Genomic DNA, 57,671 nt, shown 5'->3' with positions numbered 1-57,671 from the left:
GATCAAGGAAACGACGATTTCGAATACCTGTGAGTGCGTCGGTAATTGATGACTGCTCCAAGGCTGTGTTGGCTTTTTGTAAATTTAGGGTGCGTTTTTGTACTAATTTTTCGAGCTTATTAGAATATTCCTGACTTGATTCAAGCTCTTTGGTACGCTCCTTAACCATAATGTCTAGCACTAGGTTTTGATTGTTTAATGCCTTTTCTCTCCATTTAATTGCAATAACGAACACTATAAATCCTATAGCGAGTAACAATCCTCTGAACCACGTTGTTTCCCAGTATGCTGCTGCAATAGTTATTCTTAAATCCGTGGTTTCCTCTCCCCAGCTCCGATTTCTGTTCGATGCTTTAACCTTGAGAATATAATCACCTTTGGACAAGTTGGTGAAGGTAGCTCTTCTGTGGTTATGATCCGTTTCTATCCAGTTATCACTGAATCCTTGCAATTGGTATCTATAAGAGATGTTATTTGCTTGGGAGTAACTTAATGCTGAAAATTCGAAGGTGATAACGTCATCATTGTGAGCGAAATTCAACGCATTAGTTGAGCTTATATGACTAGAAAATCTCTCTGACTCGCCAATTGCTATTGCATCGTTATAAAGTAATAAGTTGGTGAAGCTAACTGTTGGGATTGTTTTATCTTTTTTAATCTTATCAGGATGAAATAAAGTGAAGCCATTTATGCCACCAAAATACATTTCACCCGTTTTATTTTTGAAGAATGAACCCGTATTAAATTCGTTCTCCTGGATCCCCTCTTCTTTAGTATAATTTTCAAATGTTATGTTTTGAGGGTTGAATTTACTTAGCCCATTGTTAGTACTTAACCATAAATTGTTTTTTTGATCTTCTAATGCGCCATATACGACATTACTCGGTAATCCATCGGTAGTGGTGTAAGAGTGGAAACTGCCCTTGCTTTCATCATATTTAATAATGCCACCATTAGTCAGGACCCATATGTTACCTGACTTATCTTCGAAAATTGAGCGAATAAATTTGTTGCTCAGTATTGGTTCTTTTACAGAGTCCTTGTTAAAGTTAATAAAAGTCTGCGTATCAAAATCGAATCGGTTCAAGCCTTGGCCATAAGAGCCAGTCCACAATCTTCCTTTAGAGTCATAAAGTAAACATCGGATAAAGTTAGTACTGATGCTATTTGGATTGTCTGTATCGGGCATGAAATGGGTAAACTGACCACTAATAGGATCCAACTTATTCAAGCCTCCCCCTGCGGTACCAATCCATAAGTTACCCTCTTTATCTATAGCTAAGCCTCGTGCTCTATTGTTACTCAGGCTATTTCTATCGTCTGGATGATGTTTGTATTGAGTAATGTTGCCCGTATTTTTATTATATTTTAGCAGGCCATCAGAATTTGTACTTAACCATAATTCGGCTTCTGAAGCTTTGATAATATAGTTAACCTTATTTAAACCTAAACCAACGCTGGTTTCCGGTTCCGTGAAGTTGGAAAATTTCCCTGTGGTTTTATTTAACTTATTAAGTCCCCCACCAGAAGTCCCTACCCAAACGTATTCATCATCATCATAGATCGCATACACCATATTCGCATTTAGACTTTCTGGGTTATTTGGGTTTGACTTATAATGTTTAAAGACATTGGTACTTGGCCTAAATAGGTTGACTCCACCGCCTAATGTTCCTGCCCATAATGAACCATCTTTATCTTGAAATAATGAATAAATGACATCATGGCTTAAGCTGTGTCTGTCATTTACGGAATGTCTGAATCGCTGGAATATGAGTTTGCTTGAATCAAAAGCGTATAAACCATTGTTAGTGCCTAGCCAGAGCATGCCTGCACTGTCTTCAAGAATTGTTCGTATATAATTATTACCTAATGAATTTTTATTTTGTGTGTTTGTTCTATGGTGAACAAATTTACTTGTATCATTATCGTATCTATCAAGTCCGCCACCAAAAGTCCCAAACCATAAGTTATTTTGGGAGTCTTTATATATTTTCAATACAAAATTATTACTTAAACTATGCGGATTTTCAGGAGAGTGTTGATAATTAGTAAAGGTATTATTGCGTTTATTATATTTACTTACTCCAATAGTTGTTCCTATCCAAATATTCCCTATTGAATCTTCAGCAATAGATTTTATTTCACTATGAATTACGCTATTAGGCTTATTATCGTCAGGTAGATATAAAATATAAGTGTTTGTATCAATACTGTATCGATATAACCCCATGTTGGATGATAGCCAAAGCTCTCCATCAGAATCTTCGAATAGTGACTGTATGTAACCAACTTTTCCATCCGAGTCATTGAGTGATGGTGAATTATAATGAGTGAAATTGTCTGTTTTTGGTTCGTATTTGCTCAAACCACCATAACTACCTATCCATAAGTTGTGCTTTGAATCTTTAAAAATAGAATGTATATGATTATTGATAATACTATTAGGATCTGAAGGTTGATGTCTATATGTTGTTATTTGATAGCCATCGTATTTGTTCAAACCATCTTGAGTAGCAAACCAGATAAAGCCATTTACATCTTGGGCGATGCCATTAACACTGATTTGAGATAAACCGTCTTCAAGGCCTAATCTCTTGAAACGAAAAGAGGCCTCTTGAGCAGAGGTTGAAAAAGGAAGCAAAGAATAGAAGAGAAAGAACTTAAGCCATAGGCCGATGAGCTTAGTACATGTGTTTTTAGTAAATTTTACATCGAGTAGCATAATACTTATTTCTCTACTTTTTACGGATGACTTTTGAGGTTTTTGAAGAATTTTAGTGAGTAAATCAATAAGAACATCCATGTTAATATTTATATGTTTAGTAAATAATAATTGTAGTTTGTTTTAATATCAAAATGTTAGCAATAAATATTTATTAATTAGACTGTATAATCGTTATGTCCTAAATGCGGTAATAACGAGATGACTACAATAATAAAGCCACTCAGGCTAATTCTACAACTTAGCTATTAAACCTATCGTTACTTTTGGAATAAACGTTATTCCAAAGAGCTTTTTTAATTCTGGCATTATGTACGCACGTTTTTTGTCTGTATGCAGATCTAATGGATAGGTAGCAGCTGCTAAATCTAAACAATGAAAAAATTAATAACAACAGTATTACTAACAACAGTCCTTTCTTTCAATGTGTTAGCAAACGAAGAATGTGGTGATGAAGAGATTAAAATAATAGCAATGCAAGAAAAAAGTCTGTATTACGGAGGAGAGAAAACAAGTTACTTTTTGGCATACACCAGAGCAACTGTCGGCTCTGGTGGACTTATTTACGCGGCAGTTAATTCAACGCCAGGAATAGCTTTCTTTAGTTTTGTGGTGTTTTTGGGAGGCGCACTGGATATTTACATCAATAGTGAGAATGATGAAAAACTTGAACAATTAACTGAAAAGCTCTGTGATTGATGATTCTGGTTAATGTTTAAGTTCAAAATCATATAGGACTAACAATGGCGATTACCAGCGTGACTGTTTTACGATAGGCGCACACAGATCCATAAGCCACTGTACTTTTGGGGAGCATCTACTGGCAGCTTTGCAGATCATAGCTACATCTGTTGGAGTATTTTTCTTCTCCTTATCATTAGCAAGGCCATAGGTGTAGTGTTCATCCATTAACTGGCCTGACAGATATTGACTATCTATGATAATACCCGGCTTAATGTCGGCATCCAATAATTTGTACATTCCACTATATTCGTTGTAATTATCGAAAATAGTTTTGATAAACTCCCCTTGCCTATTGCCAATAAACTGGCCACTTACTGACATGATTTTCCTTTGGTATAGGCTCTGAGGCCTGTCTTTAAGGGCATGAAACGCTATATCAACCTGCTCTTCTAAAAGTAAAACTTCACTGTGTAAGTTCCACTCTCTGAGCTCAATAACTGCAGGGGTTTTCTGCCTTATCTTATTAATCAATATTTTACCTATTGGGATAATAAAAGGTGCTGCCAAATGAATAGTAACTTTATCAAGTGCTAAAGGATTAAAAGACTCGGGCTCAAGGGCACTGTGCATCTGCGCTAATGCTTCCTTAACCTTAGGCGCAATAATATTTGCATAGCTTGTCGGCTCTAATCCGGTTGCCGTTCGGACAAATAATGGGTCGCCAATATCTTCTCGTAACTTTGATAGCACTTTAGAAACATAAGATTGTGAGCGGTTCAGTTTTAAAGCAGCTTTTTGAGTTGAGCCTGCATGATACAGTGTAATAAATACTGAAAGAGAATTAAGGTCTAGTTGTTTCATAAATAAGTAGCTATCGAAATAGTCATTGATAAATGTCTTGTTCACTCTGTTTATATACCTGATTAAAAAGCTCAATCAAGTGTCAGTGAATTAGCATCCACCACAATATTAGTTATTATTCTTCCAAAGAAAATTAACAGCTTAATACTTTGAGTTGAGTGTCATTGGTTGCTCAAAGTAACTTCCGTATTGATGATGATTTTTTGCTATTACAATATAAATCACGGTAAATAACACACAGTTAAAAGTAACGCGTAATATACTATGTAATTGTTATTTATATTAATAATAATTTAATACCTAGTCGGTAGATTCCATTGCAGAATATTACTATTTTGTGCATTTTAAATATTCATTAATATAACCAAGTGAATTAAGCTCACCTATTAATAAAAATAGTAGGCTTTATTTGTTAGTTTATTTGTTAGTTTATTTGCCGATTTAATTGAAAAGTTATATAGCACTAATCATCATTAAGTAAGGTGATTTTATTCGAATATGTCTGCAAAAAATAATGAATACGATTAGAGCGCCTTTTCGATAACATCACTCTAATTTGCCCGGCAAGTAAAGCTTCACTTCGTTTAACTTTTACTAATGGCACAAAAGGTTTGTTATCAATGCTGATAGTGGTCATGTGATGACATATTGCTTTTATTCTTGCTTGTTCGATATCCAATGATCCAATCCTAATAGGAGTTATTTATGCGTATGATAACTATCGCATAACTTATAACTGCTTTAAGTTGTTCTGGAAATGTGTCTTTTTGTTTTTGCTTACAGAATTAATCACAATGATAACATCGAAATAACAAGCTATTTACACCACACTTTACCGCCGATCATTTTAAAGGCAGGTGTACCTCTAATTAAGCAATCTCGGGCAAATACCTTCTTACATTTTGGGCATGTACAAGGCGTTTCGGTAAAGTTTTGACTAATGCGTTCTTTAAAACATTTAAGTAAGGCGCCCTTTCCGCCTTTACGGTATTTAAACAGCAGGAAATTACAGCCCTTACAATATATATCAACTGTCTTGCTCGGGCCTTTTTTGTTGGGTTTTGACATTATTTAGTTATTGCTTAGCAATACCTAAAGCGGCCAAATTATAAGCCATATCTTGAGCAGCAGATTTTGGTGAAATATTATCATCAATTTTGACTATTTTACCTTCTTTAGAGATATAGAAAGTGACGCGACTGGCAACTTTGAACATATTAAGCACTTGATACGCTTTCGCCGCTGTTTTAGTAGGATCACTTAGCATGGGGAAGTCAGCACCCGTTTTCTCAGCAAAGTCTCTGTTATCATCAATAGGGTCGACACTAGCCATAACGTAACTAACATCAAACTCTCGAATTAGGTGTCCTTGTTCTGTCAGCGATTTACATTCAATAGTACAACCACGGGTATTTGCCATTGGATACCAAGCTAAAACCACTGCTTGTTTGCCTTTGTAATCACTTAATTGGTAATAATCACCAGTCGTTGCTTGTAGTTTAAAATTTGGTGCAATGTCGCCCACTTTTAAATCGGTTGCTAACGCGGAAAATCCAACGAGACTTACTAAGCTACAAATGACTAGGATAGATTTTTTCATACTGTTTATTTTCGTAAAATTGATGTTAACTTTCATGTTGATACTCTTTATTTAAAAAGGAAGATATAAGAATTAGCTATAGTGTATGGTGTTATTTCGTTGATTAAAAGTTATTAAGTGACATTCTTAAAATGGTCACGGTAGTAAAAACCTTGTACAAAATCACACTTAAGCTGTTGAGCTAGTTGCAAGTCTTCATACGTTTCTACCCCTTCTAAGATCACTTTTTTGTTCGCACTATGTGCGTAATCAATAATTGATTTAACTAGCAACATGAAGTTATGATTTTTTTGGTTTTGCACAACAAATTTATCTAGCTTTATATAGTTAACCAATTGAATTACTGAAGTAGAAATCATAGATTGAGGATTACACACATCATCTATAGCGGTGTGGATATTGCTTTTCGCTAAGTTATCAATCATGGCCAAGCTCATAATGGCGTCATTAATTTCTGAGTTCTCAATTAACTCAACGACGACATTAGACTTTTTAAACGCTTTAAATAATTTTAGAAAAGGGTTGCTTTGACCAATGACACCGCTTGAGAAATAAGAGTCTTGATCTAAATTAACAAAAATATCATGGTCATCAACAGCATGAGATAATTGTAACTTTTTCTGTTGATATTCAACCTGGAACAAACTCAGTGGGCTTGTATGGAGTGACTCATAAACAAGGTCTGGTCTAATAAGCGTATTATTAGCAGAATAGAATCTAGCCAAAGACTCATAGGCAAAAATCTCTTGGCTTTTGCAACTAACTATTGGCTGGTATTCAACACCAAAGCGTCTATTTTCGATTAGATCGATTAAACACTCTGGGTTGAGTAGCTTTTTATCTTTCATTCATTGCAGCCGATAATTTCTTATTCGGCCCTTCCTATAACAACTATTGAACAATAACTGTAAATAAGAATCATTATCGTGTAAAGAAGTGTTTTATTAATCGCGATTGATTGCCATTAATTTGCGCGTTATGGCCGGAATATCGGTCATTGATTCACCTTGATTGATGAAACTGAGTTCATCATCGATATATTCGGGTTCAGTTGACTCGAAATTTTGTACTAATTCACAAGTCTCTTTGTCAATAATAATAGTGTCTTTGATAGGCTCAGGTTTACTGGAACTTATGCCCGACCCTATAATTAATATTTCAATTTCCGAAGTCAAATTTGGGTCAAGAGTTACACCTGGTACAATCAAAACAGATCGATTTGTTACCCTTGTTCTGATGTGATCAATTAAACCATTGTAGGTTGATAATTTAGGTTCTGATTTACAAAACAATTGAAAAATAATACCTTTCGCTGTATCAATGTTTGCAATAGAAACCAGTGGATTATTAAGTGCCTGATCAAGTGCGTCGAATGCCTCTTCTTCTGAATTAGCTTTACCAACTCCTAGAATAGATTCCCCTTCAAAAGACAAAATGGTTGAAAAATCATTTTTGTCGACATTGACATAGCCAGTTTCATTCAGCATTTGCACTAAGGCAATTAAAAGGTTTTTAAGCACTTCATTACTTTGGTTAAAGGCAGAAAATAAGCCAACGGTTTCACCTAATCCTGCAAGTAACAGATCGTTTGAAAGCGTAATATACGCATGTATAGGCTCTTTTATGTCACCAATACCTTGTAGGGCATAATCCATTCGAATTTGCCCTTCTGATTCAAAGGGTAAAGTCACAATAGCTAAGCAGCTAATATTTAGCTCGCGTGCTATTTTGGCCACTAAAGGACTTGCCCCAGTGCCAGTGCCACCACCAAAACCTGCAGTAATAATAACAATGTCGCTATCCATTATCGCACTACGAAGCATCCCTTCACTCTCTTGGGCTGCTTGATAACCAATACTAGGATCTGAGCCTGCGCCGTAACCATTAGTTAAGTTCTCGCCTATTAGAATTTTGTTTTCAACGTTAATGCTATTTAATGCAGCAAGATCAGTATTAACAGCAACGAGGTTAACTTGGCTTGATAGATTATTTTCATGAAGCATATTTACTGTGTTGCAGCCGCAGCCACCAATGCCAACTACAGTAATCAATAATTCAGGATTACCCTTTAAAAGTTCTTTCATATTATTCCTCGCTCAATCAATAAAGCAATTACCTAATTCGCTTCCTAGCTTTTATCTAAGCCTAGGGAGAGCCAGTTTTTACCGGTTCATGTTAGGTCGTTTTTTGACAAATTAATCTCTCATTCATTTCATTATAGAGATCAAATTCTGCATGATCCACACTAAATAAATAACTCTGAGCACTCTTAATGAATTAGTCATTATCAAATATATTTATTCAAAATAATTTCATGGCTAAAAACCTTATTAGATTTATTTACAAAACGCTTATTATATAAATAAGAACCTATAGAAATAGTAAACAGTCACCTACACAAAGATTTAAGAGTTACCGGAGTTTCTTTTCTTATACGCATAGAGTTACCAGAGTTTTTCAAAAGAGGTTTTCTGGGGTTGTCAGGGTTGCCATAAAGTTGCCATATAGAGTCATTAGAGTTATGATAATTTATGGGCCGTTTTAGACGTGTTAGGAGTTAAAATGAAGTATGCAATTGTGTTTATATACGATGACAAAAAATCAGAATATCAGATATCAGTACCCGATCTTCCTGGGTGTGCAATTACAGAAAAAACTATTGATTTAGGCATGGAAGAAATTACAAAAGCGATTAAATCTCACCTTGCTATATTGGCCGAATACGGTGAAAAAGTGCCTAATGCAAAGGGATTAGAAAGCCATAGACAAAATTATATACTGGAAAATCCGCATACATTTTCACAAGCTTTTTGGGCAATAGTAAGTATTGATATAACCCCCTATCTTGGAAAGAGCCATAAAATAAACGTAACTCTACCGGAGTTACTCATTGCTCAAATAGATGACAAGGTAAGTAAATCTTCAGATTACAAAACGCGATCTGGATTTATTGCCAGTGCTTGTTTTACTGAATTAGAAAAATAGTGTCGGTTAGTTGTTAGAATTGATTTTGAAGTTAATCTTAGTTGGCAAATTATTTTCTAACATTAGAAATTAATTTGCAGTTCTAAAGTTTTTTAAGTTGTCAGACAAAGAAATTTAATTTTTTAAATTGGTTTCGCTTACCTAAATTTAAATTATTACTAGGCCGCGGCGAGTTGATGTAAACCAAGTAGGATTATATTTTTGATAAGTTGATTTAAGTTTAGTTAAATCAACTTGAGAATAGCAATACAAAAAATTACTAAACCAGCACAGACAAATTAATTTGGTTAGCCGCATGACTAATTTTTTCAAAGTAAGAAACGTCTTTACCCTCTTCATTCACATCAGCAATAAAGTCGAACTGTGCCATCTTAGGTATTGGTAGAATTTTTTCTAACTCGGTAATATTTTCTGATAAGTTGTTCATCGGATCACTAGTGGCACAGTTCGCAATCCAGGCAACGCAATTTAAGCCGTCCGCTTTAATAGTTTCATAGGTTAATAATGCATGATTTAAACAACCCAGCTTCATATTAACAATTAGAATAACCTCTAGATTAGTCTCTTTGACAAAGTCTGAGAGAAATTGGTAACTCGGTTTATTGTTATCACTACTTTTCTCAGCATTATCATTCGATAAAACTGTCATTTCACCAAGAGGTAAGCGCCATCCACCAGCACCTTCCACTAACGTAACATCAGCGTTAAGTGATTTAACTTGTTGGTAATGATGATTTATATCTGCAATCGTAATCTGTTTATTTTCTTTTTTTGCGGCAATATGTGGTGCGATGGGTTGTTCAAAAGCAATTGGATTAATATGGGCAATACTTTGACCACTGTTAGCAAACTCACTGAGTAATTTTGCATCTTCATTTATCAACTGCCCACCGACTAATTCACAACCTGCAGAAATGGGTTTAAACGCCGCAACTTTCATCAACTCATTTGTAGAAGATTTGTTGTGGTGGGTAAACGCATGAATTAAAGCGCAGCTGACAAATGTTTTACCTGCATCGGTATCTGTTGCGGTAACAAAAAATTGTTTCATATTTATTTCTTAAGTAAAGTTTCTTAAATGAGTTTATCAGTCGATTTTATTAAATTGATTGTTCCGCATACTACAATAATGAATTACATTAAAAAGCCTTAGAACTTTTTTACAAAGGCTAAGGCTTAGTATCTGGCGTGGTGATAGTTACCGTTATGTAATGATTTAACTAATTCAGTTAAGTTAGTTATTTAATTTAACCACTAAACCAGAAAACAAACGATAGGTTGCTGGATAAATACCACTAGGCTCTAGAAAATCTTGATAGTGTTCTGTCATTTTAAACCACTTATCTTTTCCAGACAGACCTCTGTTTTGTTTCTGCGCTAAATGATTAGCACCTAAGCCTTTTAACTCACGTGCTAAATGGATTACGTTTTGATATTCCAATACGATATCTTGGCACTTTTGTTCGACCAATTTACCATTTTCATTATTGAATAAAGTATTAAGCTCTGTAACCGTTTTAAAATCGATAACATGTTGGTCGTCGTCTACTTGTTTCCAAGAAGATTTCAGCTCGTGTAATGTACCGTCTACTAAAGTGGTGAAAATAAGCAATCCACCAGGCTTTAATATTCTTAACATTTCAGTAATGGCTTCATCGAGTGGATCAAACCATTGAATGACTAAATTGGAATAAATGAAATCTATGCTGTTATCTTGCAGCGGTAATTTATGGGCATCGGCTTCTAGCCATAATATTTTTTTATTACGGTGTTCTTTGGCAAAGTGCAGCATCTCATTTGAAATATCTAAACCAATAACTTGGTTATAAGTACTCGCTAATAAGTCGGTGAAAAAACCAGTGCCTGAGCCTAAATCTAAAACCGTTAGGTCGTTACGATTCGGTAACCAAGGCATTAGATGCTTACCGGAAAAACGTTGTAATCTTGCTGATACATCATAAGATTTACTGGCAGATCCGAAACTTTTCCCAATCTTTACTCTGTTCGTATTTTTATGTTCTGTTTGAACCATTAAGCTATTGCCTTATTAATGCATTCTGCTAAATACATGATATCTTTGATGTTGTGGTTTGCACATATGGTAACGCGTAACCTTGAGCTATTAACTGCAACCGTTGGCGGCCTTATAGCAGTTAACCAAATGCCCTGTTTTTTTAGCTTATCACTTAACGTCAGTGCTTTTTTCTCATCGCCAATGATTATGGCATGAATTGAAGATTCTGTGGATACTAACTCAATTTCTGGGGCCAGTAATTGAGTAAATAATGCACTCAACTCACTGATTTTTTCTCTGCGCCATTGCTCTTTTTGAATAAGCTCGATGCTTTTTTTAGTGGCCCAAGCTATAGCAGGTGATATGGCTGTTGAGTAAATGTAGTGACGAGAGAAATTAACCATATACTCGTGCAGATCGTCGCTACAGGTTAAAAATGCGCCACTGGTACCGATTGCTTTACCCATGGTCGCCATCGTAATATCTATATCCGCAAAGTAATTACTGCCCTGTCCTTCGTTACCGATTACACCAATACTGTGTGCATCATCTAAATAAAGCCAGGCTTGTTGTGATTTGGCAACTTGTGCGAGCTCTAATACTTTAGCTTGGCAACCATCCATACTAAAGACTCCTTCAGAGGCAATTAGTTTATTTTGATATTTGGTGGTTTTACTTAATAACGTTGTTAAATGTTCAATATTATTATGATTGAAACGTTTTACCTTTGCCTTACTATGGTAGGCACCATCAATCATAGATGCATGACTGAGTTTATCTAAATAAAAATGGCTTTCTTCATTTTTACCTAACGCTTGGAATAGCGCTAAATTAGCGGCAAAACCACTAGAAAATAATAGGCACTTAGGTTTATTTAACCACTGACAAATATCAGCTTCCAATGCTTGATGAGCATAGTGATAGCCAGTAACTAAACTTGAACTACTGGAACAAACGCCAAATCGGTCCGCCCCTTCTCGTAACGCTTTGTTTATTTCAGCATGATTATTTAAACCTAAATAATCATTAGACGAAAAGTTCAGATATGACTTTCCATTGATAATAATTTCATTGCTTTGACTTGTCGTACTATTACAAACCAATTGACGATATCGAGACTTAGTTTTTTGCTCAATGACATCATGTTGAATAAAATCAAAATTCATAATGAAATTCTACTTAAATGGATAAGCTTAACAAGGGGATAGCGAGTTTAATCGTTATCACTTTTAATGATAACGATTATACCTATGTTACCTGAAATTGCGAGTTTCAGAATGACTGTGCAATTCATGAGCGTTAGCTCTTTTTATTAAGGGTAGTTTCTTTATAAAAAGAGCATTATTTGCACTGACATCGCCATAGGGGTTATTTAGAAAGTACTTATGCTGATGCGTTGTAAAACAAGTCACTGTTTTGTTGATCAACAATCGCTGTTTTAACAATATTATCTGAACGCTCAGTATCGCCAGCCACTGTTTCAGTATTTATGCCTAGTTTTTCAAACAGAGCAATATCTTGATTCGTTTCAGGGTTTTCTGCAGTAAGCAATTTACAACCATAAAAGATTGAGTTAGCACCGGCAAGGAAACACATCGCTTGCATCTGCTCATTCATCGCCGTACGTCCTGCAGATAATCTCACATGGCTATGTGGCATCATGATGCGGGCCACGGCAATACAACGGATAAAGTCAAAACTCTCTAAATCATCAATATCAGCTAAAGGTGTACCTTCCACTTTTACCAACATGTTAATGGGTACACTTTCAGGTTGTGGGTTTAAATTTGCAAGTTGTATTAATAAAGATGAGCGATCAACCGCTTTTTCACCCAAACCAACAATACCACCACTACATACTTTCATACCGGCACTGCGAACATTACTCAAAGTATCAAGTCTATCTTGAAAGGTACGGGTAGTGATTATTTGATTATAATGCTCAGGAGAAGTATCAAGGTTATGGTTGTAATAATCTAAACCAGCGCCATTTAATTGATCAGCTTGATCGCCCGATAACATACCTAACGTCATGCATGTTTCCATACCAAGCGCTTTAACACTCTTAACCATATCGAGTACATAAGGCATATCGCGTTCTTTAGGGTTGCGCCAAGCAGCACCCATACAAAAACGGGTTGAACCCATTTCTTTGGCTCTTTGCGCTGCTTCTAATACTTTTTCAACGGCTAATAAACTTTCTTTTTCTAGGTCAGTTTTATTACGTGCACTTTGAGAACAGTATTTGCAATCTTCTGGGCAAGCACCAGTTTTAATCGATAATAAAGTACTGACTTGTACTTCATTAGGGTTAAAGTTTTCTCTATGAATCGTCTGTGCTTTAAACATGAGGTCGTTAAAAGGCATAGCAAATAATGCTTCTACTTCTTTTAAATTCCAATTGTGACGAAGGATAGAATTCAACGATTGTGCTTGTGTTGATAACGGTGGTGTTAGTACGGCTTCTGACATATATAAATCTGACATAGAACTCAATTGCATCTAATTAACTTAACGAGTAGTCTAGCCAGACTACTCGTGATGTCAACGACTAACAATACTTTTGGTTAACAAATGCACAATAAACATACAATGATGAGCCCGTCTGAACAAAATTCACTACTTCGTTTTGATAAAGAGAACGTTTGGCACCCTTATACTTCAATGTCAGAGCCACTACCAAGCTATTTAGTCGATAGCGCAGAAGGTGTAACAATCAATTTAGCCAGCGGAGAGCGACTCATTGATGGTATGTCATCGTGGTGGTCTGTTTTACATGGCTATAATCACCCTAAGTTAAATGCAGCCCTTGTGGAACAGGCGTCAAAAATGTCGCATGTTATGTTCGGTGGTTTAACGCATCAAAGTGCTATTACCTTATGTGAAAAATTGATTAATTTAACGCCTGAAGGTTTAGATAAAGTTTTTCTGTCTGATTCTGGTTCAGTTAGTGTTGAAGTTGCAATGAAAATGGCTCTTCAGTATCAACATGCAGTCGCTGAAAAAAAGAAGATTACGTTAACCAAAACTAAGCTGTTAACCGTTAAAAATGGCTATCACGGTGATACCTTTGCCGCAATGTCGGTATGCGATCCTATAACGGGTATGCATCAAATATTTGAACAAGTATTAATGCAGCACTTCTTTGCTCCGGCGCCTACGATAAAATTTGGTGAACAATGGTCAAGTGACGATGTTACTGAGCTAACTGCATTATTTGCAGAGCATCATAATGACATAGCCGCATTTATTATTGAGCCTATAGTGCAAGGTACCGGTGGTATGCGTTTTTATCACCCTGAATATTTGAAAGCCTGTCGCTTACTCTGTGATAAGTATGATGTTTTACTTATAGTCGATGAAATTGCAACAGGCTTTGGAAGAACCGGCAAACTGTTTGCCTGCGAATGGGCAGGTATTAATCCAGATATCATGTGTTTAGGTAAAACCCTAACAGGTGGTTATATTACCCTTGCCGCAACCTTGTGTACCACGCACATTGCACAAACCATCAGTGAAGGTGCTGCAGGTTGTTTCATGCATGGACCTACGTTTATGGGAAATGCCCTCGCCTGTGCTGTAGCGAATGCTAGCATTGATTTACTGTTAGAAAATGATTGGCAATCTCAAGTACAAGCGATTGAAAATACGCTTGTTAGCCACCTTAAACCGTTAGAAAAACATGCAAGAGTAAAAGATACGCGGGTTTTAGGGAGTATTGGCGCGATAGAGTGCAAACAAAATGTCAATGTAGCCCAGATACAAAAACGTTTCGTTGAATTAGGTGTTTGGATCAGACCTTTTGGTCAGCTGATCTATATCATCCCACCATTAATCATCACTACAGAACAACTAATTACGTTGGTTAATGCCATGGCAACGGTTCTAGATGAAGATGAATGCTTTAAATGTTAGTTGATTGTTTAAGTGATTAATTAGTTAAGTGTGCAGGGTTCTGTTCACACCAGGATTACTGTACCTTAACTAAGATATAGACTAACCAAGTCAGGTTAACAGCCAGTAAGAATATCAAATTACCAAGAGGCGCATCACTGCGACGGCGACTACGATATCTATCCGTCATTAGTGCTAAATAACTGCCTAAAGCACTCAGCCATAACAAAATGTAGAGATAACCCGTTAATGGCGTTAACCAAAATTGACGGATTTCAATGTCATAATAGCGTAACACCCCATAATCTTTATCTGGCGCAGCATAATAAGACATCACCAGTGCGACAATAAAAAGTAACCAACTGAGAATAACTAACGTTATTTGGGCGTAGCTCCAAAAGTCGGTTGCTGTTCTCCTGTCAATTTTTTGCTTTAGTTTGGTATATTCATCACTGTTTTGTTTCATCGCAGCTGCTTTCATCCGTTTATGCGCTTTATACTACTATAGCAAATGGATAATTAATTATTCCTATGGGTATTTGTTATTTTCATTGCAATTAAGCATTGCAATTAAGCCTTGTCACGGTAACATATCACCCCATTTTCAGCATAATGCCAATTAGTTAAGATTTATCCCTCACTTAGCGTGAATGGAACATAACGAAATTAACATGGTATACGCAATTTCAATCAATTACATAAGAATAAGAGGTCATTAGATGTCAGTTATATCTATTACTGATGTATTAGCAGGTAACTTCCCTGTTAATGAAAGCATTACCATCCACGGTTGGATCAGAACACGTCGTGATTCGAAAGCTGGTATTTCATTTTTAGCATTACATGACGGTTCATGTTTTGATGCTATTCAAGCCATTGTGCCTAATGAATTAGACAATTATGAAAGCGATGTTCTTAAACTAACCACTGGCTGTTCAGTAAAAGTAACTGGTATTTTGGTTGAATCTCCAGGTAAAGGACAAGCATTCGAAATTCAAGCAACTGAAGTCGAAGTTTTAGGTTTTGTAGAAGACCCAGATACTTACCCAATGGCTGCTAAGCGTCACAGTATTGAATTTTTACGAGAACAAGCCCATTTGCGTCCTCGTACTAATATTGGCGGCGCGGTAACTCGTGTACGTAATTGTTTAGCGCAAGCTGTTCATAGATTCTTACATAGCAAAGGTTACTTCTGGATTAGTACTCCTCTTATCACGGGTAGTGATTGTGAAGGCGCTGGCGAGATGTTCCGTGTAAGCACATTAGATATGGAAAACTTACCTCGCAACGATGAAGGTAAAGTTGACTACAACAAAGACTTCTTTGGTAAAGAGACCTTTTTAACAGTATCAGGCCAATTAAACGTAGAGACATATTGTAACGCGTTATCAAAAGTTTATACTTTTGGCCCTACTTTTAGAGCCGAAAACTCTAACACTACCCGTCACTTAGCTGAATTTTGGATGGTCGAACCTGAAATTGCTTTTGCTGATTTATCAGACGCGGCAGATTTAGCAGAAGAAATGCTAAAGTATGTATTTAAGGCGGTACTTGAAGAGCGTCCTGACGATATGGCGTTCTTTCAACAACGTGTAGATAAGACTGTTCTTGACCGTTTGAATTCAGTAATCAATACCGACTTTGTTCGCCTTGATTACACTGACGCTATCACTATATTAGAAAACTGCGGTAAGAAATTTGAAAATCAAGTATCTTGGGGCGTAGATTTAAACTCTGAGCATGAGCGTTATTTAGCTGAAGAGCACTTTAACGGTCCAGTAGTTTTACAAAACTACCCGAAAGATATTAAGTCATTCTACATGCGTTTGAACGATGACGGTAAAACGGTTGCTGCTATGGATATTTTAGCACCAGGTATTGGCGAAATCATTGGTGGTAGCCAACGAGAAGAACGTCTTGACGTATTAGATAGCCGTTTAGAAGAAATGGGCTTAGATATTGCTGATTACGGTTGGTATAGAGATTTACGTCGTTACGGCACTGTACCTCATTCTGGTTTTGGTTTAGGTTTTGAACGTTTAGTAGCTTATGCAACAGGCATGCAAAACGTACGTGACGTAATTCCATTCCCAAGAACGCCTAACAACGCAGCGTTCTAACTTTCTATAGTTAAGCTTTTTAGCATTAGCTAATGAGTTAGATACGAAAAAGGCGACATTATGTCGCCTTTTTTATTGTCTAATCAAATGGTTTTATAAACTAATATAAAGCTACTGCCAATAAGTCACTTTATCTTGATAACTTTTCGCTGGTTTCGTATTACATATTTTACTTGGGGTGCCGATATATAAAAATCCGGCAATATCATTACCTGCCTCTAACCCTAAACCTTGTTTAACCGTTTCATTGTATGCAAATCCTCCAGTACGCCACATAGCGCCATAACCTAGTGAGAATGCAGCCATTTGCATCGAATGTGCACAACAACCCGCGGTAATTAACTGCTCTTGCAGTGGTACTTTATTATGTTCAACGTATTGTGTTGATATAACAATAATCATCGGTGCTCTAAATGGCTTTTTTGCTACTTTCGCCATTTTCTCATTTAAGGCTTGTTCATCTATGTTTGCCCCTTCAATAAGTCCAGTTTGGCTAGCCATGTTGATTGTCGTTGCTTCTACATAGATATCACTTAATCGTTGTAAACCTTGTCCGGTAATAACATGGAAATGCCAAGGTTTTAATCCGCCATGATCCGGTACTCGCATACCGGCTGATAATAATGTGGCTAGATCTGCTTCAGTTGGTGCAGGCTCTGTTAACACAGGTGTTGACTGTCGTTGTAATAATAATTCAATAGCGTTCATAAAATGCTTCTAACAAGTGGTTATCGTAGAAGTTTATCGTTAAGTTTGTGCTTGTGCACGTTGTTATAATAAAAAATTAACATTAATTATCATTGAATGGTTTTTATCCTTGACTTAAATTTACCCAACCGCCACTATAAATCGTAACTAACCTGTAAATTACAACTCAAGATAAAATAAGATTACATAAAGAATGCAAAGCACCTTACTCGCCATGATAAATATTCGAAACCTTAAAGCGGCAGCTACTAACTGTCTGTTTGTGGTCAATCGACTGTGGTTAGTTAATCGTCAGTCAAATTGGCCTCCCCTCTGCGAAGCATTGAAAATTCATAATTAATCAAATTTAATTAGTTCACTTTTAAAGCCGCAGAAATTAACTCTTGCGGCTTTTTTGTTTTCTCAACTGTTCCTCATAAAAAACCGCAACTTTCTGCTTTATATCAAACGGATTAATAAATAGTCCGTCTGATATTTACTTTAAAAGCTAACGTTAACAACATAAATTTTAAACGTAAAAAAGGAGAGAAAAATGTCAGTGTCAATTGCCTATTTGGCGGTACTATTAATATGGTCTACCACTCCATTAGGTATAGTGTGGAGTAGCGAATCAATTAATCCAAGTTTAGCGGTATTACTTCGAATGCTGATTGCCTTAGTATTAGGCGCACTAGTGATTAAAATACGCAATATTCATATTCCTTGGCACAAACAGGCCGTAAAGTTATACAGCTTTTCGGCGTTAGGTATTTTTGGTGGCATGCTGTGCTCTTATCTATCTGCCGCTTATTTATCGTCTGGCATTATTTCTTTGGTCTTTGGCTTATCACCCGTTATTTCAGCTTTATTAGCAAAGAAAATATTATCCGAACCCAATATAAGTGGTATGCGTAAATTCTCTATGGCTATTTCATTAATTGGTTTAGCGGTAGTTTGCTCAGATAACTTTACCTTAGCGGATGATGGCATTTACGGAATAATTTTTATTTTAATGGCGGTATTTTTCTTCAGTTTAAGTGGTGTATTAGTTAAAAGTGTTTCATTGGCTATTCATCCGTTAGCAACTACGGTCGGGGCGCTATCGGTTGCAACACCACTGTTTTTAGTGAGCTGGTTATTACTTGATGGCACTCTACCGATTGAAACTTGGCAAGCAAAGTCTCTTTGGGCAACACTCTATTTAGGTGTCTTTGGTTCATTGATTGGTTTTTATGCCTACTTTACTGTGTTGCAGAAGTTATCAGCCAGTAACGTAACTTTGATTACCTTAATTACACCAGTGATTGCTTTGACTTTAGGCGCAGTATTAAATGGTGAGGTTATCAATGATAAGTTGATATTAGGTGCGTTTATGGTGTTATTAGGATTAAGTATTTACCACTTCGGGCATTTACTTCCCCGCCTTAAAAAGAAACGAGCTCGTAGTTAACTGAATTGCATAATAAAAAAAGCCGAACAACTATTAGAGTTGTTCGGCTTTATATCTATACTTATTAGCTTAATCTTGCTAACTAAATCTCTTTTCTTCAATCAAAAACCGCTTCGCAACAAAATGATCAACGCTGGTATAGCGCCCTGCTCCAATAAAGAATAATGACAACAGCATAATGAAATAGGTAGTAGAAAATTCGATACCGTTATTTAGTACAACAATATTACCATTTTCATAAAGCCAATCTGTATTGCCATTTTCTTCGATTAACTCTCGCATTTTTTCAAGACGGGTAGCCGTTTGTTCGCTGTTATCTAAACTAGCTTGTGCACTATCAATACCAAGCCAAACGGCCACTTTAGCTGGGCTAATATCACTATTCGTTGGCGTAATGGCAAACCAACCGTTATCTGCATGTACTGATGTGGCGGCCACTATCATGGTAAACATTAATGGAATGCTAATTAAGCGAGTTAATGCACCAAATAATAAGAACCAACCGCCAAAAAACTCTACCAGAATAACTAAATTAGCCAGTAAAGCCGGAAATGGTAAACCTAAACCCCAATCGCTATTACCAAACCAAGCAATAATATTAGGGTCTGCCATGATGGCACTAAAGCCTGTAACCTCTTCATTAAGCATTTGAGTTTTACTAAAACCTGCCATGATAAACACAGGAGCAAGGTATAGCCTCAATAATAAAGCAGGAATACCGTCAAAGTTTTTAAGTTGCGCTAAAAAGCACTGGTAGTAATGTTGTAATCTTTGCATAGTTGTTATCTTTTAATAAAATAATACGATTAATAGTAAGAACGTGTAAACCAGTAAAGTATTTCAAAACATCTTAAAAAAATGCGGAAAGTCTTATAAATAGTTGTAAAAAGGCAATTGCCATAAATAGTTACAATCTACCTTAGGTCATTTGTTAAGTTTTAGTAAACATTAAGGTAGTATAGCTCTGAGTTTTTAATTTAATCAATTTAAGATAAATATATATGAATAATAACCCAGGCATTATAAAACGGATCTTTTCTTCAATTTGGCGAGTATTAACGTTTACTCGCTCTGTTGTGCTAAACCTAGTATTTTTTATACTGTTATTTTCATTCATTGGCGTCATCCTATCAAGCGGTGAAGAGCAAGTAACAGTGCCAGAAAAAACGGCCTTAGTACTGAACCTTGTTGGTGATGTGGTAGAACAAAAGCGTGAAGTTGACCCTATGGAAGCTTTTTTAAGTGAAGCCATGGAACAACAAGATGATAAACCAGAAGTTCTACTTACTGATATCATTGATGTTATTAGTAAAGCCAAAAAAGATGATCGGGTAGAAATATTAGTTTTACAGCTACAAGGTTTAAATCGTGCTGGTTTAACTAAGTTGCAAGACATCGCAGCAGCGCTAGAAGACTTTAAAAGTAGCGGTAAACAAATTATTGCCCTTGGTGACCAATTTTCCCAAGACCAATATTACCTTGCCAGTACCGCCAATGACATTTGGTTAAATCCACAAGGTTTTATGTTACTTGATGGTTATGGCCGTTATAACATGTACTTTAAATCGGCATTAGAGAAATTAGCAATAAACCAACACATTTTCCGTGTTGGTACTTTTAAGTCAGCCGTTGAACCTTTTATTAGAGATGATATGTCAGATGCTGCCAAAAAAGCTAACAAACTTTGGTTAGCTGATTTGTGGATGCAGTACAAAGAAGATGTTGCTGCGCGACGTGGTTTTGGTGTTGACAATTTTGATGAGAACATTGATAACTTAGTTGCTAAATTTAGTGCGGCTGATAGTAGCTTTGCTCAATATGCACTTAAAAATAACTGGGTTGACCAATTGAAGTCTCGCCAGGAAATGCGCTCTGAGCTAATTGAGTTAGTCGGAGAAAACAAAAAAGGTGATAGTTACAACCATATTGGTTACAAAAATTATATTGCTGCTACGAGTTCATCGATAGAAGAAAGCGCTGAGCTTGCCGAAAAGAGTCACGATAAAGTTGCCATTATAGTTGCTAAAGGCACTATTTTAGATGGAACACAAAAGCCTGGCACCATTGGCGGTGACAGTACAGCGAAGTTACTGCGTAAAGCGAGAAATAATGATGATGTTAAAGCGGTAGTACTTCGTGTAGATAGCCCTGGTGGCAGTGCTTACGCTTCAGAAATTATTCGTCAAGAAGTTGAGTTATTGAAAAAAGCAGGTAAACCTGTTGTTGCTTCAATGGGTACTTATGCCGCTTCAGGTGGTTACTGGATTTCAGCACCAGCAGATAAAATATATGCAGCCCCTTCTACTATCACAGGTTCAATTGGTATTTTTGGCATGATGATGACGTTCGAAGATACATTAAGCAAAATGGGTATTTATACTGATGGAGTTGGTACCACTGATATTGCTGGTTTTAGTCCGACTCAAGCGTTGACTCCAGGTATGGCTAATTTATTCCAATTATCCATTAACCGAGGTTACCAAGAATTTATACAACTTGTTGCCACTAATCGTGATATGACTTTAGAAGAAGTTGATGCGATTGCTCAAGGACGTGTTTGGTCTGGTAAAAAAGCGAAAGAGCTTGGCTTAGTTGATGAACTTGGTAATCTAACTGATGCTGTTGTTGCTGCTGCAACACTAGCAAAACTTGAACAATACGACACTTTGTTAATTGAAAAAGAACAATCTTCACGTAACAAAATCATGCAACAGTTATTGGGTCAATCATCAACATTGGTAAGCTTATTCTCAGCAAATGAAGAGAAAATCGCTATTGATTTAGCGACTAATTCAGTGAATAGCAAACCATTATCACAGTTCATTACTATGATGAAAAACGAATTAGGTCTGATGAATCAGTTTAATGATCCCCAAGGTCGTTATACGTTATGTGTTGCTTGTGGTGCAAACTAAAGCAGTCATAATTCATAAAAAACCAGTTAACCATTACAGTGTGTAATGGTTAAATTAAAGAGGTAGTTAAGCATTTAACTACCTCTTTTTTTATGCCACATCTTCTTTGGTACTATGGCTCAATACTGTTTTCACTTTTTTGAGCAACAATCTTTCCTTGCTCAGTAAATTAACCCGTTTGCTGTCACTGCTATAGCAACCTTCCCGCTTGCTAAGATATAATATCGTCCTTGAATAAAACTAATACCAATTAAACTAATTAAGTGATCTTTTAAAATGGTCTAAATATCCAATAACATCGTTGCTTTCAATCCCAATAGCTAGCTATTGCTCAATCAAGCGTCTTGTTCTTGAAAATTTATTCTCATTAAAATTTGAACCATTAATAAATTTAATTGGTATAAAGACTGATCTCATTAATGTATATCAATATTAATGAATACTGATCACATTAAATTATCGAAATAAATAAGTAGTCAAAGTTATGATGAAAAAAAGAATTTACGTTGCATACACTGGCGGTACCATTGGCATGATGCAAAGCACACAAGGCTTTGTTCCCGCAAAAGGTCACCTTACTGAATCTATCAATGCCTTACCTGAATTTCATCGTAGTGAAATGCCTGAATTTACTATCAGTGAATATCAGCCTTTAATTGATTCATCAAACATGACCCCCAGTGATTGGCAGCGCATCGCTGATGATATTAAAGCCAATTATGATGACTATGATGGATTTGTTGTTCTACATGGCACAGATACCATGGCGTATACTAGTTCAGCCTTATCATTCATGTTCGAAAATTTAAGTAAGCCTGTCATTGTAACAGGCTCACAAATTCCGTTGAGTCAACTCCGCTCTGATGGGCAAGTTAATGTACTAAACGCTTTATACATTGCCGCTAACTACCCCATCAGTGAAGTAAGTTTGTTTTTTAATAACAAACTGTATCGCGGTAACCGTTGTATTAAGGCCTATGCTGATGGCTTCAACGCGTTTGACTCACCTAATATGCCGGTATTACTGGAAGCGGGTATCAATATTCAGTTGGTTGCTGGTACGCTTGCACATCCGGTAGACAAAGTTGAACCCTTACAACTTTCAACCATGACCCCACAGCCAGTTGGTGTTGTTCACCTATACCCAGGTATAAGTAGTGAAGTTATCGAGAATGTTATAAAACAACCGGTTAAAGCCCTCATACTTCGAAGCTACGGTGTTGGTAATGCACCACAAGATAAAGCCTTACTTGCTTGTTTAAGAAAAGCGAAAGAACAAGGTATTGTTGTGGTCAATTGTAGCCAATGTATTAAAGGTACAGTAAATATGTCGGGTTATGCGACAGGTAATGCGCTCAGTGAGACGGGAGTTATCAGTGGCCATGATATGACCTTAGAGGCAACATTAACCAAGTTACATTATTTGTTAAGTAAAAACTTAAGCTATGATGAAATGTGCCAACAAATGGATATAAGCCTACGTGGGGAACTTACTTAATACCATTTTCATTAAGTAAGTGATCTTGTTGTGCGCAGAAAAATAGAAACACGAATGTTAGCAACCGGACTATTTCATTAATCCGGTTGCTAACAAATTAAAGAGAAAACCTTAGTCAGCGGTTTGCTCATCATGCAATTCTATATTCAGTTCTAATACGTTTAAATCGCCATCTTTTTTATCAAGATTTATCGAAAAACTTTCATCAGATACTTTAATGTATTTACGGAGAACCTTAAGAATATCTTCAGTAAGCTGTGGTAAATAATCGGGCTGTTTATTACGACTATTACGTTCATGCGCAACAATGATTTGCAGGCGCTCTTTGGCTTTGGACGCCGTTGTTACCTGCTTTTCTTTTTTACGTAAAAAATAATCTAAAAGTGCCATGTTATCCTCCAAACATACGACTGAAAATGCCTTTTTTCTCGGCAACTAAAAACCTAAATTCAACTGTTTCACCTAATAGACGTTCTATAACATCCTGATAAGCTTTACCGGCATCACTTTCGGTATCTAAAATTACTGGTTCTCCAGCATTCGATGCCTTAAGTACTGCTTGTGATTCTGGAATCACACCTAACAGAGGTATCGACAGAATATCTTCAACATCCTCAACACTCAGCATTTCACCTTCTTCTACGCGTTTAGGTGAATAACGCGTCAATAATAAATGCTCTTTTATCGGTTCTAAGCCAAGTTCTGCTCTGCGTGAGCGACTTGCTAACATGCCTAAAATGCGATCAGAATCACGTACCGATGAGACTTCAGGATTGGTAGTTACTATCGCTTCATCTGCATAATAAAGTGCCATCATAGCACCGGCTTCAATGCCTGCAGGTGAATCACAAACTATAAAGTCATAGGTTTTACCAAGCTCTTCTAGCACTTTGCCAACATTTTCTTTATTTAACGCATCTTTATCCCGCGTTTGCGAGGCAGGTAATATAGACAAACTGCTAACGCGCTTATCTTTAATTAATGCCTGATTTAAAGTTGCTTCACCATTAATGACATTAACGAAGTCGTAAACAACGCGACGTTCACAGCCCATGATCAAATCAAGGTTACGTAGACCAATATCAAAATCGATTAAAACGACTTTATGACCTTTTAACGCCAATCCAAGTCCAATTGCAGCACTGGATGTTGTTTTGCCAACACCACCCTTGCCTGAGGTAACCACTATTATTCGCGCCATAGACCGAATATCCTTTATAAGTTAATAATTAAATGAGTTTTGATGACGTTAGTTCGCTATCAGTCAAATGAATGTATACAGGTGAACCCCAGTGCTGTTCCATTGATTCACTCAGCCAATAATTACCATTAATAGAGACCAGTTCAGCCTCAAGGTTTTGGCAATAAATTTGCGCTTTGTGATGACCTTTTGCGCCGGCTATTGCTCGGCCACGTAATGAGCCATAAACATGGATATTACCGTCGGCAATCACTTCAGCACCTGCTGAAACAGAACCAATGACTACAAGATTTTGATCTTTAGCATAAATTTGTTGGCCAGAACGAATTTGACCTCGGTGAACTTTGTCTGTGTATAAATTACATTCAGGAATAGCAGCTGTTACTTTACTCTCAGCAACTATGGCCTTTTCTGCAATAGCAGCCTTCTGTGAAGTATCAACTCTTGTTGTATTCACAAAAGAAAAACCAAGTTCACGAATGAGTTTACGTTGTTCTTTATCAACCGAACCAGTGAAACCAACGAAGGTGAAATTAAATTCTTCAATTAAGGTTTTTACCGCTTGGTAATCAATCGAACAATCAAGTTGTTCAATATTAACCACGACAGGAACTAGATAAAAAAAATCTGGGGCTTGGGCCACTTTTTTTACTAAATCAGCACGGATATCCGCTAGTTTTGATGTTTTCAAATGTAAAACAGATAGGGTAAAACTTGTACCTTTAAATTCAATGCTGGCATCAGCCATAATGAAAATTTTCCTAAATAAGACTACTAAGTGCCTAGAGTTAAAGTTCCTAGACATAAATTTCCCAGTATTGCTGTTATGTTAACTAACAGATAACGGCAATACTGAAAAAGTAACAGCGTTTATAAACCCAATAGGACTCAGGTATTGCTCACTTTACGAAAATTAATCCGTTTGGTATAAGGCACTTTTTAATGTAGAAATTAAAGCATCTTCACCATGTTGATAACGCTTAATTTTATTATTCGCTATTAACAGTGAATAACTTAAATTAATTGACGCGACCAATAAAGCACGCTCGCTGTTAGCCATACCATTTTTTTTCTTAATGTCAGCACACATAACAGCAAGACTGTTAGCGGCTTGGTTTAAATCCTCTGCTTGTTCAGCTGAGCAATTAAACTGGTGTTGCTTGCCCATTATTTCAATGCTGATACCTTTAGAGTCTTCAGCAATCATTAATTAACCTCTTCTACACTTTGTAATTTGCCTAATAGGCTGGTTAATACATTATTTGTTTGTTTTTGCTTTTCTTCACCGTCAAGTGCTTCAAGTTGCAAGGTTTCGTTTTCATCAAGCAGCAATGATTTTTGCTGCTCAAGTTCAGCCACTTGGTTTTTTAGCTGGTTATTTTTTGCAATGATATCTTCAATCAGTTGTTCGAGTTGAGGGAGAGTATTTTCTAACATAAGGCGCTCTTGTTAACTGTAGTAAATTAAAGGCGCAAATTTAATCTAAAGTGAGACAGAATGCTACTCTTTAGCACGATTATTGGCGTATTTTATGTAACAATTTTCAACACGAGGAAGGATTAGATAATAACGTTCAAAAAACACACGTTAATGTTAAAAATCATACAATTACAATTGATTATTTTAACGGTGTGATTTTTGAAGTAAAAATAAATTAACGCTTAAATTTAAAACAAAGGACTTTGATAACGACCCTACCCTAATCTGTTTTTTTCTTAGCTAGAGCAAAGTTCGCATAAATGGTGGTTGAACCACCGGCAATAAGAGAAAGCATAGCAACACCAAACATTGCATTATTTTGAGATTCAAAAGCTAATAGATATAAACCTAGCGCAACAAAAAACAAGCCACCTATGGCAAAGGCTTTTGGATGTAATGATATCAGGCCAGAGGATTGAAAGCCTTTTATTGCTTTAGTTTTAGAATGAGCAGACGCTTTTCGTTTATGTTTATTTGTTGGCATCACCAACTCCTTAGATTTTTATTAGATACTTCGTGTTACTACATTAGCCATTGTCAGGTTGTCATAAGGACAACGAGATATGAATACCAATTAATATCCCACAATGTCAAATAATTAGAAACGATGAAGATCAACTTTCTATCAATAAGTAGATATTACTGAGCTGTATTAGATATCCACTTACCTAACACAGAGATAACTGCCAATACATTTAGGCGATTAATTAATTTGCCTAAGATTTGATGGAGTTTGCCCTGTCCATTTTTTAAAAGCCGCTCTGAAATTGGACACGTCATTAAAGCCGATAGCACAACCGATATCCTCTATTGTTAATTGAGTTTCGATGATTAATTTTTTAGCCGCACTACAGCGTAACTCTTTTACTATATCTCTAAAACTTGTGCCTTGCTCAGATAACTTTCTACGCAGTGTTCTTGGAGTGAGATATAAGTCACTCGCTAAGTTTTCTGCACAAAGATCCTTATGCATATTCGCCGCTATCCATTGATTGATAGTAATTAAGAATTCATTTTTTGTGGCCACTGAATTTAATACGTTATCGCATTGGCTAAGTAGTAAAGGCATTGCAAAAGGATTACTCCTAGGAGTATTTAATAACAATTTATCGTCATCAAATACAAATTCATTATGAGGATTTCCATAGGTTATTGGGCAGCCAAAAAATTCTTCATAACCTCGGTGATGCTTAGGTTTAGCAAAACTAAAGCGTAGCGCATCAAAAGAGAAACTTTCATTATCCATACAATCTCTGACCAAAGACAACACAATTACGCACTGTAGTTCAATATTAAATTCCGCTAGATCAATGGTATGCAAAAGATCTTCAAAACGAAAGCATGATTGTTCTGATTCACAATCTACGTGCAGTGTCATATTAACCGTTTTAGTAACCAAATTATGATAGCGAATAGAAAATTCGAGGGCTGACCGTAAGCTGTTACAACATAATAATGTACAGCCATATAAACCGTAATCTTTAGGTTTTATTGCGGCTCCCAGCAGTAAACTAATACCAGGAATATCTAATGCCACAACATTTCGATAAAAAGTGACTATTTGATCCTTATTTATTTGATATTCACGGTCATTTAACCCATACGGTTCAATATCTGTATCTTTTAACAAACGTGATAAATCAATGCCTCTTTCAGATAACGTGGTCGAAATAAAGTTAAGTTTATGAGCAAAGACCTGACCAGTAAAGTTAGCGGACAAAGCATTTTGTTGAACCATATCATTATTTCTCTTTTTGTTATTTACCACCAGTTAACCACAAATTGACCGCTTTTCACTCAAAGTTGACCGTTTATCACCTTATCTTCACTATCACTGATCTTTATATTATCAGGGGCTTTTGAACTTCATGTTTGTGTTTTGCTAAATTTAAAAGCTCAAAAGCCTCTAACAATAATTATAATAAAAAAGTGAGATAACATGAAAAACAAGGCAATAAAAAGCATATTCACCTTGAGTGCCTGTGCTTTAGCAATTAATGCTGCAACAGCACAAGAGCAAGTAACCTTAGAAGTTATTCAAGTCACAGCACAAAAAAGATCGGAAAATGCGCAAGAAACGCCGATCTCAATGAACGTGCTTAGTGCAGACGATTTGAAAGAAAAAAGCATAGAAAAAATTGATGACTTGCAATACTCAGTTCCAAATCTACATATGACAGAAACAGGCATAAGTACCCAAATGTTTATCCGCGGCATTGGCACCGGAAATAACCAAGGTTTTGAGCAATCTGTTGGCCAGTATATCGATGGCGTACATTATGGCCGTCAACAGTTACTACGCATGCCGTTTCTTGACTTAGAGAGAATTGAAGTCTTAAAAGGACCGCAATCAATCATGTTTGGTAAAAACTCTGTTGCCGGTGCACTTAACTTATCTTCAGCAAAACCAACACAAGACACAGAAATTCATCTTGGTTTACAGTATCAACCTACCATAGGTGCTACTGAAATCACCGGCATGGTATCGGGTGCTTTAACGGATACTTTGTCAGCAAGGTTAGCCGTTCGAGACTATTCAGAAGATGGTTATGTTGAAAACACGTTTAAAGACCGTGATGAAACAATTCGAGAAGAAAGCGCTGTTCGTTTGAGCTTAATGTGGGAACCAAGCGATACCATGAACTTCTTATTCAAGGTAGAACAAGATGAGTTTGATGGTACTGGGCGACAAATCGAAGTGATTAGAGACGAGCCCTCTCTTGCAGGATCACCTATTCCAGGTGCTACCTTTAGCCAAATACTCGGGGCTTTAGGCCATCCTAACGCAATATCAGAAAATGAATTGAATTATCAACGCCAAGCTGATGCAGAAGAAAGTAATAACAACAGCTTAACTAATTCAACGTTAACGGCTAACTTTAAATTAGGGGATTACACCCTTACCTCGGTATCAGGTTTCGTATCATACGATTTTGTTGAAACCTGTGATTGTGACTATACTGCTGCACCTATATTTTCGGTCTTCATAGATGAAGAATATGAGCAGTTCAGTCAAGAAATTAGGTTGGTTTCTCCATTAGGTGAAAAGTTCGATTGGTTAGGCGGACTTTTTTATCAAACCAGTGAACTTGGCTTCGATGACAATATTAAAATACCCACCAACAGCGTTTTAGGTTTATTGTCTGGTGGCGCACTATCACCGTTAACTGGACATGGTGCAGGTCGTAATTATCAACTAGACACAGATATGTTTTCTGCCTTTTTCCAAGGGCGTTATCATTTTACCGAGGCACTAACTCTAACCTTAGGTGCCCGTTTTACGAGTGAAGAGAAGACATCATCTCGTATTATGAATATTACTGATCTAGCTACTGGTAATATTACCACCAACCCTATGGCACCGGCCTTATTCGATGCTGTCTTTGGTATTCAAAGTGAACAAAGCCCTTTATCACCGCAAGGACATAACTTAAAGGGTGAACGTAAAGAAAACTCTTTTACGCCACTAATTAATATCAGTTATAAAATTGATCAAAATATTATGGCTTATGCTTCTGCAACCACAGGGTTTAAAGCGGGTGGTTTTGATGCCAGAGCTAATAACGTTAATTCATGGGAATTTGAAGAAGAAGAAGCCACAGCCTATGAAATGGGAATAAAGTCTTTACTGTTAGACGATACCTTAGAAATAAACTTATCTTTTTACCGCACCGAATACGACAACTTGCAGGTTAGTCAGTTTGATGGAGTACTTGGCTTTAATGTTGGTAACGCTAAAGAAACCGTGGTGCAAGGCGTTGAAGTAGATGGCCGTTGGATAATACTTGATGGTTTATCAATGCAATACGGTGTTGCTTATTTAGACCACGAGTACAAAGACTTTACAAATGGTAACTGTCACAGCAGACAAGTTCCTGATGGTGATATAGGTGCTGATGGCAATCAACTGTGTGATTATACGGGTAAATCAGGGCAATACACGCCTAAGTTTACCGCCAGCATTGGTTTTGACTACTTCACTGATATCTCATTTTTAGGTTTTGAATACTTCAGAACTACGCTAGGGCTTTACCACTCGGCAAAACAAAATGTTGATGTTAACTTAAATCCGCTTTATGAAGTTGACTCTTATGACAAGGTAGATATGCGCATTGCCCTTGAAAGTGAAAACTGGAACATTGCTTTGTTTGGTAAAAACATGACGAATGAAGAAGTATTAACGTATGTGGGTAACAATCCATTATCGGGTAGTACCTTTGGAACAGACACTTTTTATGGTTTTGTCGACCGACCAGCAGTCTATGGCATACAGCTAGATTATAACTTTTAGTTGATTACAGTAAATTGTACTAACTATTGTAGCTTTACTTAAACTACTGTAGAAATCGGACGTTTAATTGTTGTATTTCAATCTATTGCATATGATTACAACAATTAAATGTCTTTATTCTTCCCATCTTATTCTTAGACTGGCATCTTGAAGTAAGTGGGAACATATCACGGAAAAATAGAAGACTATTAACCACAACACTTTTTATATTTTTTCTCACTGCCACATGAGCAAGGATCATTACGGTTCGGAGTTTTATCAAATCGAGTCGTCGTAGGTTTACTTAATAGGCCTTCAAGTTCAACTATATTTTCTTCGACAGTACTATCTACCGTAATTTCAGCAAATAAGTCGTTATCGCTAACTAACTTTGTTATTTCTATTTTTCTTTCTTCACTACTAACCACTAGCGTTAATGGTTGTTTCTCACTACCAAGCTTAACGGAACGCTTAGTATTATAACCTGTGGTTACATGGTTATGTCTGGTGTGAATACGCCCTTTGTAATAAAGATCGTGCATAATGGTACTCCGCTAATAGTAAAAACTTGATTTAGGCGCGGCAGTATAACGTAAAGTAATAAATAGTCGACTGTTGAATTAAGTGTCTGAGCATTATTTTTTGATTTAAAAGATTTCAGTGATAGTGAAAATTTTTATCAAAGGTGCTTTTAGGTACAGTTATAATATTTATCATCTATAAAACAGATGGTTATTAAATGTTGTTATCGCTCTAAGATAACCAAGGCTTTAATTTTAAGCGCCTTTTCAAAGTGGTCGAGTTTATGAGTCATAATCCACCATGTTGCTGCTTCCATCAATAAATCAGGGTCATCATTTTTATTGGCAAAAAATGCATAAAACGATAAACCGACATTAGTGCCCTTTTGCGCCACTTTTTTATCACACACTGCAACGATCTTTTCTTGCAAACTAGTACGCATACGTTATTGTCCTTTGAATATTTGACAAATTTCTTTTTATGGGAGTAAAAAAGCCAGTAAGAAATGCTTACTGGCTTTTATTTACCTAAGGTTAACCTTTACTAAAGCAGATGATCTATCAATTAAATCGGTTAACCTAAAATACTATTTATTTTCGAAATAGAACTTTTCACGTTTATTATCATAATTACCAATTTCATTCATGGTGTCGGCATTATACAAACGGCCGTTAATCATAGTGTGGGTAACTTTATCACTTAGGCGGATATCCTGCGTGATATCTCCATCAATAACAATCATGTCAGCAAGTTTACCAACGGTTAATGAACCTAAGTCTTTATCCAAACCAAGTGATTTTGCAGGGGAAATAGTTGCGGTACGAATGGCTTGCAGTGGTGACATACCGCCTTGAGCCATCATCCACATTTCCCAGTGCATTGCTAAACCCTCGCGTTGTCCGTGACCACCAGCATTAACTACCACACCTAAGTCTTGCATTTCTTTGGCAACTTTTGCGACGTTGAAGTGATTATAGTGATGAAGTGGTGCTTTTGGTCGACGCATAGAGCGGGGATCTAAAAACTCGCTAGGCACATATTGACTTAAACGAGGGTGTTCCCAAACATTAGTCGTATCATACCAATAGTTTTCGCCGGAAATACCGCCATAAGCCACGCCCATAGTTGGCGTGTAAGCCATATCAGATTGAGACCATAATTGTTTGATATCAGCATAAATTTTAGCGGTAGAAATAGAATGTTCAAGCGTAGTATGCCCATCAACAACCATAGTTAAGTTATGTTGTAGTAATGAGCCCCCTTCAGGTACAACCATCATCTCTAATTCACGCGCTGCTTGAATAAACTGCTGGCGTTGGTTACGACGTGGTTGATTATAGCTTTTAACACTAAAGGCCCCTGCCGCTTTTAAACGTTCAACGTGAAATTTAGCATCATCCAGACTATCAACATGTGACGTATACCCTGGGATAGTAGCACCATATAAAATAGTACCTGTTGAGAATAATCGTGCCGCAACTATCTTACCGGCTTTTTGCATTTCACTTGCTGCAAAAAATTCCGTGGTATCATTTGATGGATCATGAATTGTCGTTACCCCTAGCGCCAAACCAGCATAATTTTTCCAGTTTTGCTGTGGAATAATTTCATTACTGCCTTGCGGGCCATGAGCATGCGCATCAATTAAACCGGGCATCACTGTTTTGCCCGTAATATCAATGATGGTCGCATCACTTGGGATGTTTACTTGCCCCTTAGTACCTACGGCTTTGATTTTGTTACCTTCAACAAGGACAACACCATTATCAATAACTTGTTCACCTTCCATTGTGATAACTTTACCGCCAACAAAAGCAACATGACCAGATGGAATATCAACTTTTTGTTTATAACTTAAGTTAATAACATTGATATCGTTAACTACGGTAGATGCACTAGTTTCAGGCTCTGACCCATCATCATTTTCATCAGTTGTTTTGGCTGTAATATCAAACAAACCTTTAATAGATGCTTGATATAAATCAGCACCAAGACTCCAATAAAGCTCATTTGATTTACCATTCCAATTAATACCTTCACCAGCACGCATTGATAATTGCTCTACCGGTAAGTTTTCAGCTTTAGGACCTATATCTATAACGTCACCACGCTCGACAAAAGGTGTGACAAAGACTTTAAAACGCTCGGCAAAAGCAAGATAATTACCATCCGGTGATACCCGATATTCTGACGCAAACTTACCCTGATATAACTTGGTGTCATGTTGGCCATCAATATCTATGCGCGAAATATGCGGCGTTTCGCCATCACGTGTCACATAAATACGATCGTTTCGCGCGCCAAAGTGTGGTTGAACGCCCTCTTCAGTAACCAGTTTAGCCTTACCGCCTTTTACTGAAACAGCATAAACACCAGGATTCAAACCCCAAGTAGGATCAGTAATAAAACCACCCGTTACTTTGCGGTATACCACGGCTTTACCATCAGGTGAAAAGCTTGGTTCAACGTATTTCCCTGGTTCACGCGTTATCGTTTTACCTTTACCGCCTCGGCTAGAAACAACACGTACTTGGCCTAAATTTTTATCATCCCAGCTAACATAAACAATCTTTTTACCATCACGAGAAAAACTCGGGTTTAACTCAAACTGACTTTTTTGTTTAGTTAAACGCTTAGGCTTACCCTTGGGCAAGCTCTTGGTATACAGGTGCCCCATAGATTCATAAACAGCAAGCTTACCGTTAGGAGATACTTTGACATCACGTAGCATTTTTGTATCAAAACTTTTTTGATCTAAATCTTGTGGGAAGCGTACGGCCGTTTGAATTTTCTTTGTTGTTTTAACATGAAAATCAATCACTTTAGCTTTTTTAGAATCAAGGGATAATTTGTTGATTTTACCTCCAGACCAAAAAACTAAACCTTCACTATCAGGTGTCCACGCCATCGTAGGATACACTCCATGAATAGCCCATGTCTCTTGCATATCACGGTCTAAACCATCATAAACTTTGCTTTGCTCACCGTTTTTAAGGTTGTACAGATATAAGTTTGATTGAAAATCATCACGGCTAATAAACGCTAAATACTTACCATCAGGTGAAAGTGTCGGTCTTATAGCACCCCCCTTACCTGATACAACTACTTTAATTTCACCCGTTTCAAGCTCAAGACGCTTAATTTTATAAATGCCCTTTTCAGAATCTTTCGAATAATGAAAGCTTTTACCTGGCGTAGCATCTTGTGAGAAATAGACATATTTTCCATCATGAGAAAATGCTGGCTCGCCTAAATCTTTTTGCTCATTGGGGCGCTTAGTTAACATTACGCCATTACCACCCGACTTATGATACATCCACACTTCACCGGCACCTAAAGAGCGAGTGCCTGTGTAATGTTTACGGCCAACAATATAGTTACCATCCGGTGACCATGCAGGGCTGTTTAATAAACGAAAGGTTTCTGTCGTTACTGCTTTTGCTTCACTGCCATCCGCTTTCATAATCCATAAGTTATCGCCACCATCTTCATCAGAAGTAAATGCGATGTACTTACCATCAGGGCTAAAGCGCGGTTGCATTTGCCAGGCGATATCAGTCATCAACGGCGTTGCTTCGCCGCCAGAAGCTGGCATGGTGTAAATATCACCCAATAAATCAAAAATAATGGTTTTGCCATCAGGGTTTAAATCAACATTCATCCAAGTACCTGAACGTACATCTATATCAGCCGTAGTGAAGTTACCTTGTGGCGAATTAACCGACCATTTAGGTGTTGTTTCTTCTATCGAGGCTTCATTATCAATAGGTGATTTTGCAAAAGTGGTTGGTAAGGCCAACATAACACTGAGTGCAACACCTGAAAGTAAGTGTTTTTTAGATAACATGGTTTTCGACGGCATAAATGCGTACCTTTGACGTTTTTTCAGTTGAATTAATTCTTTTTGATAACCACTACTTAATCACAATCATTGATAAGATGTAAGCGAATTACGTTGGTCAGTAGAAATTGTAAGATACATAGCACAAGTAAAAAACTGGCGTAGTGTACGGCTTTGCTGACAGTTGAATGATGATTTACGCTGTATGAGTTTAACTTTGTTTTTTTTGGCTGAGTCGATGGGTTCTTTGGTTAATTTTTGAAGTGTTTTTGATTGGCTTTTTTATTAATTCTGTCTTATTGATTATTGTCTTATTAAATACAGGATTGGCCTATAGAAAGGCAAATACCATGTGGCTATGACAGTTTATTGCCATGATAACGTATTCTACAGTGTTACTTGCCAATATCCGACGTCTAACCAACGATCAAATTTTAAACCCACTTCTTTAAAATGAGCCACTTTCACCATGCCAAATTTTTCATGTAAAGCGATACTCGCTTCATTAGGTATGGTAATTCCCCCAATAGCACTGTGGATCTTTATACGCTTTAATTCTTCAAATAGTACTTGATACAACTTAGTGCCGAGACCTTTTGAAGTATGCTCAGGAGACAAATACACAGTCACTTCAACTGAAAATCGATAAGAAAATCTATCTCGCCACTTAGTCGCATAGGCATAACCCATGATATTTCCCGACTCATCTTCTGCAACAAACCAAGGTAAATCGTCGGCGGTTATTTTTGTTATACGCTTTAATATATCTGACGCTGTGACGACTTCTTCTTCAAAGGTTACAACGGTATTTTCTATGAAATGATTGTAAATAGTACAAATACTACTTACGTCTTGTTCTTTTACTGCTCTAATCATTACTTTTGCTTCCAATTTCATTATTTAACGCTCTTATTTCGGCCTTACATTCTGCATTTTGTTTACTTGAGCCTGAAGTACATGGCGCAGACGAATCACCACCAAAGTCTCGCTGAACGCCATAATACACGCAAGATGAAAGTAAAAAGGTACATAATAAGGCATAAATAAGTTTCATAATGATTCTTCTAATAAATTGTTTGGTTTTAATCAGTTTTGGTTAGGGTCTGTTGACCTTTCGAGATTGTTTTTGCAGCGCTTTGTTGGGTATTTATACAAGATAGAGCCTTTGTCATGTGGTTGTTCCACATAAAAAGGTGATAATGCCGTAAAAATGTCCAACAAACGCTGTCCGAAGGATCCGGCTAAAAGCGTCTTACTCTTTGTTGAGTAGTATTTGCTTAGAGTGACTAGGCTACACACTACTCGCCGCGATTAAAACGCTTTTATCTCGAACAAAATTTAACCGCGAAAGTTCAACAGACCCTAGCATAGGTAAAATATTTTTGTACTGATAGGATTTTTTTACGGCCAAGGTCGCTGACTTTCTGCATCAATCCAGGCATTAACCCAATCGGGTACATCAAAGTTTGGTGTGGTTTTACCATAGGCAGCTAAAACTTCAGTAGCGGGTACTAAACCCTGCTTTGAGGTAAACGCGGCTTTAATTAATGCCGATGAACAAACTTTATCTTTAATATGGGTTTCTTGTAAAAAGTAAAACCAGCGGCCATCATGACAAATAACCTGAGTAGTGACAGTGAATTTTTTCCAAAACGCTATTCTTCTACGATAGCGCACACTAGCACCGCCCACAGCGAAGGCCCATTTGTTTTTTCTCATGAGACTCAGTAAACCGGTACGTTGAGCAAAATCCCAACGACCAAACTCCATATACGTTAAATGACGCGCATTATTAAGTTCAACAAAGACATCAATATCAGTTAACCCTGCACGGCAGTTCAGCACGCTTTTTTCATCCAAATTCATTTGAGGACTATTTTTGGCTCTAAACAGGGTCGCGATTAACTTAATATACGGGTACATACTTTGTTTCTCTTAGTTTTTATCATGTAAAACAAGAGGTAAGAGTACGCTGAAGTATTAAAGAAGGAAAGTAATAATACCAGACTGATTAATTTTTTGGTCAGCTTAACGTTGCAGAAGCGTTGGGTTTGCTGGTTTATTATTATGGCAGAGTAATTATTAGATTGGTTTAATAAGAAAAGGTAGTCTTAGTCATCACAACTACCTTAGTTTTTTTAATCATGCCGAATACAGTTAAGTCTCACCACTTGTCAGTGTCTGTAATGCTTTAGTCATTGTTTGTTGACCTTCTTCTGTCACTATCATGTTATTTAGCATTCTTTGTTTAAATAAACACTGTTGCGTTAATGTTGGGGTAGATCCAGTGTTCTCTTGTTTTTCGGCAGGTCGATATGGGGAATTTTTAACTAACCGCATTACGTCTGGAAAACGCTGTTTAAATAACGTAAGCGTTTCGTTAAATGCTTGTGAATTTTGTTTAGGACACAATGCTAAGGCGCCATCAGTAAGTTGATAAATCCCCTTCACTATCCTACTTTTTTGTTGTTCCTGTTCAGATATACTGGCTGCAGTTACTGTGTGAGATAATAAAACTAACATGAGGGTAAAATAAGTTTTCATAGCAATATTCCGCGTTTATTTATCAAATGAAATAAAAAATCAGTTTGCCTCATAGATAAGAAACAAACTGACTTTAGATATATTTTATATTTTTCGTTCAGTGCTCAGTTTTCGATTAGTAAAACTGAGCACTAAAGAGTAATTTTAACTATAAATCTATTGGCAATAAATAGTTTTTAAACGCTCAATTAGCGGTAAGTCACTTTCAACAAGCGAACCTAACATCAACCAATCAATTAGCAATTTATTCAAATCAATCTCAGTACCTGATTGCATCTGTTCTTGCATTAATTGAACTTGAACTTTCATACGCTGTTCGGCTAACTCTACCGGTGAATCACTTTTGCCAAGTATTTCAATTTCTAAGGTTTTATCAAAGCGAGCACTATTTTGAGCTGGTTTAGTTAACTTAACATGCTCTTGGAAACGTTTTTGCCAAAAACTGGTCATATTATTGTAAACAGCTGATGTTTGTAATGCTTGTAACTCTTGGTTATTTTGAGCTTGTAAGGACATTAACTCAAACAAGTTTGACCATGTTTGTTGTTCTTTTTCTTGGGTCTTTGCTTTTATGAGTTGCTCAATTTGCTTACTGATTTTCTCAATACGTGCAGCGACAGATTTGATAACAGGTTTACTGGCAATAACGTCTTTAAGTAACATTTCTGCACGTTGCGCAATTGACTGTAATACTTGCTTATCATCTTCATCTTTTACAGCGCCAAGAGACTCTTCAATGACAAGCACTTGTTCAATAAACACTTGTTGTTGAGTCGATAATACTGCTTGTTGTTCAGATTTAAATTGTTGTCTCTTACCAAATAATTCATCATTAACTTGGCGAAATTTCTGCCACAGCTGATTTTCTTGATGATTTCCGGCAAAACCTACTTCACGCCATTTTTCTTGTAACTGTTTAGCTGATTCAATTGCTGCTAAAACATCCTCACTTGCTAGTAACTCTTCAGCTTTAGCGATTAATGCTTGTTTTGCTGTGATATTACTGGCATGAAAAACACTAATGGCGCTTTTAATCGGGGCAATAGCTTCTTTAAACTTCAGCTGCAGTTTTTTATATTGGTTACGATCAACTTCACCAGCATTATTCCATTGCTGTTGTAAATTGTTGAGTTGGCCGTCAAGTTGTTTAAAATCTGGCTTCGGTGTTTCTTGTGAGTCATTTAGCTGTGAAACAAACAACTCTGCTTTTGCTAGTATTTTTTGGCGTTGATCTAAATGCTGTAAACGCATTTTATCTTGCTCGGCATAGAATAAACGACAAGGAGCAAACGCTTGTTCACAGCATTGATTAAACTGCTCATTGAGTTGCTTATCAACATCTTCATCAGCATGACCTAATGAATTCCATGTACCACGATACTCTTTAACTTTTTTTGCTTGCTCATTGGGATTATCCAATGGCGTTTCAACCAGAGTTTGAATAGCAAGCAATAACTCTTGCTTACGTGGTGTAGCGATATAATGTTCCCAATCGCTAAGTTCGACCATTTTCTCACTTACTTGGTCAAAGTCACGTTGTAATTGTTGCAATTGTTGTACAGACAAGTGATGAATACTTTCTTTCACGCCTTTGAACAAACCAAAACAAACTTTGTATTTACCATTATTGAGTAAACGTTTTATGTCTTGTAGTTTCTTTTTGTGTTGAAAGAAAAGTTCTTTTTGCTGACTTTGCAATGACTTCAATCCGCCCTGCCAAGTAGAGACAATTTCTTTTTGAGCCTGCACAATAGACTCTGGCAAAATACCAGCAGTTTTCTTTTCAATAACGCGCCAAGCTTTTAACCAATCATTATACGTTTGTTGTCGGTCGTTCAACTCTTCTAAAGACTTAGGTAAAGTCAATTGTGATATTTTAGAAATTAAGTGGGTAGCTTGGCTAACCGATTCAGCAATTTCAGGTATTTCATTCAAACGCTTAGACAGTTGTACAACTTGGCTAATAAAATTCTGTTGTTCATCTTTATTAAGTACAGAAGCTTTAATATTGGTTGTTAGGTTACGCAGCAACTCTTTAAAAGAATCTTCATCAAATTTGTCACTAGAAAAAACGGCTGTCGTGATTGATTGGCTAATATGATTAAGCTGTTGAGTAAATTCTTTTTTGTCTTGCTGTTTATCATGCGATAACTTGTCGCTAATGATTTGCTGTTGATAATTTTCAGCTTTAGCAATGAATAACTTTTCTAATTGACTAATAATGCTTTGATATTTATCACTAAATACGACACTTTTTTCTTCCGTGAAAACATCAAAATCAAGTGCTAGTGTCTGCCATTCGTTAATTAACTGTGCCTTACGGGTTTTATAAACACCATAGTCACCAACATCTTTTAACGCTTGAAGTTTTGCTAACGTCAGTTGTATTTGTTTCTCTAATTTTTGTGGTTTCTCAATGGCGACTTGTATAGCGCTTAGTTTATCTTCAATTTGTTGAGCTAATACATGATTGCATGCTTTTTTACTTAATTTCTCTAAAACCTTAGCATCATCAACTTGGTTAATTATGTAAGCTTGAAAGTCAGGGTTTTGCTTTTGGCTAAAGCTGTGTGTTAATAAATGTGTGGTTGTTTTGCGCGCACTAATTTGCTGATAAAGCGAAATCATAATAGCGCTATCTTGTTCGTGGGCAAGCCAAGCTTCTAATAAAGCTGTTCCCAGTACGGGGGTTGTTTCTTGTTGGTCTAATAGTGTTTGTTTTTGCTGTCCGCTGATCACAACATTGTGATCAGTGGTCAAAATGTCATGTACTTGTTTTGCAGCAAATTGTTTTACTTTGATTTGATTATTATTCTGACTTGCTTCGAGGTAGCAATCAAGAGTTCCTACTTTGATCAAAGCAGCACGGCGCACTAAATCACTGCTATCTTGGTTAATAAGATCAGTTAATATGCGTAGTTGTTCAGTGTTATCAGCGGATAATTCATCATTAATTGCTGTGATACGGACAGTCGCATCTTTATGTTGCCACTTAACTTTTGTTTTAAATAATTTGGAGAAGATCATAGTTTTTTTTTAATTCTTTCAGTTGGAGAATAACAAGAGCGACTTAAATGCAGGCTTACAGCTCATTGTTACTGAAATAAGCGATATCCGCTTGTGTGGGTTTAGTACAGCTTTTCAATTCTTCTTCAGCTTTGTAGCTAGAAAATTCAGATTTTAACTGACGTTTGTTTTTTTCAACAACGTGGCCATCAGGGCCGATAGTCAGCATTTCATCATTTTTAAGATGTCGGGCTTGATAAGCCATACTCAATTGCAAAGCAGTAGCACGTTGCGCTGCGTCCACAACAGTACCTTCAGGCCATTTTCCTGTTTCCGCAGCACATTTTAGGCGTAAGTACATGTCATTTGACATGGCGTCTATGGTTTTAATTACATCCATTAGAATTCCGAGGTATTAAGTTGTATGAAAATTAGTATAAATATTGATTCGTTGTATCTACGTCTTGTATCAGAACAGGTTATCTAGCTTTGCGTTTGGTAAAGAGTAGCATGGCACGAATGATTATATACATGACAAAGCCAATAATGGCACTGACCATCGCTAGATTATGTTGCCAACTGCCTGGTTCGACCCCATCCCAAAACATAAAGAGAAATCCACCACAAAATAACAACATGGCGATAAAAGAGTAGTTCATTAAACGTTGAGTTTTATTGATTAAATGTACGCGGTTTAGGCTGGCAAGTTTATCAGAGTCGATCTCAGATAAATCAAGGTTACAGTGATTACAAGTTTTTGCTTTATCGGAGATTTTTTTCTTACAACCTGGACAATTAATAACGGCCATTTAGATACTCATGCAATGATAGTTAAAACGTTTAAGCAGGCACTTTAGCTTTAAACAAAGTAAGGCCGCCTGATTTAATGTCGCTTAGTATACCTGACCTATTTTGCTATTTCACTAATCCAGCGAGTAGAAATAGCTAAGAATGAATTAATACCGATTTCATTAAGGAGTGAACAGTTGTACGAAGAGAAAATAAATCAAGACAAGGTGCATGATTGAGCTCATGTTGTTCTTAAGATTGAGAGCAACATGAGCTTGAGCTATTTTAATTAGCGTACGTGAACGTTTTATTTATTTTCACTGCTCCTTGATAGAAAACAATACTGCGTAAACCACGGGGATAACGCCTAAAGTAAAGACAGTTGAGAACAGTAACCCACCCATGATAGCTATCGCCATAGGTTGCCAAAACTCGCCGCCTCCAAGGTATAGTGGAATTAAGCCAAAAATGGTGGTCGCTGTCGTTAACACAATCGGTCTGAATCTTTGCTGAGCTGCATTAATAATCGCCTGAAAATGATTACCAGGAAGTGCTTGCTCCTCTATTTGTATACGTTCTAATAATATTATTGCGTTATTAATAACAATACCTGCCAATGAAACTATGCCTAATAATGTCATAAAACCGATGAAAGATTGCCCCACTAATAATCCAGTCGTTACGCCAATAAGGCCTAAGGGAATAGTTAACAATATAATGAATGCTTTTCTAACCGAATTAAACTGCGCAATAAGTAATAAAAGTATAAGAAAACCGGCAATAGGTAATTTGTCACCTATTGATTTATTCGCTTTGCCTGAGGTTTCAAATTCTCCACCTAACTCATATGAGTAGGAGATTGGCCAGTTTTTTTGCTGTTCTTCAAGCCAAGGTAGTAATTCTTTAAATGCCTGATTTGCGGTAATGGTATTATCTATTTGACCACCAAGGGTAATGGTCTTTAAGCGATCACGACGTAAAATTTGAGCAGATTCCCACACTACCTTAATATCAGCAACTTGTGTTAAAGGTACTGAACTGCCATTTGCCTGAGAGTACACTGCTAGTGCTTGTAATTTACCAATGTCTTGGCGGTCGCCTGCTTGGGTACGCATCGTAATAGGAATAACAATGTCCCCTTCCCTATATTGACTTAACTCTAATCCGGACATGCCAGTGCGTAATGATACAGCGATATCTTTGCTCGATACACCTGCTCGACGAGCACGACTTTGGTTAATATTAACCTGTAATTTTTTAATTGGCATACCCCAATTATCACTAACACCTTTTACTCCGTTAATAGCGCTCATTCGCTTTTTAACTTGCTCAACCAAGGTAAATAACTGCTCAGTATCAGTACCATTAATACGCACTTCTACAGGATTTTCAATAGGAGAGCCATTTTCTATTTTACGAAGTTTAACCAATAAATCAGGAAAATTATCCAAACTAAATCGTTCCAATTTTTCCATGGTTTGATCCACTTCTTTATTGCTAGTTACATTGATAACCATTAAGGCGTAATTGCTGCTGGTCGGCTTGGGGTTATGTGTTAATAAAAACCTTGGACCACCATTTCCTACATAAGTAACCCAATTAGTAACACCTAGGTCTTCATTGGTTTTAGCTTTCAACTCTTCTTTAATATAGCTTTCGATACTTTGAGTAACTCGCTCAGTCGCCGCTAACGTAGTACCAATGGGCATTTCTAATTCCATTTTGAAAAATGCCCTATCTGACGGTGGAAAAAACAATTTAGGGATGAATGAAAGCCCCCAAACAGAGATGATAATCATGACGAAGGTTATGGATAATGTTAGCCAACGAAAACGCAGTAAATTTTTTAATAAGGTTCGGTATGTGACCAATAGCGGGCTATCAACTTGCCCCGTTGTCTTTTTAACTTTCATAAAGTTTACACAAAGCATCGGGATAACCGTCATCGACAAGACCCAAGAACACAATAAGGTAATACTCACTACTTTAAATAGCGACGCTGTGTATTCACCTGTAGACGATTCTGCTAAAAATATAGGTAAAAATGCCGCTGCTGTGGTCAGTGAGGAAGTTAATAGTGGTACTTTTAACTCATTAGCAGAGTCCACTGCTGCATCGATGGCATTTTTGCCTTTTTCCATCGACACCATAATATTTTCTGACATGACTATGCCGTTATCGACTAACATACCAAGGGCGATAATTAGTGCCGCTAAAGAAATCTGGTCAATACCAATATTTAGCAGTGACATGATAAGTATCGCAAAAATCATACTCGTTGGGATCAGTACCGCAACAATGAGGCCTGTTCTAAAACCTAAACTAAATAACATCACCAAGGTGACAACAATAACGGCTTGAATTAAGTTGCCAGAAAAATCATCAACTTTCTTTTCTACATCAAAAGGTAGAAAAGAAACTGCCTCAAAGTTTACGCCAATAGGGTAACTTTTATTCAATGTAGCCAGTAACTCATTCACCTGTTGACCCAGTAAAATATTATTACCGCCATGCCTCATCGCAATAGCAATCGATATGCCCTGCTCTCCAGATAAGCTAACTTTACTCTGCACAGGATCAACATAACTGCGCTTGATAGTGACCAAGTCACTTAAATAAAGTAGACGATCGCTACCAGGGATTTGAATAATCGTTCTTTTTATTTCATCAACATTTTCAAAGTTACCACTGGGTTCAAGGGTAATTTGTTCATTATCTATAATAATACTGCCACCCGAGATAATAATATTTCGACTAGATAACTGGTCACTTAACTGGCTCGGAGAAATGCCTAAGCTGGCTAGGTGCGCATTATCATATTCAAGGAAGATATGTTCTTGCTGTTCGCCAAATACTTGTACTTTTGCCGTTTCGGATAAACGCAGCATGGCATCTCTTGTTTGATCGGCGATGTCTTTTAATTCACGGTAATCATAACCTTCTGCAGTTAAGCCAATAACAATACCAAAAACATCACCAAACTCATCATTAACCACTGACGGCTGGCTTTCTGCGGGTAACTCAACTTGAGCCGCTTCAATTTTACGACGTAGGTTATCCCAAATAGGACGTAAATCGCGGTAACTTTCTTTAATATTAACGCTAATAATAGAGATACCTGTACGTGACTCACTTTTAACAAAGTCTAATTCAGGCAGTTCTTGAATAACGCGCTCTAATTTGTCTGTAACCAGCATTTCTACTCGCTGTGGACTAGCCCCCGGAAATTGAGTAATAACTTGTGCGGTACGAATGATAAAACCAGGATCATAATCTTTAGGCATATTTTTAAAGGCATTAATGCCGAAAAAAACAATCACGAGTAACAACATGAACGTTGTTCTGTTGTTGGTAATTGCCAAACGGGTAATATTCATAGAATGTCTCTGCTATTTTTCTTACTGGAAGTTGTGGCTAAATCACTCGTTTGAGTAAATTTAACTAAGCTGCCAGCAGACACCTTACTCATTCCAGCAGTGATCACATGGTCACCTGACACTATGCCAGCATTTGGGCCCGACGTTACCGAAGGCGCAACGTTGGTAAACACCTCAATACCTTGTGAGGTAATATTGCCAATAATCACAGATTTTCTTACTATAATCCCAACACCTACTTTGTGTTTATTCACTACATAAACATAATTGCCTTGACTGTCTTTTAGTACAGTATGACTGGGTAAATAAAAGCTTGGGTAAACATGATTTTCACTTTGTGCCAACGCTACCTGTGCGCGAACTAATGCCGTCATCCCCGGTAAAATGACATAACCATCAAGTGCCTTCATGGTAAATATCACTTCATACGTTTTACTGTGTTCATCAGCAAGAGTGGCTACTTCACTGAACTGTAGAGGGAAACTGTGATCTTCAATTGAATTAAAGGTGGCACTAACTACACCTTGTGCAGCGTTCTTTTTCAAGTGAATCATGATGCTTTCAGGGATATTTACAATCAGTTGTATTTCACTTAAATCATGAAGTCGAACAATAGGCTCTTTGGCATTGATTTCTTGATAGTTCTTGCTGTAAACCTTAGCTATAACACCATTAAATGAAGCGCGTAATGTACTATAATCTAAGTTGTTGTTTGCACTTGCTAACTGTGCTTTGGCTGACTGCGCCTTGGTTCTTATCTGGTCAAATTCCGAGGCCGAAATATAGTTTGTTTTAACTAAGTTTTTAGCTCGAATTAAATCCGCCATAGCGGTATCAAAATGCGCTTGCGCTTCTGCTACATAGATTTTTAAGTCTGTGTCATCCAATTTTGCGATAACATCACCTTTGTTAACCTTATCGCCTTGCTTTACTACAAAGTGCGTTAGGTTACCTGATATTTTAAATGCTAAATCAGCTCGGTTTACCGCATCCACCACAGCCGTGAATTCAAGTGCTTGGCTAACATCAACAGTCTTGACCAATAAAGTTCTTACTGGTCTTAACTCTGGCTCAGCTTCCACTTGAGGTGTTTTTTCACAAGCACTTAGCAATGTTGTTGCCAATATGGCGATAACTAACGGTTTTATAAATTGGTCAAAACTCATCACAGATAAATTTCCTGATTGATTAATTATTGTGTATCTACTGTTCTAAATGGTGCGACTAGTACTACGCCTCTGCATACTTGTCAGCGCGTATCTCAACTAATCGGTCTACAAACTTTGCTGCCCACATATCAAGCAACTCTTTAACGACCGTCATATTATCTTCACCTGAATTAGCGATGGTGGTATCAACATATTTAGTGCTGATCGCGGCCAGTACTCTCTCTCGGCGAATACCTTTTAAAAATTCAATTTCAACAGAGACTTTTGTGGTGACATCTTGCTTATCAACTATTTCCAAATAAGCTAAATTACCGGCATTCATTACCATGCGAAAAGGAACAAAATCTGTAGGCATTAGTTCTGGGTCCTCAAATTTCACCCCCGAAAAGGCACCTTGGATGATGAGAGTTCGTGGACCCATAAGTTCAACAACTTCGTAGTTATTAGCGCTTAGTCGAGCGCTCATTTGTTGATGGAAATATTGTGACAATTCATTTAACTCTTCAGGACTGAACTTAGCATCAGCACTTGGCGTAACCCACATTTCAAAAGGCACCAACTTCACTCGTTTCAAATCAGCAAGCATGTCTATGGTGAAATTTTCACTTCGATAAACTTTGGTGTAATCTGGGTCATAAACATCTTCAAACCCTTCATAGTTTTTGAGAAATCCTGAATGTTGTTGGTCAGTAATATTTATACAGCCACTGAGCAACAAAGTAACCAATGAAATAGTGGTGACTGAAGAAAATCTTTTTTGTACTTTTAATAACATAACAAGCCTAGATAAATTAATTATTTACAGTGGTAACAGCTATATAATGCTAGAATTTACTCAATCTAGCTCAACATCTTGTGCCATTTAATGTGCCAAATAGGACAATAGATTAATTTCTACATTTTCAACGACCTAGTGTTGCTCTCTGAGAGTAACCCCATAGAGAACATATGAGCCAAACGACACTGTCCACTATTCCTCGCCTCATCGGCCAAGTACTGTCTATTTATGATGTAGCTCCTGAGGCAATTTTCTCAGCGGCTAACATTGATATTACGAGTGATGCTCAAACTCGAGTGCCTATGGAGAACATGGCAACGTTATGGAAACTGGCAGTAGAAGCAACCCATAATAATGAACTTGGTTTAGTTGCAGCCTCTTTATTCCAACCGGTTTACTTGAAAAGCATTGGGTTGGCATGGCTTGCCAGTGAGAATTTAGAAGAGGGATTAAAACGTTATATTGCCAGTAGTCAGTTGATTAATACCGAAATGCAGATTGAATTAACAGAGCGTGATGGCATAGATGGTGAAGAAACATTAATTCAATATCAGCGTCGATTAACTTCCAGTAATACAATTAAGGTCCACCCCTGCGCTATTGAACTGGGTATAGGGTTTTTCTTAAAAATGTTCCGATTAGCCGCAGGTAAAAATATACCCGCTACTGGGGTATATTTTACTTTTGCTATCGAAGAAAACAACAAAGTCTATGAAGAGTATTTCCAATGCCCTGTATATGGCAATCAAGCAGTAAATGGCATCGCCTTTTCTAAAGCGTTACTCACTGAGACACTACCTACACATGATGTAGAGTTAGTTGAAATGAACGAAGTGGTTATTAATAAACACCTAGATTCAATGGATAATGGCGAAACAAGTAGTAAAGTTATTAAAATGATTAATGATTTATTACCTTTAGGATGCCCAACAGAAGAAGTCATTGCCTATAAACTACATATGAGTAAACGGACGTTGCAAAGAAAACTGAGTGTTGAAAAACAATCTTTTTTAGCCTTGCTAACCTCTGTTCGCCTAATGTTAGCTAAAGAAAAACTAGCGAATAAGAGGGTTTCAGTCACCGAAATCACCTATCAACTAGGTTACAGCTCACCCAGTACATTTGCCCGTGCTTTTAAAAAGCATACCCAACTTTCTCCCCTTGAATATCGTAATCAAGTATCAAGCTACTCAAGCTGTTCCTAGTCTATTAATACTAGTAGCTAATAAACACCAAGAGTATTACTAGTAACAAATGTCTTGGTATTTGTGAGCTTTTTCCTTAAAAAAAACCAATAAAAAAGCCGTTCATTATGAACGGCTTTTTTCAAATCAATGCGTTAACTAACTTGCATTGTCTTTATTCGCTTCTTTGTTTGCTTCAGGGTTTTCCTTAGCAAAACGTTCTTCCCAGAAATCTGCATTTTCAATGCCTAACGACTTAGGGTCAAAAGTAAATTTTGTTACGCCTGCTTTTTGTTGCGCTTCATAATCTTTTAATGCCTTTATTGCAGGTTTTGCCATAAAGAAGATAATGATAATGCCGATAATATTAAGCCATGCCATCAAACCAACACCAATATCGCCCATACCCCAAGCTGCACTTGGTTGTGCTACTGTTCCATAAAATACTGCAGCCATCATAACTAATTTTAAAACAAATCGTAATGCCGGAACTTTAATGGTTCGGTTGATATAAGAAACATTATTTTCTGCAATAAAGTAGTAAGCAAGTACCGTAGTAAAGGCAAAGAAGAATAACGCAATAGCGATAAACGGTTTACCAAAACCTGTTAGCACACTGTCAACTGCAATCTGCGTAAATGCAGGACCACTGATCACAACATCTGCTGCAAGATTTTGCACTAAGAAAACACTGCTTCCTTCAGGCATTACATTGTAAGACTTAGTAATTAAAATCATAAACGCGGTAGCTGAACAAACAAATAAGGTATCAATATAAACAGAGAATGCTTGAACTAAACCTTGCTGTGCCGGATGTTCAACTTCTGCAGCAGCTGCTGCATGAGGTCCTGTACCCTGACCCGCTTCGTTTGAATAAACACCACGTTTAACACCCCAACCAATTGCAGCACCAAAACCAGCCATAGGCGTAAAGGCATCAGTGATGATTGACATGAAAATATCAGGTAAAATATCGATGTGCAAAGCAATAATAACGCAAGCAATAATGATATAAGCCAACGCCATAAAAGGAACAACAATTTGAGTGAAGTTAGCGATACGCTTTACGCCACCAAAGATGATGAAACCTAAGATTAAAACAATAAGCGTTGCTGCATAGACTTTAGTTAAGGGTAGATCACCTAAAAATGAAGGTACTGTACCACCGTTACCAAAAACATTAACCAATGCATCACCAATACCATTAGACTGAACTACTGGTAATAGCACACCACAAGCTACTATCGTAGAAATAGCGAATATCCAGGCATACCATTTCTGTCCCATGGCTTTTTCAATGTAGTAAGCTGGGCCACCACGGTAAACACCGTCTTCTTCTTCTTTATATATTTGCGCGTTGGTTGATTCTATATAAGCGGTTGCGGCGCCAAAAAAGGCTACGATCCACATCCAAAAAACTGCACCAGGACCACCAAAACCGATTGCCGCAGCAACACCGGCAATATTACCAGTACCTACACGACCTGATAACGAAACAGCTAATGCTTGAAAAGATGAAATACCTTGATCTGAACTTTTACCCGAAAGTAATAAGCGAAACATTTCTCTAAAGTGACGTAATTGAACGAAGCGCGTTAGGATGGTGAAAAATAAACCCGTTCCTAAACACAAGTAAATAAGCGCTGGGCTCCAAATGACACCGTTAATACTATTGACTAATTCTTGCACAGTTAACTCCTGTTGATTGTTATTATTCTTATTGTTTTTTTATTTTAACTCGCGTTTAGCTTAAAACTGTACAAGCTTCATTAGTAATGAAAAAGCACAAAGTTAACCAAAGGAAATCAGTGCTTTTAATATATTAATTGGCCTATACAGTTATAAGCTCAATAACTAGCGTAAATCATCTACCATGTGATAAACACCTGTTAAGAAGTCTCTGCCTAATAAGCTACTACGCTCATCAGACCAACCCACACTATAATCTGGAAGTAAGTCATTATCTTTGAACGGCATTTCGATGGTGTAAGCTAAACATTTGAATTGGTTACCAACCCAGTTAGTACCAACAGTAGTATTTGCTTTACCAGGCTCGTCTTTGTCATAACCACGATCATCTTGGAATTCAGGCGTGATAGCGATCATTATTTCTTTAAACTTATCTTCAAGTGCTTTATGACGAGCATCGTAAGCAACAACACCTTCACAACCGGCAACAAAGTTTACTGGTAAAGCTTCATCGCCATGAACATCTAGGAACATATCAACACCCGTTGCTAGCATCTTTTCGCGAACAAGAAACACTTCAGGGCTTCGTTCCATCGTAGGCTCTAACCACTCACGATTTAAGTTTGCGCCAACAGCATTAGTACGTAAATGTCCACGAGCACTACCATCTGGGTTCATATTAGGAACAATATAGAATACTGTTTTGTTTAATAAAGCACGGGCAACGCCATCATCTTCATCAAGTAAACGGTCTAACATTCCTTCAACAAACCATTCTGCCATTGTTTCACCTGGATGTTGGCGAGCAGTGATCCAAACTTTACGTTTACCTTCGCCTTCTTCACCGATTTTAAGCAACGTCATATCACGGCCATCAAGTGTTTGACCTAATACTTGTAATTGACAATCAAGGTGCATTTGCGCGTTATGAATCAAGTCTTGATGACGTTCATAGCTATAAGGTGCAAAGTAGGCAAAATATACTGAGTCATATTCAGGTGTTAACGTGATAGTAAGTTTTTCACCATCGTATTGGGTAGGTACACGGAACCAATGTTCACGATCATAAGAAGCAACTGCTTGGTAATCTTCCCAACCTTCAACATAAGCCGCTTTACCTGCATTATTTAAATGCATTACGTGCTCTAGACGATCGCCATTAGCACTTAGGTCAGTTTGCAACTTAAAGTGAAACCATTGATAAAAATCAGACTGATTGTCTTTTTTTATTTCTAGTTGAATATTGCTTGCATCAGATGCGTCAATAACGCGAATGTTACCGCTGTCAAAATTGTCAGTAATTTGCATAATAATTATTTCTTAGATTGTTTGGTATAAAACCAATGACTAATTGAATAAGACAGTGTACACAAACAATTTGAAGATCACTATACAGATCTAATTAAATATTTTTTATAATGATCGTAAATATAGCCCTAACTCTGAAGAATATCCCATAGATTTACCAATAATCACATTTTCTTCATTTAAAACGTAATAACTGGGATATCCACTGATTTCAAAAGCATGCTTAATCGCTTCATTACCCAAGGCAATAGGAAAGGTTAACTGATGTTGGCTGGTAAAACCCATGACTTCTTTCGTACCGGTATAGTCCATTGCTATGGCAACTACATCAATATTTTCATTTTTTTGAAATAAGGCTTGTAAATTACCGATACTGGCATGACAAACCTGACACCAAGGTGCAAAAAAGTACAATATTGTAGTTTTACCTTGAGAGTTTAATGAGACCGTATCACCCATTAGTGTTGGGACTTTATCTATGTCTAAACCCTGCGTCGCGGTAACGACTTCTGTCAGTGGCGTATCGGTTGCTAACATACTGGTTTCTCGTAAAAAAGAAAGCAGTTGAAAGGCAACTAAAAAGATAATAGCTTGAATTGCAAAACTTCGTAGCAAAGGAAATTCCAGAAATAAGTAAATGTGTCTAGCTTAATAGACCTGATTACCCTCATTTATATTTTGTAAAATATTGTCTAGATTTATCTGAATATGTTATTTGCTTGAAGATTATATCTTGTATGAAGTTTCAACATGAGTTTCGGGCCAGTAAATAACGTAAATGTTATTATTGAAGACCACAAAATCAGTCGTTTATAGAAAGCTTAGTGACTACTGTATTACTTCTTAAAGACTATTTACTCGCGAGTCTTTATTCAGTTAACCTGAACTCTGGATAATGAGTGCTTGATGTTTAAGTAAAATCAACAACTTAGATTGTTACGTATAAAAAGTAATACAATTAAAGTAGTTATAAGCTTTATCAATGTTTCATTTTATTCAATTATCAAGGCAAAACGTTTATGAATAGCTGGCTATTCATCGACGTTTTAACGCTGAGAATTGGATGAAGAGGAATGTTGAGCAAGTGCTGCTTATCCAGAGTTCAGGTTAGTTTACAGAGTAGCCCTATATGTTTACTAATCTTTATTCTTCAGTAATTTTCTGATGAGCGTAGACACTAAAAACGAAACACCAAAACCAACAACAAAATATAGTACAAGCGCAAAGGTTTCTAAATTAGAGGTATAAACGTCACCACCTTCAAGTAGGCATTTAGCGGAGGAATAATCAAAAGAGCCGCCGTGATCTAGGCAATCATCAACCACTAAAAAGGTATGCAGCGACCAAATGACAAATAAACTAGTTAAAACACCAACGAGTGTCGGTAGAAGTGTACGATTCATATAATAGTAAAACCTAAGCGGGGATTTAAAAGCGAGTAGAATAACAGATAAAATGAAGTGAAACCCTACTCACGTGACAAGTTATACCTTTAATGTCAGGTTAAATAGACAAAAATATTTTTTGGAATGCATTTTTAAGTATCCATTCCAATTAATCCATAAACTTTACACTTAACTAGAACGGCTATAAACATCGGGTTGATGCAATTCCATAAAAGACGCCGGAGAGCTAAGTGAGGTAAAGCCAAATTGCTGATATAAACCATGGGCATCACTCGTAGCAAGTGCCATTCGGCGAATACCTTGTAATTTTGGATGTTCTATAATATTTTGCATTAACCATTTACTTATCCCTTTACCCCGATGTTCTTCAAGTACAAAAACGTCAGCTAAATAGGCAAATGTCGCGGTATCAGTAATCATACGAGCAAAAGCAACTTGATTGCCATCCTCAGTAAAAACACCAAAACATAAAGAATTATGAATGGCGGTTTCCAGGGTATTTATTGGAATATTCTTGGCCCAGTAAGACTGAGACAAGTAACTATGAATAACGGATAAATCCATATCGTTAATTTGTGAACTAATTTTATAACCTACAACCAATGAAAATTCCTCGAAGTACACGCTTTTAGTTATACCCGCTCCACTTGAAGATGCATCTTCAAGTGGAGCGGGTATATAAGTTAACATGGCTTAAAAACAAGTTCGATAGTTTACCGTTATATTACGCAAATAAAAAAGCACCGAGTAATAGCCCAGTGCTTTTTCAAGTAACTTAAGCATTCATACTAGAATGCTTTGTATTTACCTTATACCAAGTCCATTAAGTTATTTCCCCTCAGCGAGAATTAAAAGGCTTAGAGACAAGGCATTGATTGAAAAGAATGGTTATTCCCTTGTCAAAATCAATAACACCGTATGTAAGCCTTTTAAACTCGCCCTTGGGAGCTTTTCAGAAAAGCAATAACTGCACAAATTTGTGAGATATAGAATGACTATACCGGCACAAATTTTATTTGTTATAACTCTTCTGACATAGCTCTGAGGTGGGAATAAATTTAATGGAATTGGTATTATTGTTATTTACCAATAATCCGCGTTTTGGCATTAGCTGCCATGTAGGCGAATATTGCATAGCTTGCAACATTGTGGCGTAACTTTATAGGATCAACTTTATCTAATGTATCATCTGCAGTGTGGTGATAATCAAAATAATCGGTACCGTCTTGTGACAAAGCAAACGCAGGAACCTTAAACGGTCTAAGTGGAATAAGATCTGGTCCGTTACGCGCCGCATTGTTAGCAATATACTCAACATTCAACGGTTTAAGCATAGCAGCAATTTCTTTAACCAAAGGTAATGAACTCGCATGAACATTGGATTCAAATGCCCAAATTTTGTCTGCGCCAAAATCAGATTCTGCCGCCGCTACAATATTTGAAAGCGTTTTTTCATTTGCTTTTGCATAAGCTTTAGCGCCCCATAAACCAAATTCTTCTGCGGCAAATAATACCACACGAATACTACGTTTAGGTTGGCCTTTTAACGTGGCAAATTTTGCCGCAGCCATTGTTATAGCAATACCTGCGCCATCATCTAATGCACCAGTACCAAGATCCCAAGAATCTAAATGGCCACCAATCAGTACATGTTCTTTAGGAAATTCACTACCCGTAAATTCACCAATAACATTGTATGAAGTCCCCTCACCCATTGATTTTGCTTGCACATTAATATTGATGGTAACGGGTTTTCCTAAAGCAACTAAGCGATGTAATTGATCAGCATCTGCATTTGAAATAGCTGAAGAAACAATTTTAGTTACGCCTTCTTTATAATGGCTACCACCAGTATGAGCAAAACGATGAGTTGCCGTACTGACTGAACGCATCACATAACCCACAGCACCTTTTTGTGCAGCAACTACAGCACCACGACTACGTGCTTTGACCGCTGGCCCGTAACCATTGCCATCTCGGTCGCGATCCATATGGTAGTTTATAAACACGATTTTGCCTTTGGCAGCATTGTCAGCAGCATTTTCTAATTCAGCTAAGTTTTCAAATTCAATAACTTGGGCTTCAAGACCCTCTTTAGGTGTACTAATACTATTACCTAGCGCGGTTATATGTAGCGCTTGTGGCGCAGGACTTACAACAGAGGCTGATTCAGAGTAACGGATCCATTTAGGAAACGTAGCAGGCTCGGTCCATACTTTGTCAAAGCCCATAGTTTTAAACTTAGCAACGGCCCATGCAACACCCGCTTCATCACCCGGTGTGCCGGGCATTCTTGGCCCTACTTCGGTCGTTAAAGACTCAACTAGGTCCCAAGCGAGATCGCTCTCAAGTGCTTGTTTTTTTATTTCTATTACGTGTGATAACTGTTCTGCTGAAAAGTTATCTGATTTGGCATGTGCTTGTACAACATTAAAACTTAATGAAGCAAGAATCAGCGTTGATACCACTGAAGTAAAACGTTTTTTCATAGAATAAAGCCTACTGTAATGTAAGTAAGAGGGTAAATTTCAAATAGATGTTTTGCAGACTAATCGTGCTTAGCGTTTTATCTTTTTCATTTTAACCACTTCACGTGCTATAGCGAGTAACTCAGGAGAAATGTCTTCAGCGCCACTTTTAATTAATTTGCTAACGTCACCTGATGAGAACAGAGAACCACGCTCAGATTTTACGCCTAATGATCTTACATAGTCTTTGGTTTTACCCGTGCTTGCAGTATCAATATATTTAAAGATTATTTCTTCATTAAAGCCTTGTGGTTCTTGCTTCAAGGTATCTATTGTTAGTGTAAGAGCTTTAATCTCTGACTCTAGGTTTGCAATTAAATTGGCAATATCTGTATATGGATTCATGAAATCATTTGCTCTTATAGGATTAGCTGACGATGCAAAAAGCACCCAGAAAACAGACAAGTGAGTTTCACCCACTTGTTTTTTACTATTGTACCGTGAAAAAAACTGAGTAAAAAGGTAAGCACTACTCAGATCGTACTTTTATTGAAAACACTAATGGGGTCATTAAGGAAATGAATGTGTACAGCATCAATGTTGGAATGTAAATTTATAGGGTAACTCCCTACTTTATAACTAGTAATGCAGAAGACACTACATTTTTTCTTCTCGCTCTTCTATGCACTCATAAGATCCCATTTCAAATATTCGACAAACCCAAGGTCTGTTCTCATAAATACTACACATGAGCGTATCGCGATCTAATGCTGAACACCAACCATCGTCAAAGCGTAGCATAGTTTCTTTGCCATATTCATCCACATAAACATGTCGATCAGGGACCCCTGTGTCGGTTAGAAGCATCACTTCTAAGCTACAGCAACATGCCTGACAGTTCGCACAAGTAACTTCAGGAACCGGAATGTTTTTTACGTTAATGGTCATAAATTACAACAAAATTTTTAATGGCGGCTAGCATACGCTATATACCCGTTACCAATCAAGATGCAAGTTTCAGAGTGCTTGAGCAATTTCAATTCAAGGCACGGTGGTGAAATAATGGTTATTCAGGAGAATATGATCCTGCATTCTCTAATAGGCTACATCCATGTAGCGTCCTTATAAATCACAGTAACGATGAAGTGATATTACTCAAGCGCTTCTTTGATGGGTTTAAAATGACTTTATGCTGCGTTAAATAATCAAACCATAGAATAACTATGCTTAAATTATTTGTCTTGTCTAAAATCATTTTAATTCCCACTGAAATCCTGCACTTTGAATAGTAACGGGTATATATAGCTATTTCACGAGTTGTGATAGCACTTTTAGGTCGCAGTAAAAGAAAAAGTTAACTTACAGTCAATATACTTAAGCATACGATTCACTATTACCGGAATATCAACAATCCCCGACGTAGAATTAGCGTTTACTGAAACCAAAATATCACAGGCTTCTATCTCAATTCTTTGACGCACGTAGTAATCATTTATATCTTCAAAATTTTGCTGTGTTAACGGTACACAAGCGATATAACTCTTGTTTTCACTGTGTGCTTCATGAGTAGATCCTAAAATTTCTCGCACTAAAGAATACGCTTGAAACTTATCTAAACTCAGAAATCGGAAGCTTATCTCAGCTTCAATGTTGGGGTTACTCACCTGACTCTCACTATATTATGAAGTGTATTTATTACTAGCACTCTTCAAGCTTATTGAATTGTTCTAACCAATCGCTGAAAGAATCAGAAACCTTTTCTATGGTGCACAGATCATGATTATAAAACCATACTGGAACATCTACTTGCTTATGTTCACACTCGGCAAGTTTGAAACAAAACATGTTGCCCTTACAGTCAGAGGCAAATAAAATATGCCCTTTTGGCATGCCACTCATTTCATATAACTTAGACAGTGAAGCGACATCATCTAGGCTCAAGAAGTCTTGAACATCGGATATTTCAACATTTAAATCAACGATTTTAGTCAATACGTTGGGCGTATGAACCAAACCATAAGTGGAAATTAAATATTTATATGAATCGGGTAAAAAAGCAGTTAACTCTGTTTCAAGCGCGTCAATATCATGCTTTTCAATCGGGATCATAGTATGTTTAGTGCCCCAGTTTTTTACAAATAAATCAATACTCTTCACGAAGAAATACTCCAAACGAATATCACCCAAGTCAATGGGTAAAATAGTGTTAGCTAAATTAGGTAGAAGTCGGCAATTAGCCTACTTATGAAGGGGTAATAAGTACCGAATACCAATTACACTAATTAATTGCCCATCTTCAAATGGTCTACATCTATACTTTCTGCGTTGCACTCAATCCCAATAGCCAGCTATTGCTCAATCACACGCCTTGAACATGAAGATTTATCCTCATTGAATTTTGTTCACTAAACTAATATAAATGGTATAACTGATAAGCTGCGTATACGCATATAATATCGCACTCTTTGACTATGAGTAAGTACAATTATCATTGGGATGATGTGCTAAAGGAATAAAACCTAATCTTGTTAAAGTTTTGTCTCGGGTTCAATTAGCGACACGGCTGACTAGTTAACGGTTTATCTGAATATCGAGTATTGTCCATAGCTTACGTTCACGGCTAACAAAAATATTTACTCATTACCGTGAAACGCAACTATGTTATTCAAAGAGTCGACGGTTAACCGATACGGTGAAGCGCACAAATTTTATTATCAGAAGGATCGCGTAAATACGCTAGGTAAATCTTACCAATTGCCCCTTCACGCACACCCGGAAGATCTTCACAGGTAGTTCCGCCATTAGCGACACCAGCAGCATGCCATGCGTCAGCAATAGCAGGCGTTTTAGCTGCAAAACCAATAGTCGTACCATTTCCATGACACGCTGGTTTTCCATCTATAGGTTTACTCAGCGCAAAAACACCACTGTCGGTAAAATAAAAACAACGACCTTTATCATCAATTACGCCGGCTTCGTAGCCCATTTCACCAAGAATGGCATCATAGAAAATCTTTGATTCTTGTATATCGTTTGCACCAATCATTACATGACTAAACATTGTCTATCTCCTCGTTAAATATAGATATACCGAATAGCGGTACTATCTATAACACCCAAAGAATGGGCTAAAAATTTTGTTATGACATTTAAGTCCATAACAACTCACCCATTATCGTTGTCATTTTAGGTGTTGACGCTTTACGC

Annotated in this window: 55 protein-coding genes (1 of these 55 only partly in view); 9 read left to right on the top strand and 46 right to left on the bottom strand. The window is 37.1% G+C overall.

Features of this window, described 5'->3' with window-relative positions; translation table 11 throughout:
- On the bottom strand, positions 1 to 2,806 hold the 5' portion of the coding sequence (locus tag CPS_RS11620; RefSeq protein WP_081428727.1) for a two-component regulator propeller domain-containing protein. 440 nt of this gene lie to the left of the window's left edge; 2,806 of the gene's 3,246 nt are visible here — the first part of the coding sequence; the start codon lies at positions 2,804 to 2,806; its stop codon lies beyond the left edge, outside the window.
- 294 nt (positions 2,807 to 3,100) lie between these two features.
- Here CPS_RS11620 and CPS_RS11615 point away from each other — a divergent pair, with 294 nt between their 5' ends.
- Complete coding sequence (locus CPS_RS11615; protein WP_011043415.1) at positions 3,101 to 3,424, top strand: hypothetical protein; 324 nt, start codon at positions 3,101 to 3,103, stop codon at positions 3,422 to 3,424.
- Between the two features lie 51 nt (positions 3,425 to 3,475).
- Here the strand turns inward: CPS_RS11615 and CPS_RS11610 are convergent, their stop codons facing one another.
- The 6 genes from CPS_RS11610 to CPS_RS11585 form a co-directional block, all read right to left on the bottom strand.
- Positions 3,476 to 4,270: a LysR family transcriptional regulator gene (locus CPS_RS11610; protein WP_011043414.1), complete on the bottom strand. Its 795-nt coding sequence runs from the start codon at positions 4,268 to 4,270 to the stop codon at positions 3,476 to 3,478.
- A 463-nt stretch (positions 4,271 to 4,733) separates the two neighbouring features.
- Positions 4,734 to 4,949 (bottom strand): hypothetical protein, encoded by a 216-nt coding sequence (locus tag CPS_RS11605; protein ID WP_011043412.1) that lies wholly within the window; start codon positions 4,947 to 4,949, stop codon positions 4,734 to 4,736.
- A gap of 137 nt (positions 4,950 to 5,086) precedes the next feature.
- Positions 5,087 to 5,338, bottom strand: coding sequence for a hypothetical protein (locus tag CPS_RS24120; RefSeq protein ID WP_011043411.1), 252 nt, complete (start codon positions 5,336 to 5,338; stop codon positions 5,087 to 5,089).
- Positions 5,339 to 5,345: 7 nt separating this feature from the next.
- On the bottom strand, positions 5,346 to 5,870 hold the full coding sequence (locus CPS_RS11595) for a peroxiredoxin family protein (RefSeq protein WP_041737662.1): 525 nt from the start codon (positions 5,868 to 5,870) through the stop codon (positions 5,346 to 5,348).
- 113 nt (positions 5,871 to 5,983) lie between these two features.
- A complete protein-coding gene (locus CPS_RS11590) occupies positions 5,984 to 6,718 on the bottom strand; it encodes an EAL domain-containing protein (RefSeq protein WP_011043409.1) in 735 nt (244 codons plus the stop codon).
- A gap of 96 nt (positions 6,719 to 6,814) precedes the next feature.
- On the bottom strand, positions 6,815 to 7,954 hold the full coding sequence (locus CPS_RS11585) for a cell division protein FtsZ (RefSeq protein WP_011043408.1): 1,140 nt from the start codon (positions 7,952 to 7,954) through the stop codon (positions 6,815 to 6,817).
- Between the two features lie 478 nt (positions 7,955 to 8,432).
- Here CPS_RS11585 and CPS_RS11580 point away from each other — a divergent pair, with 478 nt between their 5' ends.
- Positions 8,433 to 8,855, top strand: a complete 423-nt coding sequence (locus tag CPS_RS11580) for a type II toxin-antitoxin system HicB family antitoxin (RefSeq protein ID WP_011043407.1) — start codon at positions 8,433 to 8,435, stop codon at positions 8,853 to 8,855.
- Between the two features lie 259 nt (positions 8,856 to 9,114).
- Here CPS_RS11580 and bioD read toward each other — a convergent pair whose 3' ends face one another.
- From bioD to bioB, 4 genes are all read right to left on the bottom strand, one after another.
- A complete protein-coding gene (gene bioD, locus CPS_RS11575; RefSeq protein WP_011043406.1) occupies positions 9,115 to 9,906 on the bottom strand; it encodes a dethiobiotin synthase in 792 nt (263 codons plus the stop codon).
- Positions 9,907 to 10,089: 183 nt separating this feature from the next.
- Positions 10,090 to 10,887 (bottom strand): malonyl-ACP O-methyltransferase BioC, encoded by a 798-nt coding sequence (gene bioC, locus CPS_RS11570; RefSeq protein WP_011043405.1) that lies wholly within the window; start codon positions 10,885 to 10,887, stop codon positions 10,090 to 10,092.
- Positions 10,887 to 12,035, bottom strand: a complete 1,149-nt coding sequence (locus CPS_RS11565; protein ID WP_011043404.1) for an aminotransferase class I/II-fold pyridoxal phosphate-dependent enzyme — start codon at positions 12,033 to 12,035, stop codon at positions 10,887 to 10,889. The genes bioC and CPS_RS11565 overlap by 1 nt, the downstream gene beginning before the upstream one ends.
- Positions 12,036 to 12,252: 217 nt before the next feature.
- The gene (gene bioB, locus CPS_RS11560) at positions 12,253 to 13,356 is read right to left on the bottom strand and encodes a biotin synthase BioB (protein ID WP_011043403.1); all 1,104 of its coding nucleotides are present in this window, start codon (positions 13,354 to 13,356) and stop codon (positions 12,253 to 12,255) included.
- An 87-nt stretch (positions 13,357 to 13,443) separates the two neighbouring features.
- On the opposite strand from bioB, the gene bioA reads away from it, so the two are divergent.
- Entirely contained in the window at positions 13,444 to 14,784 is a 1,341-nt protein-coding gene (gene bioA, locus CPS_RS11555) for an adenosylmethionine--8-amino-7-oxononanoate transaminase (protein WP_011043402.1), read from the top strand.
- A 55-nt stretch (positions 14,785 to 14,839) separates the two neighbouring features.
- On the opposite strand, the gene CPS_RS11550 is transcribed toward bioA, so the two are convergent.
- The gene (locus CPS_RS11550; protein ID WP_011043401.1) at positions 14,840 to 15,229 is read right to left on the bottom strand and encodes a hypothetical protein; all 390 of its coding nucleotides are present in this window, start codon (positions 15,227 to 15,229) and stop codon (positions 14,840 to 14,842) included.
- A 253-nt stretch (positions 15,230 to 15,482) separates the two neighbouring features.
- Between CPS_RS11550 and asnS the strand changes: the two genes are divergently transcribed.
- Positions 15,483 to 16,883: an asparagine--tRNA ligase gene (gene asnS, locus CPS_RS11545; RefSeq protein ID WP_011043400.1), complete on the top strand. Its 1,401-nt coding sequence runs from the start codon at positions 15,483 to 15,485 to the stop codon at positions 16,881 to 16,883.
- A gap of 111 nt (positions 16,884 to 16,994) precedes the next feature.
- On the opposite strand, the gene CPS_RS11540 is transcribed toward asnS, so the two are convergent.
- Positions 16,995 to 17,591 (bottom strand): nitroreductase family protein, encoded by a 597-nt coding sequence (locus CPS_RS11540; protein WP_011043399.1) that lies wholly within the window; start codon positions 17,589 to 17,591, stop codon positions 16,995 to 16,997.
- 532 nt (positions 17,592 to 18,123) lie between these two features.
- On the opposite strand from CPS_RS11540, the gene CPS_RS11535 reads away from it, so the two are divergent.
- Positions 18,124 to 19,020 (top strand): DMT family transporter, encoded by an 897-nt coding sequence (locus CPS_RS11535; protein ID WP_011043396.1) that lies wholly within the window; start codon positions 18,124 to 18,126, stop codon positions 19,018 to 19,020.
- A 78-nt stretch (positions 19,021 to 19,098) separates the two neighbouring features.
- Here the strand turns inward: CPS_RS11535 and CPS_RS11530 are convergent, their stop codons facing one another.
- Positions 19,099 to 19,797, bottom strand: a complete 699-nt coding sequence (locus CPS_RS11530; RefSeq protein WP_011043395.1) for an HvfX family Cu-binding RiPP maturation protein — start codon at positions 19,795 to 19,797, stop codon at positions 19,099 to 19,101.
- A 224-nt stretch (positions 19,798 to 20,021) separates the two neighbouring features.
- Between CPS_RS11530 and sppA the strand changes: the two genes are divergently transcribed.
- Positions 20,022 to 21,935, top strand: a complete 1,914-nt coding sequence (sppA, locus tag CPS_RS11525) for a signal peptide peptidase SppA (RefSeq protein WP_011043394.1) — start codon at positions 20,022 to 20,024, stop codon at positions 21,933 to 21,935.
- A gap of 484 nt (positions 21,936 to 22,419) precedes the next feature.
- Positions 22,420 to 23,433: an asparaginase gene (gene ansA / locus CPS_RS11520; protein ID WP_011043393.1), complete on the top strand. Its 1,014-nt coding sequence runs from the start codon at positions 22,420 to 22,422 to the stop codon at positions 23,431 to 23,433.
- 111 nt (positions 23,434 to 23,544) lie between these two features.
- On the opposite strand, the gene minE is transcribed toward ansA, so the two are convergent.
- From minE to CPS_RS11485, 7 genes are all read right to left on the bottom strand, one after another.
- Entirely contained in the window at positions 23,545 to 23,823 is a 279-nt protein-coding gene (gene minE / locus CPS_RS11515; RefSeq protein ID WP_011043392.1) for a cell division topological specificity factor MinE, read from the bottom strand.
- A 1-nt stretch (position 23,824) separates the two neighbouring features.
- On the bottom strand, positions 23,825 to 24,634 hold the full coding sequence (gene minD, locus CPS_RS11510; RefSeq protein ID WP_011043391.1) for a septum site-determining protein MinD: 810 nt from the start codon (positions 24,632 to 24,634) through the stop codon (positions 23,825 to 23,827).
- A 28-nt stretch (positions 24,635 to 24,662) separates the two neighbouring features.
- Positions 24,663 to 25,382, bottom strand: a complete 720-nt coding sequence (gene minC, locus CPS_RS11505; RefSeq protein WP_011043390.1) for a septum site-determining protein MinC — start codon at positions 25,380 to 25,382, stop codon at positions 24,663 to 24,665.
- 165 nt (positions 25,383 to 25,547) lie between these two features.
- The gene (locus CPS_RS11500) at positions 25,548 to 25,841 is read right to left on the bottom strand and encodes a cell division protein ZapA (RefSeq protein ID WP_011043389.1); all 294 of its coding nucleotides are present in this window, start codon (positions 25,839 to 25,841) and stop codon (positions 25,548 to 25,550) included.
- Entirely contained in the window at positions 25,841 to 26,071 is a 231-nt protein-coding gene (locus CPS_RS11495) for a hypothetical protein (RefSeq protein ID WP_011043388.1), read from the bottom strand. Before CPS_RS11495 ends, CPS_RS11500 begins: the two co-directional genes overlap by 1 nt.
- Before the next feature lie 262 nt (positions 26,072 to 26,333).
- Entirely contained in the window at positions 26,334 to 26,597 is a 264-nt protein-coding gene (locus CPS_RS11490) for a hypothetical protein (RefSeq protein WP_011043387.1), read from the bottom strand.
- Positions 26,598 to 26,816: 219 nt separating this feature from the next.
- Positions 26,817 to 27,851, bottom strand: coding sequence for an AraC family transcriptional regulator (locus tag CPS_RS11485; RefSeq protein WP_011043386.1), 1,035 nt, complete (start codon positions 27,849 to 27,851; stop codon positions 26,817 to 26,819).
- A 201-nt stretch (positions 27,852 to 28,052) separates the two neighbouring features.
- Between CPS_RS11485 and CPS_RS11480 the strand changes: the two genes are divergently transcribed.
- Positions 28,053 to 30,404, top strand: coding sequence for a TonB-dependent receptor (locus tag CPS_RS11480; protein ID WP_011043385.1), 2,352 nt, complete (start codon positions 28,053 to 28,055; stop codon positions 30,402 to 30,404).
- A gap of 188 nt (positions 30,405 to 30,592) precedes the next feature.
- Here the strand turns inward: CPS_RS11480 and CPS_RS11475 are convergent, their stop codons facing one another.
- The 14 genes from CPS_RS11475 to CPS_RS11415 form a co-directional block, all read right to left on the bottom strand.
- On the bottom strand, positions 30,593 to 30,925 hold the full coding sequence (locus CPS_RS11475; protein ID WP_011043384.1) for a PBPRA1643 family SWIM/SEC-C metal-binding motif protein: 333 nt from the start codon (positions 30,923 to 30,925) through the stop codon (positions 30,593 to 30,595).
- A 203-nt stretch (positions 30,926 to 31,128) separates the two neighbouring features.
- Positions 31,129 to 31,347: a DUF6500 family protein gene (locus CPS_RS11470; protein WP_011043383.1), complete on the bottom strand. Its 219-nt coding sequence runs from the start codon at positions 31,345 to 31,347 to the stop codon at positions 31,129 to 31,131.
- A 144-nt stretch (positions 31,348 to 31,491) separates the two neighbouring features.
- On the bottom strand, positions 31,492 to 34,767 hold the full coding sequence (locus CPS_RS11465) for an amidohydrolase family protein (RefSeq protein ID WP_238383606.1): 3,276 nt from the start codon (positions 34,765 to 34,767) through the stop codon (positions 31,492 to 31,494).
- Positions 34,768 to 35,133: 366 nt separating this feature from the next.
- Positions 35,134 to 35,622 carry a GNAT family N-acetyltransferase gene (locus CPS_RS11460; RefSeq protein ID WP_041736947.1) on the bottom strand — a complete coding sequence of 163 codons (489 nt, stop codon included), beginning with the start codon at positions 35,620 to 35,622 and terminating at the stop codon, positions 35,134 to 35,136.
- Positions 35,615 to 35,800 (bottom strand): hypothetical protein, encoded by a 186-nt coding sequence (locus tag CPS_RS11455; protein WP_011043379.1) that lies wholly within the window; start codon positions 35,798 to 35,800, stop codon positions 35,615 to 35,617. The genes CPS_RS11460 and CPS_RS11455 overlap by 8 nt, the downstream gene beginning before the upstream one ends.
- A 32-nt stretch (positions 35,801 to 35,832) precedes the next feature.
- Entirely contained in the window at positions 35,833 to 36,045 is a 213-nt protein-coding gene (locus tag CPS_RS24115; protein WP_081428726.1) for a hypothetical protein, read from the bottom strand.
- A gap of 102 nt (positions 36,046 to 36,147) precedes the next feature.
- Positions 36,148 to 36,669 (bottom strand): thioesterase family protein, encoded by a 522-nt coding sequence (locus CPS_RS11450; protein WP_011043377.1) that lies wholly within the window; start codon positions 36,667 to 36,669, stop codon positions 36,148 to 36,150.
- 234 nt (positions 36,670 to 36,903) lie between these two features.
- Positions 36,904 to 37,290 (bottom strand): hypothetical protein, encoded by a 387-nt coding sequence (locus CPS_RS11445; RefSeq protein WP_011043376.1) that lies wholly within the window; start codon positions 37,288 to 37,290, stop codon positions 36,904 to 36,906.
- Positions 37,291 to 37,446: 156 nt separating this feature from the next.
- Positions 37,447 to 40,317 carry a DUF349 domain-containing protein gene (locus CPS_RS11440; RefSeq protein ID WP_081428725.1) on the bottom strand — a complete coding sequence of 957 codons (2,871 nt, stop codon included), beginning with the start codon at positions 40,315 to 40,317 and terminating at the stop codon, positions 37,447 to 37,449.
- A gap of 55 nt (positions 40,318 to 40,372) precedes the next feature.
- Entirely contained in the window at positions 40,373 to 40,696 is a 324-nt protein-coding gene (locus CPS_RS11435; RefSeq protein ID WP_011043374.1) for a YeaC family protein, read from the bottom strand.
- Between the two features lie 79 nt (positions 40,697 to 40,775).
- Positions 40,776 to 41,105, bottom strand: a complete 330-nt coding sequence (locus tag CPS_RS11430; protein WP_011043373.1) for a hypothetical protein — start codon at positions 41,103 to 41,105, stop codon at positions 40,776 to 40,778.
- 297 nt (positions 41,106 to 41,402) lie between these two features.
- A complete protein-coding gene (locus CPS_RS11425; protein ID WP_011043372.1) occupies positions 41,403 to 44,462 on the bottom strand; it encodes an efflux RND transporter permease subunit in 3,060 nt (1,019 codons plus the stop codon).
- Complete coding sequence (locus CPS_RS11420) at positions 44,459 to 45,628, bottom strand: efflux RND transporter periplasmic adaptor subunit (protein WP_011043371.1); 1,170 nt, start codon at positions 45,626 to 45,628, stop codon at positions 44,459 to 44,461. Before CPS_RS11420 ends, CPS_RS11425 begins: the two co-directional genes overlap by 4 nt.
- A gap of 64 nt (positions 45,629 to 45,692) precedes the next feature.
- Entirely contained in the window at positions 45,693 to 46,406 is a 714-nt protein-coding gene (locus tag CPS_RS11415; protein WP_011043370.1) for a DUF3313 domain-containing protein, read from the bottom strand.
- A gap of 173 nt (positions 46,407 to 46,579) precedes the next feature.
- Between CPS_RS11415 and CPS_RS11410 the strand changes: the two genes are divergently transcribed.
- A complete protein-coding gene (locus tag CPS_RS11410; protein ID WP_011043369.1) occupies positions 46,580 to 47,614 on the top strand; it encodes an AraC family transcriptional regulator in 1,035 nt (344 codons plus the stop codon).
- A gap of 138 nt (positions 47,615 to 47,752) precedes the next feature.
- Here the strand turns inward: CPS_RS11410 and CPS_RS11405 are convergent, their stop codons facing one another.
- From CPS_RS11405 to CPS_RS11355, 11 genes are all read right to left on the bottom strand, one after another.
- On the bottom strand, positions 47,753 to 49,282 hold the full coding sequence (locus CPS_RS11405) for an alanine/glycine:cation symporter family protein (protein WP_011043368.1): 1,530 nt from the start codon (positions 49,280 to 49,282) through the stop codon (positions 47,753 to 47,755).
- Positions 49,283 to 49,447: 165 nt separating this feature from the next.
- The gene (locus tag CPS_RS11400) at positions 49,448 to 50,590 is read right to left on the bottom strand and encodes a M14 family metallopeptidase (RefSeq protein ID WP_011043367.1); all 1,143 of its coding nucleotides are present in this window, start codon (positions 50,588 to 50,590) and stop codon (positions 49,448 to 49,450) included.
- 105 nt (positions 50,591 to 50,695) lie between these two features.
- Positions 50,696 to 51,205, bottom strand: a complete 510-nt coding sequence (locus tag CPS_RS11395) for a TlpA family protein disulfide reductase (protein ID WP_041736945.1) — start codon at positions 51,203 to 51,205, stop codon at positions 50,696 to 50,698.
- Between the two features lie 521 nt (positions 51,206 to 51,726).
- Positions 51,727 to 51,993, bottom strand: a complete 267-nt coding sequence (locus CPS_RS11390) for a hypothetical protein (RefSeq protein ID WP_011043365.1) — start codon at positions 51,991 to 51,993, stop codon at positions 51,727 to 51,729.
- Positions 51,994 to 52,164: 171 nt separating this feature from the next.
- Entirely contained in the window at positions 52,165 to 52,599 is a 435-nt protein-coding gene (locus CPS_RS11385) for a GNAT family N-acetyltransferase (RefSeq protein ID WP_011043364.1), read from the bottom strand.
- A gap of 476 nt (positions 52,600 to 53,075) precedes the next feature.
- Positions 53,076 to 54,485 carry a M28 family peptidase gene (locus tag CPS_RS11380; protein ID WP_011043363.1) on the bottom strand — a complete coding sequence of 470 codons (1,410 nt, stop codon included), beginning with the start codon at positions 54,483 to 54,485 and terminating at the stop codon, positions 53,076 to 53,078.
- Between the two features lie 69 nt (positions 54,486 to 54,554).
- On the bottom strand, positions 54,555 to 54,869 hold the full coding sequence (locus CPS_RS11375; RefSeq protein ID WP_041736943.1) for a hypothetical protein: 315 nt from the start codon (positions 54,867 to 54,869) through the stop codon (positions 54,555 to 54,557).
- Between the two features lie 252 nt (positions 54,870 to 55,121).
- The gene (locus tag CPS_RS11370) at positions 55,122 to 55,412 is read right to left on the bottom strand and encodes a YkgJ family cysteine cluster protein (RefSeq protein WP_011043361.1); all 291 of its coding nucleotides are present in this window, start codon (positions 55,410 to 55,412) and stop codon (positions 55,122 to 55,124) included.
- A 383-nt stretch (positions 55,413 to 55,795) separates the two neighbouring features.
- Positions 55,796 to 56,128, bottom strand: a complete 333-nt coding sequence (locus CPS_RS22905; RefSeq protein WP_011043359.1) for a hypothetical protein — start codon at positions 56,126 to 56,128, stop codon at positions 55,796 to 55,798.
- A gap of 34 nt (positions 56,129 to 56,162) precedes the next feature.
- Positions 56,163 to 56,621, bottom strand: a complete 459-nt coding sequence (locus CPS_RS11360; RefSeq protein ID WP_011043358.1) for an SMI1/KNR4 family protein — start codon at positions 56,619 to 56,621, stop codon at positions 56,163 to 56,165.
- A gap of 523 nt (positions 56,622 to 57,144) precedes the next feature.
- Positions 57,145 to 57,525 carry a VOC family protein gene (locus CPS_RS11355; protein ID WP_011043357.1) on the bottom strand — a complete coding sequence of 127 codons (381 nt, stop codon included), beginning with the start codon at positions 57,523 to 57,525 and terminating at the stop codon, positions 57,145 to 57,147.
- Positions 57,526 to 57,671 lie beyond the last annotated feature (146 nt).

It is taken from the genome of Colwellia psychrerythraea 34H (genome assembly GCF_000012325.1).
Lineage (GTDB): Bacteria > Pseudomonadota > Gammaproteobacteria > Enterobacterales > Alteromonadaceae > Colwellia > Colwellia psychrerythraea_A.
Note: the sequence above shows the minus strand (reverse complement) of the source record. Positions and strands in the feature narration are given on the sequence as shown.

Bases quoted from the DNA above. Each gene is read 5' to 3' on its own strand.
- minD (WP_011043391.1), bottom strand. From the start codon at position 24,634: ATGGCGCGAATAATAGTGGTTACCTCAGGCAAGGGTGGTGTTGGCAAA.
- CPS_RS11540 (WP_011043399.1), bottom strand. From the start codon at position 17,591: ATGAACGCTATTGAATTATTATTACAACGACAGTCAACACCTGTGTTA.
- CPS_RS11440 (WP_081428725.1), bottom strand. From the start codon at position 40,317: ATGATCTTCTCCAAATTATTTAAAACAAAAGTTAAGTGGCAACATAAA.
- ansA (WP_011043393.1), top strand. From the start codon at position 22,420: ATGATGAAAAAAAGAATTTACGTTGCATACACTGGCGGTACCATTGGC.
- CPS_RS11480 (WP_011043385.1), top strand. From the start codon at position 28,053: ATGAAAAACAAGGCAATAAAAAGCATATTCACCTTGAGTGCCTGTGCT.
- CPS_RS11355 (WP_011043357.1), bottom strand. From the start codon at position 57,525: ATGTTTAGTCATGTAATGATTGGTGCAAACGATATACAAGAATCAAAG.
- asnS (WP_011043400.1), top strand. From the start codon at position 15,483: ATGTCAGTTATATCTATTACTGATGTATTAGCAGGTAACTTCCCTGTT.
- CPS_RS24120 (WP_011043411.1), bottom strand. From the start codon at position 5,338: ATGTCAAAACCCAACAAAAAAGGCCCGAGCAAGACAGTTGATATATAT.
- CPS_RS11495 (WP_011043388.1), bottom strand. From the start codon at position 26,071: ATGTTAGAAAATACTCTCCCTCAACTCGAACAACTGATTGAAGATATC.
- CPS_RS11435 (WP_011043374.1), bottom strand. From the start codon at position 40,696: ATGGATGTAATTAAAACCATAGACGCCATGTCAAATGACATGTACTTA.
- CPS_RS11595 (WP_041737662.1), bottom strand. From the start codon at position 5,870: ATGAAAAAATCTATCCTAGTCATTTGTAGCTTAGTAAGTCTCGTTGGA.
- CPS_RS11375 (WP_041736943.1), bottom strand. From the start codon at position 54,869: ATGAATCCATATACAGATATTGCCAATTTAATTGCAAACCTAGAGTCA.
- CPS_RS11580 (WP_011043407.1), top strand. From the start codon at position 8,433: ATGAAGTATGCAATTGTGTTTATATACGATGACAAAAAATCAGAATAT.
- CPS_RS11530 (WP_011043395.1), bottom strand. From the start codon at position 19,797: ATGCAAAGATTACAACATTACTACCAGTGCTTTTTAGCGCAACTTAAA.
- minC (WP_011043390.1), bottom strand. From the start codon at position 25,382: ATGGCTGATGCCAGCATTGAATTTAAAGGTACAAGTTTTACCCTATCT.
- CPS_RS11615 (WP_011043415.1), top strand. From the start codon at position 3,101: ATGAAAAAATTAATAACAACAGTATTACTAACAACAGTCCTTTCTTTC.
- CPS_RS11415 (WP_011043370.1), bottom strand. From the start codon at position 46,406: ATGTTATTAAAAGTACAAAAAAGATTTTCTTCAGTCACCACTATTTCA.
- CPS_RS11475 (WP_011043384.1), bottom strand. From the start codon at position 30,925: ATGCACGATCTTTATTACAAAGGGCGTATTCACACCAGACATAACCAT.
- CPS_RS11470 (WP_011043383.1), bottom strand. From the start codon at position 31,347: ATGCGTACTAGTTTGCAAGAAAAGATCGTTGCAGTGTGTGATAAAAAA.
- minE (WP_011043392.1), bottom strand. From the start codon at position 23,823: ATGGCACTTTTAGATTATTTTTTACGTAAAAAAGAAAAGCAGGTAACA.
- CPS_RS11485 (WP_011043386.1), bottom strand. From the start codon at position 27,851: ATGGTTCAACAAAATGCTTTGTCCGCTAACTTTACTGGTCAGGTCTTT.
- CPS_RS11585 (WP_011043408.1), bottom strand. From the start codon at position 7,954: ATGAAAGAACTTTTAAAGGGTAATCCTGAATTATTGATTACTGTAGTT.
- CPS_RS11610 (WP_011043414.1), bottom strand. From the start codon at position 4,270: ATGAAACAACTAGACCTTAATTCTCTTTCAGTATTTATTACACTGTAT.
- CPS_RS11400 (WP_011043367.1), bottom strand. From the start codon at position 50,590: ATGCAAATTACTGACAATTTTGACAGCGGTAACATTCGCGTTATTGAC.
- bioC (WP_011043405.1), bottom strand. From the start codon at position 10,887: ATGGTTCAAACAGAACATAAAAATACGAACAGAGTAAAGATTGGGAAA.
- CPS_RS11590 (WP_011043409.1), bottom strand. From the start codon at position 6,718: ATGAAAGATAAAAAGCTACTCAACCCAGAGTGTTTAATCGATCTAATC.
- CPS_RS11420 (WP_011043371.1), bottom strand. From the start codon at position 45,628: ATGAGTTTTGACCAATTTATAAAACCGTTAGTTATCGCCATATTGGCA.
- CPS_RS11460 (WP_041736947.1), bottom strand. From the start codon at position 35,622: ATGATTAGAGCAGTAAAAGAACAAGACGTAAGTAGTATTTGTACTATT.
- bioB (WP_011043403.1), bottom strand. From the start codon at position 13,356: ATGTCAGATTTATATATGTCAGAAGCCGTACTAACACCACCGTTATCA.
- CPS_RS11490 (WP_011043387.1), bottom strand. From the start codon at position 26,597: ATGCCAACAAATAAACATAAACGAAAAGCGTCTGCTCATTCTAAAACT.
- CPS_RS11390 (WP_011043365.1), bottom strand. From the start codon at position 51,993: ATGAATCGTACACTTCTACCGACACTCGTTGGTGTTTTAACTAGTTTA.
- bioA (WP_011043402.1), top strand. From the start codon at position 13,444: ATGCACAATAAACATACAATGATGAGCCCGTCTGAACAAAATTCACTA.
- CPS_RS11550 (WP_011043401.1), bottom strand. From the start codon at position 15,229: ATGAAACAAAACAGTGATGAATATACCAAACTAAAGCAAAAAATTGAC.
- CPS_RS11535 (WP_011043396.1), top strand. From the start codon at position 18,124: ATGTCAGTGTCAATTGCCTATTTGGCGGTACTATTAATATGGTCTACC.
- bioD (WP_011043406.1), bottom strand. From the start codon at position 9,906: ATGAAACAATTTTTTGTTACCGCAACAGATACCGATGCAGGTAAAACA.
- CPS_RS11380 (WP_011043363.1), bottom strand. From the start codon at position 54,485: ATGAAAAAACGTTTTACTTCAGTGGTATCAACGCTGATTCTTGCTTCA.
- CPS_RS11500 (WP_011043389.1), bottom strand. From the start codon at position 25,841: ATGATTGCTGAAGACTCTAAAGGTATCAGCATTGAAATAATGGGCAAG.
- CPS_RS11465 (WP_238383606.1), bottom strand. From the start codon at position 34,767: ATGCCGTCGAAAACCATGTTATCTAAAAAACACTTACTTTCAGGTGTT.
- CPS_RS11450 (WP_011043377.1), bottom strand. From the start codon at position 36,669: ATGTACCCGTATATTAAGTTAATCGCGACCCTGTTTAGAGCCAAAAAT.
- CPS_RS11565 (WP_011043404.1), bottom strand. From the start codon at position 12,035: ATGAATTTTGATTTTATTCAACATGATGTCATTGAGCAAAAAACTAAG.
- CPS_RS11370 (WP_011043361.1), bottom strand. From the start codon at position 55,412: ATGACCATTAACGTAAAAAACATTCCGGTTCCTGAAGTTACTTGTGCG.
- CPS_RS11430 (WP_011043373.1), bottom strand. From the start codon at position 41,105: ATGGCCGTTATTAATTGTCCAGGTTGTAAGAAAAAAATCTCCGATAAA.
- sppA (WP_011043394.1), top strand. From the start codon at position 20,022: ATGAATAATAACCCAGGCATTATAAAACGGATCTTTTCTTCAATTTGG.
- CPS_RS11425 (WP_011043372.1), bottom strand. From the start codon at position 44,462: ATGAATATTACCCGTTTGGCAATTACCAACAACAGAACAACGTTCATG.
- CPS_RS11445 (WP_011043376.1), bottom strand. From the start codon at position 37,290: ATGAAAACTTATTTTACCCTCATGTTAGTTTTATTATCTCACACAGTA.
- CPS_RS11455 (WP_011043379.1), bottom strand. From the start codon at position 35,800: ATGAAACTTATTTATGCCTTATTATGTACCTTTTTACTTTCATCTTGC.
- CPS_RS11410 (WP_011043369.1), top strand. From the start codon at position 46,580: ATGAGCCAAACGACACTGTCCACTATTCCTCGCCTCATCGGCCAAGTA.